Source organism: Mycolicibacter hiberniae, assembly GCF_010729485.1.
Lineage (GTDB): Bacteria > Actinomycetota > Actinomycetes > Mycobacteriales > Mycobacteriaceae > Mycobacterium > Mycobacterium hiberniae.
The window spans coordinates 2,003,859-2,058,019 of record NZ_AP022609.1; the positions used below are offsets into that span (position 1 = coordinate 2,003,859).

At 68.9% G+C, this 54,161-nt stretch carries 62 protein-coding genes (2 of these 62 cut by a window edge); 31 read left to right on the forward strand and 31 right to left on the reverse strand.

The window, feature by feature from the left end:
• Positions 1–916, reverse strand: partial view of a uroporphyrinogen decarboxylase gene (hemE, locus tag G6N14_RS09340; RefSeq protein WP_085134512.1) — the 5' portion only. Its footprint begins 146 nt before the window's first position; 916 of the gene's 1,062 nt are visible here — the first part of the coding sequence; it begins with the start codon at positions 914–916; its stop codon lies off the left edge, out of view.
• 288 nt (positions 917–1,204) lie between these two features.
• On the opposite strand from hemE, the gene G6N14_RS09345 reads away from it, so the two are divergent.
• The 3 genes from G6N14_RS09345 to G6N14_RS09355 all read left to right on the forward strand — a co-directional run bounded on the left by G6N14_RS09345 (position 1,205) and on the right by G6N14_RS09355 (position 3,582).
• Positions 1,205–1,741: a DUF3000 domain-containing protein gene (locus G6N14_RS09345; protein ID WP_234808817.1), complete on the forward strand. Its 537-nt coding sequence runs from the start codon at positions 1,205–1,207 to the stop codon at positions 1,739–1,741.
• Between the two features lies 1 nt (position 1,742).
• Positions 1,743–3,014, forward strand: a complete 1,272-nt coding sequence (locus G6N14_RS09350; protein ID WP_085134425.1) for a ribonuclease D — start codon at positions 1,743–1,745, stop codon at positions 3,012–3,014.
• Positions 3,015–3,174: 160 nt separating this feature from the next.
• The gene (locus G6N14_RS09355; RefSeq protein WP_085134426.1) at positions 3,175–3,582 is read left to right on the forward strand and encodes a PACE efflux transporter; all 408 of its coding nucleotides are present in this window, start codon (positions 3,175–3,177) and stop codon (positions 3,580–3,582) included.
• Between the two features lie 5 nt (positions 3,583–3,587).
• Here G6N14_RS09355 and dxs read toward each other — a convergent pair whose 3' ends face one another.
• Positions 3,588–5,501 (reverse strand): 1-deoxy-D-xylulose-5-phosphate synthase, encoded by a 1,914-nt coding sequence (gene dxs / locus G6N14_RS09360; protein ID WP_085134427.1) that lies wholly within the window; start codon positions 5,499–5,501, stop codon positions 3,588–3,590.
• Between the two features lie 47 nt (positions 5,502–5,548).
• On the opposite strand from dxs, the gene G6N14_RS09365 reads away from it, so the two are divergent.
• Together G6N14_RS09365 and G6N14_RS09370 are read left to right on the forward strand one after the other, a co-directional pair.
• Positions 5,549–5,992, forward strand: coding sequence for a CBS domain-containing protein (locus G6N14_RS09365; protein WP_085134428.1), 444 nt, complete (start codon positions 5,549–5,551; stop codon positions 5,990–5,992).
• Between the two features lie 8 nt (positions 5,993–6,000).
• A complete protein-coding gene (locus G6N14_RS09370) occupies positions 6,001–7,290 on the forward strand; it encodes an ArsB/NhaD family transporter (protein WP_085134429.1) in 1,290 nt (429 codons plus the stop codon).
• A gap of 10 nt (positions 7,291–7,300) precedes the next feature.
• Here the strand turns inward: G6N14_RS09370 and G6N14_RS09375 are convergent, their stop codons facing one another.
• Complete coding sequence (locus tag G6N14_RS09375; RefSeq protein WP_085134430.1) at positions 7,301–8,476, reverse strand: class I SAM-dependent RNA methyltransferase; 1,176 nt, start codon at positions 8,474–8,476, stop codon at positions 7,301–7,303.
• A 4-nt stretch (positions 8,477–8,480) separates the two neighbouring features.
• Positions 8,481–10,472 carry an APC family permease gene (locus G6N14_RS09380; protein ID WP_085134431.1) on the reverse strand — a complete coding sequence of 664 codons (1,992 nt, stop codon included), beginning with the start codon at positions 10,470–10,472 and terminating at the stop codon, positions 8,481–8,483.
• Between the two features lie 103 nt (positions 10,473–10,575).
• Between G6N14_RS09380 and G6N14_RS09385 the strand changes: the two genes are divergently transcribed.
• Together G6N14_RS09385 and G6N14_RS09390 are read left to right on the forward strand one after the other, a co-directional pair.
• Positions 10,576–11,247, forward strand: a complete 672-nt coding sequence (locus tag G6N14_RS09385; protein WP_085134432.1) for a potassium channel family protein — start codon at positions 10,576–10,578, stop codon at positions 11,245–11,247.
• Between the two features lie 37 nt (positions 11,248–11,284).
• Positions 11,285–11,944: a potassium channel family protein gene (locus tag G6N14_RS09390; RefSeq protein WP_085134433.1), complete on the forward strand. Its 660-nt coding sequence runs from the start codon at positions 11,285–11,287 to the stop codon at positions 11,942–11,944.
• On the opposite strand, the gene G6N14_RS09395 is transcribed toward G6N14_RS09390, so the two are convergent.
• Both G6N14_RS09395 and G6N14_RS09400 read right to left on the reverse strand, forming a co-directional pair.
• Positions 11,933–12,604, reverse strand: a complete 672-nt coding sequence (locus G6N14_RS09395) for a DUF3159 domain-containing protein (protein WP_085134434.1) — start codon at positions 12,602–12,604, stop codon at positions 11,933–11,935. The two genes, G6N14_RS09390 and G6N14_RS09395, sit on opposite strands and share 12 nt — an antisense overlap.
• 29 nt (positions 12,605–12,633) lie before the next feature.
• A complete protein-coding gene (locus G6N14_RS09400) occupies positions 12,634–13,005 on the reverse strand; it encodes an OB-fold nucleic acid binding domain-containing protein (protein WP_085134435.1) in 372 nt (123 codons plus the stop codon).
• Positions 13,006–13,110: 105 nt separating this feature from the next.
• Between G6N14_RS09400 and G6N14_RS09405 the strand changes: the two genes are divergently transcribed.
• On the forward strand, positions 13,111–13,818 hold the full coding sequence (locus G6N14_RS09405) for a hypothetical protein (protein WP_085134514.1): 708 nt from the start codon (positions 13,111–13,113) through the stop codon (positions 13,816–13,818).
• 18 nt (positions 13,819–13,836) lie between these two features.
• Here the strand turns inward: G6N14_RS09405 and G6N14_RS09410 are convergent, their stop codons facing one another.
• Together G6N14_RS09410 and dut are read right to left on the reverse strand one after the other, a co-directional pair.
• Positions 13,837–14,664, reverse strand: a complete 828-nt coding sequence (locus tag G6N14_RS09410; RefSeq protein ID WP_085134436.1) for a DUF3710 domain-containing protein — start codon at positions 14,662–14,664, stop codon at positions 13,837–13,839.
• Between the two features lie 37 nt (positions 14,665–14,701).
• Complete coding sequence (dut, locus tag G6N14_RS09415) at positions 14,702–15,166, reverse strand: dUTP diphosphatase (protein WP_085134437.1); 465 nt, start codon at positions 15,164–15,166, stop codon at positions 14,702–14,704.
• 25 nt (positions 15,167–15,191) lie between these two features.
• Between dut and G6N14_RS09420 the strand changes: the two genes are divergently transcribed.
• The gene (locus G6N14_RS09420) at positions 15,192–15,677 is read left to right on the forward strand and encodes a DUF3093 domain-containing protein (protein WP_085134438.1); all 486 of its coding nucleotides are present in this window, start codon (positions 15,192–15,194) and stop codon (positions 15,675–15,677) included.
• Positions 15,678–15,701: 24 nt separating this feature from the next.
• Here the strand turns inward: G6N14_RS09420 and G6N14_RS09425 are convergent, their stop codons facing one another.
• On the reverse strand, positions 15,702–16,004 hold the full coding sequence (locus tag G6N14_RS09425) for a DUF4193 domain-containing protein (protein WP_085134439.1): 303 nt from the start codon (positions 16,002–16,004) through the stop codon (positions 15,702–15,704).
• A 170-nt stretch (positions 16,005–16,174) separates the two neighbouring features.
• Between G6N14_RS09425 and cei the strand changes: the two genes are divergently transcribed.
• The 5 genes from cei (at position 16,175) to G6N14_RS09450 (ending at position 20,753) form a co-directional block, all read left to right on the forward strand.
• Positions 16,175–16,825 (forward strand): envelope integrity protein Cei, encoded by a 651-nt coding sequence (gene cei, locus G6N14_RS09430; protein WP_085134440.1) that lies wholly within the window; start codon positions 16,175–16,177, stop codon positions 16,823–16,825.
• Positions 16,826–16,850: 25 nt separating this feature from the next.
• The gene (gene ppgK / locus G6N14_RS09435; RefSeq protein ID WP_085134441.1) at positions 16,851–17,648 is read left to right on the forward strand and encodes a polyphosphate--glucose phosphotransferase; all 798 of its coding nucleotides are present in this window, start codon (positions 16,851–16,853) and stop codon (positions 17,646–17,648) included.
• A 185-nt stretch (positions 17,649–17,833) separates the two neighbouring features.
• Positions 17,834–19,333, forward strand: coding sequence for an RNA polymerase sigma factor (locus tag G6N14_RS09440; RefSeq protein ID WP_234808814.1), 1,500 nt, complete (start codon positions 17,834–17,836; stop codon positions 19,331–19,333).
• Between the two features lie 7 nt (positions 19,334–19,340).
• Positions 19,341–20,423, forward strand: coding sequence for a methyltransferase (locus tag G6N14_RS09445; protein WP_085134443.1), 1,083 nt, complete (start codon positions 19,341–19,343; stop codon positions 20,421–20,423).
• Positions 20,424–20,462: 39 nt separating this feature from the next.
• Complete coding sequence (locus G6N14_RS09450; protein ID WP_046315428.1) at positions 20,463–20,753, forward strand: hypothetical protein; 291 nt, start codon at positions 20,463–20,465, stop codon at positions 20,751–20,753.
• Here G6N14_RS09450 and G6N14_RS09455 read toward each other — a convergent pair.
• Positions 20,704–21,069 (reverse strand): DUF952 domain-containing protein, encoded by a 366-nt coding sequence (locus G6N14_RS09455; RefSeq protein WP_085134444.1) that lies wholly within the window; start codon positions 21,067–21,069, stop codon positions 20,704–20,706. The genes G6N14_RS09450 and G6N14_RS09455 overlap by 50 nt on opposite strands.
• Positions 21,070–21,188: 119 nt before the next feature.
• Here G6N14_RS09455 and G6N14_RS09460 point away from each other — a divergent pair, with 119 nt between their 5' ends.
• Together G6N14_RS09460 and G6N14_RS09465 are read left to right on the forward strand one after the other, a co-directional pair.
• On the forward strand, positions 21,189–21,383 hold the full coding sequence (locus G6N14_RS09460) for a DUF7455 domain-containing protein (RefSeq protein ID WP_085134445.1): 195 nt from the start codon (positions 21,189–21,191) through the stop codon (positions 21,381–21,383).
• A gap of 73 nt (positions 21,384–21,456) precedes the next feature.
• Positions 21,457–22,404, forward strand: coding sequence for a YihY/virulence factor BrkB family protein (locus G6N14_RS09465; protein ID WP_085134446.1), 948 nt, complete (start codon positions 21,457–21,459; stop codon positions 22,402–22,404).
• Here the strand turns inward: G6N14_RS09465 and G6N14_RS09470 are convergent.
• Positions 22,391–22,630 (reverse strand): DUF3039 domain-containing protein, encoded by a 240-nt coding sequence (locus G6N14_RS09470; RefSeq protein ID WP_085134515.1) that lies wholly within the window; start codon positions 22,628–22,630, stop codon positions 22,391–22,393. The genes G6N14_RS09465 and G6N14_RS09470 overlap by 14 nt on opposite strands.
• 65 nt (positions 22,631–22,695) lie before the next feature.
• On the opposite strand from G6N14_RS09470, the gene G6N14_RS09475 reads away from it, so the two are divergent.
• The 3 genes from G6N14_RS09475 (at position 22,696) to G6N14_RS09485 (ending at position 25,083) form a co-directional block, all read left to right on the forward strand.
• Positions 22,696–23,121 carry a DUF3099 domain-containing protein gene (locus tag G6N14_RS09475; protein ID WP_085134447.1) on the forward strand — a complete coding sequence of 142 codons (426 nt, stop codon included), beginning with the start codon at positions 22,696–22,698 and terminating at the stop codon, positions 23,119–23,121.
• A 127-nt stretch (positions 23,122–23,248) separates the two neighbouring features.
• Entirely contained in the window at positions 23,249–24,214 is a 966-nt protein-coding gene (locus G6N14_RS09480; protein WP_085134448.1) for a sigma-70 family RNA polymerase sigma factor, read from the forward strand.
• Positions 24,215–24,390: 176 nt separating this feature from the next.
• Entirely contained in the window at positions 24,391–25,083 is a 693-nt protein-coding gene (locus G6N14_RS09485) for an iron-dependent transcriptional repressor DtxR (RefSeq protein WP_085134449.1), read from the forward strand.
• A 10-nt stretch (positions 25,084–25,093) separates the two neighbouring features.
• Here the strand turns inward: G6N14_RS09485 and G6N14_RS09490 are convergent, their stop codons facing one another.
• A complete protein-coding gene (locus G6N14_RS09490) occupies positions 25,094–26,149 on the reverse strand; it encodes a DUF4192 domain-containing protein (protein WP_085134516.1) in 1,056 nt (351 codons plus the stop codon).
• A gap of 299 nt (positions 26,150–26,448) precedes the next feature.
• On the opposite strand from G6N14_RS09490, the gene G6N14_RS09495 reads away from it, so the two are divergent.
• Positions 26,449–27,426, forward strand: a complete 978-nt coding sequence (locus tag G6N14_RS09495; RefSeq protein ID WP_085134517.1) for a proteasome assembly chaperone family protein — start codon at positions 26,449–26,451, stop codon at positions 27,424–27,426.
• A gap of 13 nt (positions 27,427–27,439) precedes the next feature.
• On the opposite strand, the gene G6N14_RS09500 is transcribed toward G6N14_RS09495, so the two are convergent.
• The 3 genes from G6N14_RS09500 to G6N14_RS09510 form a co-directional block, all read right to left on the reverse strand.
• The gene (locus G6N14_RS09500; protein ID WP_085134450.1) at positions 27,440–27,925 is read right to left on the reverse strand and encodes a peroxynitrite isomerase; all 486 of its coding nucleotides are present in this window, start codon (positions 27,923–27,925) and stop codon (positions 27,440–27,442) included.
• A gap of 35 nt (positions 27,926–27,960) precedes the next feature.
• Positions 27,961–28,425: a transcriptional regulator NrdR gene (gene nrdR / locus G6N14_RS09505; RefSeq protein WP_046315443.1), complete on the reverse strand. Its 465-nt coding sequence runs from the start codon at positions 28,423–28,425 to the stop codon at positions 27,961–27,963.
• A 145-nt stretch (positions 28,426–28,570) separates the two neighbouring features.
• Positions 28,571–29,071 carry a LysM peptidoglycan-binding domain-containing protein gene (locus G6N14_RS09510; RefSeq protein ID WP_085134451.1) on the reverse strand — a complete coding sequence of 167 codons (501 nt, stop codon included), beginning with the start codon at positions 29,069–29,071 and terminating at the stop codon, positions 28,571–28,573.
• A 214-nt stretch (positions 29,072–29,285) separates the two neighbouring features.
• Here G6N14_RS09510 and lexA point away from each other — a divergent pair, with 214 nt between their 5' ends.
• Both lexA and G6N14_RS09520 read left to right on the forward strand, forming a co-directional pair.
• Positions 29,286–29,972, forward strand: coding sequence for a transcriptional repressor LexA (lexA, locus tag G6N14_RS09515; protein WP_085134452.1), 687 nt, complete (start codon positions 29,286–29,288; stop codon positions 29,970–29,972).
• 2 nt (positions 29,973–29,974) lie between these two features.
• Positions 29,975–30,427 (forward strand): nuclear transport factor 2 family protein, encoded by a 453-nt coding sequence (locus G6N14_RS09520; RefSeq protein WP_197747345.1) that lies wholly within the window; start codon positions 29,975–29,977, stop codon positions 30,425–30,427.
• Here the strand turns inward: G6N14_RS09520 and G6N14_RS09525 are convergent, their stop codons facing one another.
• The 9 genes from G6N14_RS09525 to G6N14_RS09565 form a co-directional block, all read right to left on the reverse strand.
• Entirely contained in the window at positions 30,428–32,404 is a 1,977-nt protein-coding gene (locus tag G6N14_RS09525; RefSeq protein WP_234808815.1) for an LGFP repeat-containing protein, read from the reverse strand.
• A gap of 230 nt (positions 32,405–32,634) precedes the next feature.
• Positions 32,635–33,795 (reverse strand): acyl-CoA dehydrogenase family protein, encoded by a 1,161-nt coding sequence (locus G6N14_RS09530; protein WP_085134455.1) that lies wholly within the window; start codon positions 33,793–33,795, stop codon positions 32,635–32,637.
• A gap of 90 nt (positions 33,796–33,885) precedes the next feature.
• Positions 33,886–35,217, reverse strand: coding sequence for a DEAD/DEAH box helicase (locus G6N14_RS09535; RefSeq protein WP_085134456.1), 1,332 nt, complete (start codon positions 35,215–35,217; stop codon positions 33,886–33,888).
• A 213-nt stretch (positions 35,218–35,430) separates the two neighbouring features.
• The gene (hflX, locus tag G6N14_RS09540; RefSeq protein ID WP_085134519.1) at positions 35,431–36,852 is read right to left on the reverse strand and encodes a GTPase HflX; all 1,422 of its coding nucleotides are present in this window, start codon (positions 36,850–36,852) and stop codon (positions 35,431–35,433) included.
• Positions 36,849–37,727: a diaminopimelate epimerase gene (gene dapF, locus G6N14_RS09545; RefSeq protein ID WP_085134457.1), complete on the reverse strand. Its 879-nt coding sequence runs from the start codon at positions 37,725–37,727 to the stop codon at positions 36,849–36,851. The genes hflX and dapF overlap by 4 nt, the downstream gene beginning before the upstream one ends.
• Before the next feature lie 4 nt (positions 37,728–37,731).
• Positions 37,732–38,637, reverse strand: a complete 906-nt coding sequence (miaA, locus tag G6N14_RS09550; protein ID WP_085134458.1) for a tRNA (adenosine(37)-N6)-dimethylallyltransferase MiaA — start codon at positions 38,635–38,637, stop codon at positions 37,732–37,734.
• Positions 38,634–39,302: a class III extradiol ring-cleavage dioxygenase family protein gene (locus tag G6N14_RS09555; protein ID WP_085134518.1), complete on the reverse strand. Its 669-nt coding sequence runs from the start codon at positions 39,300–39,302 to the stop codon at positions 38,634–38,636. Before G6N14_RS09555 ends, miaA begins: the two co-directional genes overlap by 4 nt.
• A gap of 10 nt (positions 39,303–39,312) precedes the next feature.
• Entirely contained in the window at positions 39,313–40,230 is a 918-nt protein-coding gene (locus G6N14_RS09560; RefSeq protein ID WP_085134459.1) for a DMT family transporter, read from the reverse strand.
• 96 nt (positions 40,231–40,326) lie between these two features.
• Positions 40,327–41,205, reverse strand: coding sequence for a DMT family transporter (locus G6N14_RS09565; RefSeq protein ID WP_085134460.1), 879 nt, complete (start codon positions 41,203–41,205; stop codon positions 40,327–40,329).
• A gap of 238 nt (positions 41,206–41,443) precedes the next feature.
• On the opposite strand from G6N14_RS09565, the gene G6N14_RS09570 reads away from it, so the two are divergent.
• The 3 genes from G6N14_RS09570 to G6N14_RS09580 all read left to right on the forward strand — a co-directional run bounded on the left by G6N14_RS09570 (position 41,444) and on the right by G6N14_RS09580 (position 44,021).
• Positions 41,444–42,769 carry a DUF349 domain-containing protein gene (locus G6N14_RS09570; protein WP_085134461.1) on the forward strand — a complete coding sequence of 442 codons (1,326 nt, stop codon included), beginning with the start codon at positions 41,444–41,446 and terminating at the stop codon, positions 42,767–42,769.
• An 80-nt stretch (positions 42,770–42,849) separates the two neighbouring features.
• Positions 42,850–43,308, forward strand: a complete 459-nt coding sequence (locus tag G6N14_RS09575; RefSeq protein WP_085134462.1) for an SRPBCC family protein — start codon at positions 42,850–42,852, stop codon at positions 43,306–43,308.
• On the forward strand, positions 43,305–44,021 hold the full coding sequence (locus G6N14_RS09580; protein WP_085134463.1) for a phosphodiesterase: 717 nt from the start codon (positions 43,305–43,307) through the stop codon (positions 44,019–44,021). Before G6N14_RS09575 ends, G6N14_RS09580 begins: the two co-directional genes overlap by 4 nt.
• Here G6N14_RS09580 and G6N14_RS09585 read toward each other — a convergent pair.
• Together G6N14_RS09585 and miaB are read right to left on the reverse strand one after the other, a co-directional pair.
• The gene (locus tag G6N14_RS09585; RefSeq protein ID WP_085134464.1) at positions 43,978–44,583 is read right to left on the reverse strand and encodes an Rv2732c family membrane protein; all 606 of its coding nucleotides are present in this window, start codon (positions 44,581–44,583) and stop codon (positions 43,978–43,980) included. The genes G6N14_RS09580 and G6N14_RS09585 overlap by 44 nt on opposite strands.
• Complete coding sequence (gene miaB, locus G6N14_RS09590) at positions 44,580–46,019, reverse strand: tRNA (N6-isopentenyl adenosine(37)-C2)-methylthiotransferase MiaB (protein WP_109559711.1); 1,440 nt, start codon at positions 46,017–46,019, stop codon at positions 44,580–44,582. Before miaB ends, G6N14_RS09585 begins: the two co-directional genes overlap by 4 nt.
• A gap of 156 nt (positions 46,020–46,175) precedes the next feature.
• Between miaB and G6N14_RS09595 the strand changes: the two genes are divergently transcribed.
• The 5 genes from G6N14_RS09595 (at position 46,176) to G6N14_RS09615 (ending at position 49,565) form a co-directional block, all read left to right on the forward strand.
• Positions 46,176–46,904 (forward strand): amino acid ABC transporter ATP-binding protein, encoded by a 729-nt coding sequence (locus tag G6N14_RS09595; protein ID WP_085134520.1) that lies wholly within the window; start codon positions 46,176–46,178, stop codon positions 46,902–46,904.
• A 14-nt stretch (positions 46,905–46,918) separates the two neighbouring features.
• A complete protein-coding gene (locus tag G6N14_RS09600; RefSeq protein WP_085134466.1) occupies positions 46,919–47,722 on the forward strand; it encodes a glutamate ABC transporter substrate-binding protein in 804 nt (267 codons plus the stop codon).
• Positions 47,719–48,396: an amino acid ABC transporter permease gene (locus tag G6N14_RS09605; protein ID WP_085134467.1), complete on the forward strand. Its 678-nt coding sequence runs from the start codon at positions 47,719–47,721 to the stop codon at positions 48,394–48,396. Before G6N14_RS09600 ends, G6N14_RS09605 begins: the two co-directional genes overlap by 4 nt.
• On the forward strand, positions 48,393–49,277 hold the full coding sequence (locus tag G6N14_RS09610; protein WP_085134468.1) for an amino acid ABC transporter permease: 885 nt from the start codon (positions 48,393–48,395) through the stop codon (positions 49,275–49,277). Before G6N14_RS09605 ends, G6N14_RS09610 begins: the two co-directional genes overlap by 4 nt.
• Positions 49,278–49,340: 63 nt before the next feature.
• The gene (locus tag G6N14_RS09615; RefSeq protein WP_085134469.1) at positions 49,341–49,565 is read left to right on the forward strand and encodes an Rv1893 family protein; all 225 of its coding nucleotides are present in this window, start codon (positions 49,341–49,343) and stop codon (positions 49,563–49,565) included.
• Between the two features lie 9 nt (positions 49,566–49,574).
• On the opposite strand, the gene recX is transcribed toward G6N14_RS09615, so the two are convergent.
• From recX to G6N14_RS09630, 3 genes are all read right to left on the reverse strand, one after another.
• The gene (gene recX, locus G6N14_RS09620) at positions 49,575–50,123 is read right to left on the reverse strand and encodes a recombination regulator RecX (RefSeq protein WP_085134470.1); all 549 of its coding nucleotides are present in this window, start codon (positions 50,121–50,123) and stop codon (positions 49,575–49,577) included.
• Positions 50,080–51,132, reverse strand: a complete 1,053-nt coding sequence (recA, locus tag G6N14_RS09625; protein ID WP_179960877.1) for a recombinase RecA — start codon at positions 51,130–51,132, stop codon at positions 50,080–50,082. Before recA ends, recX begins: the two co-directional genes overlap by 44 nt.
• 241 nt (positions 51,133–51,373) lie before the next feature.
• Positions 51,374–52,600, reverse strand: a complete 1,227-nt coding sequence (locus G6N14_RS09630; RefSeq protein WP_085134472.1) for an oxygenase MpaB family protein — start codon at positions 52,598–52,600, stop codon at positions 51,374–51,376.
• Positions 52,601–52,669: 69 nt separating this feature from the next.
• Between G6N14_RS09630 and G6N14_RS09635 the strand changes: the two genes are divergently transcribed.
• Complete coding sequence (locus tag G6N14_RS09635) at positions 52,670–53,320, forward strand: TetR/AcrR family transcriptional regulator (protein WP_085134473.1); 651 nt, start codon at positions 52,670–52,672, stop codon at positions 53,318–53,320.
• Here the strand turns inward: G6N14_RS09635 and G6N14_RS09640 are convergent.
• Both G6N14_RS09640 and G6N14_RS09645 read right to left on the reverse strand, forming a co-directional pair.
• Positions 53,311–53,505 carry a DUF3046 domain-containing protein gene (locus G6N14_RS09640; RefSeq protein WP_085134521.1) on the reverse strand — a complete coding sequence of 65 codons (195 nt, stop codon included), beginning with the start codon at positions 53,503–53,505 and terminating at the stop codon, positions 53,311–53,313. The genes G6N14_RS09635 and G6N14_RS09640 overlap by 10 nt on opposite strands.
• A 10-nt stretch (positions 53,506–53,515) precedes the next feature.
• Positions 53,516–54,161, reverse strand: partial view of a glycosyltransferase gene (locus G6N14_RS09645; RefSeq protein ID WP_085134474.1) — the 3' portion only. The gene runs 527 nt beyond the window's last position; 646 of the gene's 1,173 nt are visible here — the last part of the coding sequence; its start codon lies beyond the right edge, outside the window; it ends in the stop codon at positions 53,516–53,518.

Here is a 54,161-nt window from a genome sequence, read left to right on the forward strand (position 1 = left end):
GCTCCACCACCGGCCAGCCCGCCAGCAGCACCGCCGGGTCCAGGTTGCCCTGCAGTGCGGTGCCGGCGCCGACGCGGGTGGCGGCATCGGCCAGCGAGGTGCGCCAGTCCACCCCGACCATCCTGGCCGGCGCCGGCTGCATGACCTCGGCCATCACGCCCAGCAGCTCGCCGGTCTGCACCCCGAAGTGCGTCATGGGGACCCCCCGGTCGGCGAGCGTGGCGAAAACGCGGGCGCTGTGCGGGGCTACGTAGCTCCGGTAGTCGGCCCGGCACAGGGCCCCGGCCCAGGAGTCGAACAGCTGAATGGCGTCGACGCCGTGGTCGAGCTGCACCGAAAGGAACGCGATGGTCAGGTCGGTGAGCCGGGTCATCAATTCGTGCCAGCTGTCCGGATCGGCCAGCATCATCGCCTTGGTCCGGGCGTGGGTCCGGCTCGGACCGCCCTCGACCAGGTAGGAGGCCAGCGTGAACGGCGCGCCGGCGAAGCCGATCAGCGGCACCTGCCCCAACGCATCCACCAGCAGCGATACCGCCGTCGCGACCGCACTCACCTGCTGCGGGTCCAGGGGCTTGAGCGCGGCGACGTCGGCGGCGGTCCGCACCGGGCTCGCGATCACCGGCCCGACGTCGGGCACGATGTCCAGATCCACCCCGGCCCCGCGCAACGGCACCACGATGTCGGAGAACAGGATCGCCGCATCGACGTTGTGGCGGCGCACCGGCTGCAGGGTGATCTCGCAGACCAGCTCCGGGTCGAAGCAAGCCGCCAGCATGGTGTGCTGTGCGCGCAGCTCCCGGTATTCGGGCAGGGAACGACCGGCCTGGCGCATGAACCAGACCGGCACCCTGCTGGGTGTCCGGCCGGCGACGGCGGTCAGGTACGGGGAATCAGGCAGTTCACGACGGGGGCTCATCGGGCTCAATGCTGCCACGCCCGCGGGCCACAGGCCGAACCGTGCCGATTCCATGCGCCGTGCCTGCGGCCCGACTCCGACGAACCGCGCCGAACCGGGGTGATTCGGCGCGCCTGTCTGCGCCGACCGGCGCCGGGGGTTAGCGTGAGATCCGGTGACCCGCGTCGCGGCGGTGCGCAATCCAACTCTGGGCGCCGGCCGCTGGCGATGCGGCGCACAGCGATCAGTTAAGGAGCGGCACCCGTGACATCAGCCGAGCCTGCCCCGTTCCGGGAAGCGGTGGCGACGATGCACGCCGCGACGGTGCGGTCGGAGATCGAGTTGGGCCCGATCCGGCCGCCGCAGCGCCTGGCGCCCTACAGCTATGCCCTGGGCGCCGAGGTCAAGCATCCCGAGACCGACTTCGTCCCGGAAGACTCCGACGGCGATGCCTTCGGCCGGCTGATCCTGCTCTACGACCCCGACGGCACCGACGCCTGGGACGGCACCATGCGACTGGTGGCCTTCATCCAGGCCGACCTGGATCCGCAGGAGGCAATCGACCCGCTGCTGCCCGAGGTCGCCTGGAGCTGGCTGGTGGAGGCCCTGGCGGCCCGTACGGAACACGTCACCGCCCTGGGCGGCACCGTCACCGCCACCACCTCGGTCCGCTACGGCGACATCGCCGGGCCGCCGCGGGGACACCAGCTGGAACTGCGCGCGTCATGGACGGCGACCACACCCGAGCTGGGCAGCCATGTCCAGGCGTTCTGTGAGGTCCTGGAGCACGCCGCGGGCCTGCCCCCGGTCGGGATCACCGATCTGAGTTCGCGAACCCGCGTCTGAGATGTCCGAGCAGACTCAAGAACCGGCCACCGACGAGCCCGAGCCGACCCCGCTGTCGCATCCCGCCGAGGGGGTGCCCGAGGTGTCAACCACGCGCCGACAGGTGCATGCGGCCGCCGATCTGCTGGCGGGCGGCCACGGCCCGTTCGCGGTGGACGCCGAGCGGGCCTCGGGTTTCCGTTACTCCAATCGGGCCTACCTGATTCAGATTCGCCGGGCCGGCGCGGGGACGGTGCTGATCGATCCGGTCGGCGCGGGCGAGGATCCGGCCGCCCTGCTGCGCCCGGTCGCCGAGGTGCTCGACGACGACGAATGGATTCTGCACGCCGCCGATCAGGATCTGGCCTGCCTGGCCGAGGTCGGGATGTGGCCCAGGGCGCTCTACGACACCGAGTTGGCCGGCCGGCTCGCCGGCTTCGAGCGGGTGAACCTGGCCGCGATGGTGCAGCGACTGTTGGGCCTGGGCCTGGCCAAGGGGCACGGTGCCGCCGACTGGTCCAAACGGCCGCTGCCGGCGGAGTGGCTCAACTACGCCGCCCTGGACGTCGAGGTGCTCATCGAACTGCGCCAGGCGGTCGCCGAGGTATTGTCCGAGCAGGGAAAAACCGACTGGGCTGCACAGGAATTCAACCACCTCCGGGTAACCGACTTCACCACGACCACACGCCGCGACCGGTGGCGGCGCACGTCGGGGATTCACAAGGTGCGGGATCGGGGCGGCCTGGCCGCCGTTCGGGAGTTGTGGACTGTACGCGACCAGATCGCGGCGCGCCGCGATGTCGCCCCCGGTCGCATCCTGCCCGACGCCGCGATCATCGCCGCGGCAATAGCCAACCCCACGACCGTCGAGGAACTGCTCGCCCTGCCGGTGTTCGGCGGGCCCAGACAACGCCGCAGCGCGTCGACCTGGCTGGCTGCGCTGGCTGCGGCTCGCGACAACCCGGAGCCGCTGGAAACCGGCGAAGCCGCCAACGGCCCACCACCACCGTCCCGCTGGGCTCGGCGCAAGCCTGAGGCCGCCGCCCGCCTCGATGCGGCGCGCGCCGCGCTGACCGCGGTGTCCGAACAGGTGAACGTGCCGACGGAGAATCTGCTCACCCCCGAGCTGGTGCGCCGTTTGTGCTGGGACTGGAAACCGGCCCGGTCGGACGCCGCAACGGCGATCGAGGCGTTTCTGGCCGCCGGCGGCGCGCGGCCGTGGCAACGCGCCCTGACGGTGCCGGTACTGGCCGAGACGCTCAGCGGAACGACGGGCGCCAACCGCCCGCACTGAGCGCCGGGCCGGTTCGGATCACCGGGGCGCTCGCGGTGAGCTGTTGCTACACTGCCCACCGAGCAGCCGAATCGGGTTTTCGGCCAGTGCTTTCACCCACTCACACCGTGGACGCGAACCGTCAAGGACTTCCCATGGCTGAATTTCCTTGGAGGGCCTTGTGTCTCGAACTTTTCGCCGGATCGTCTACGTCATCAGCTACGAGCTGGTCGCCGTTGCGCTGACCACCCTCGGCCTGACCGTCCTGGGGTTCGGCGGCGGGAGCTCAGGAGTTGTGGCGGTGGCCGCGTCCACTGTCGCGGTGATCTGGAATTACCTGTGGACCACTGCGTTTGAGAGCTGGGAGCGGCGCCAGTCCTGCCGCACCCGCACCCTTCGGCGCCGGATCGCCCACGCCGTCGGTTTCGAAGGCGGCCTGGTGGTGCTGTTGTTGCCGGTCGTGGCCCACACCTTGAAAGTTTCGCTGCTGGAGGCCTTCGGTCTCGAAATCGGCCTGCTGGCTTTCTTCCTCGTCTACACCTTCGTGTTCGCGTGGGTGTTCGACACGATCTGGCCACCGGCGAGCTGAACCCGCTAGTCGAGACGCTCGCTGACCTCTTCGACGCAGGTGCTGGAGCCCAGAGCAGCCACCCACCCGGTGATCTGGCGAGCCACGTCCTGCGCGGACAGGCCGACCTTGGCCAGCACCTCGCCGCGCGAGGCGTGGTCGTAGAAACGCTGCGGCAGGCCGACGTCGCGGCAGGGCAGATCGATCTCGGCGCGGCGCAGCGCCGCCGACACCGCCGAGCCGATACCGCCGGCCACCCCGTTGTCCTCGCAGGTGACCACCAGTTTGTGCGCAGCGGCCATCTCGACGAGCACGTCGGGCACCGGGAGCACCCAGCGCGGATCGACCACGGTCACTCCGATGCCCTGCTTGCGCAGACGCTCGGCCACCGCCAGCGCCATCGGCGCGAACGCACCGACCGCGACGAGTAGGACATCGGCGGGCAGCCCGTCAGCCGGCACCGCCAGCACGTCCACGCCGGACCGCCGCTCGATCGCGGGAATGTCTTCGCCCACTTCCCCTTTCGGGAAGCGCAACGCGGTGGGGCCGTCGTCGACATCAAGCGCTTCACCGAGTTCCTCACGCAGCCGGACGCCGTCGCGCGGTGCGGCCACCCGGATGCCGGGCACCACGCCCAGAATGGACAGGTCCCACATGCCGTTGTGGCTGGCGCCGTCGGGCCCGGTGATCCCGGATCGGTCCAGCACCAGGGTGACCGGCAGCTGATGCAGCGCCACGTCCATCATGAGCTGGTCGAAGGCGCGGTTGAGGAACGTCGAGTAGACCGCCACCACCGGGTGCAGACCGCCCATCGCCAGCCCCGCCGCGGAGGTCAACGCGTGCTGCTCGGCGATCCCGACGTCGAACATCCGATCCGGAAAACGCTGCCCGAACGGCGCCAGCCCGGTCGGGCCGGGCATGGCGGCGGTGATCGCCACCACATCGCGGCGCTTGGCGCCGTACTCGATGAGCGCGTCAGAGAACACCGCCGTCCAGCCTCGCCCGGACGTCTCGGCGGCGTAGCCGGTCAACGGGTCGATCACCCCGCAGGCGTGCATCTGCTCGGCTTCGTCGTTCTCGGCCGGACCGTAGCCCTTGCCCTTGCGGGTCACCACGTGCACGATCACCGGCCCGCCGAACCCCCGCGCGCGGCGCAACGCCGACTCCACCGCCGCCTCGTCATGGCCGTCGATCGGGCCCAGGTACTTCAGTCCGAGGTCGGTGAAGAGCGCCTGCGGCGCCAGCGCATCCTTGAGGCCCGCTTTGACACTGTGGATGACTTGGTAGCCGAGTTCGCCGACCAGCGGCACGCCGCGGACCGCGGTACGGCCCCGTTCCAGCAACCGCTCGTAGGCCGGCTGCAGCCGCAAGGCGGCCAGATGGTCGGCGAAGCCGCCGATGGTGGGCGCGTAGCTGCGGCCGTTGTCGTTGACCACGATCACCACCGGACGGTTGCCCGCAGCGATGTTGTTGAGCGCCTCCCAGCACATCCCGCCGGTCAGGGCGCCGTCGCCGACGACGGCCACCACGTGCCGGTTGCGGTGCCCGGTCAGCTCAAAGGCTTTCGCCAGCCCGTCGGCGTAGGACAGCGCCGAGCTGGCATGGCTGGATTCCACCCAGTCGTGCTCGCTCTCCGCGCGCGACGGGTAACCGGACAGCCCGCCCTTCTTGCGCAGCGTGTCGAAGTCGAGGCTGCGCCCGGTCAGCATCTTGTGCACGTAGGCCTGGTGGCCGGTGTCGAAGATGATCGGGTCGTGTGGGGAGTCGAACACCCGGTGCAACGCCAAAGTGAGTTCCACCACACCCAGGTTCGGCCCCAGATGTCCACCCGTTGCGGCGACCTTGTGGATCAGGAACTCGCGGATCTCGGCCGCCAAATCGGTCAGCTGGGCCTGCGAAAGGTGCTGCAGATCGGCGGGGCCGCGGATCCCTTCAAGCATTTGGCCAGTCTACGCACGGCGGCAGGCAGCCCAGCTATCGTCGTCCTATGCGTGCCGCGGAGATCGCCGAGGAATTCCCGGTGGTGGTCGCTGACTCCAACGCCCTGGAGGCGGCCAGGCTGCTCGCCGACCACCGGTTGCCCGGGATCGTGGTGGTGGACGGATCGGGTCGTCCGCTCGCGGTGCTGCCGGCCTCTCAGGTGGTGCGGTTCATCGTGCCGGGCTACGTCCAGGACGACCCGTCGCTGGCGGGGGTGCTCAACGAGACCATGGCCGACCGCGCTGCCGAGAAGCTGGGCGCCAAAGCGGTACGCGACATGCTGCCCGAACATCTGCCCGAAGTGCCGGCCGCCGGCGCCGACGAGACGGTGATCGAAGTCGCTTCCACCATGGCCCGCTTGCGCAGCCCGCTGGTCGCGGTGGTCAAAGACGGTAAACTGCTCGGCGTGATCACCGCGTCGCGTCTGCTTGCCATGTCGCTGAAAGCCTGACCCCGCGGATGGCCTTTTTCGCGACGGCGGTGTTTTTGACCGCGTACGCGTTCATCGCCGCTGATCGGATCAATAAAACGCTGGTGGCGCTGACGGGCGCGGCGGCCGTCGTCGTCCTGCCGGTGATCAGCTCCGACGACATCTTCTACTCCCACACCACCGGGATCGACTGGGACGTCATCTTCCTGCTGCTGGGCATGATGATCATCGTCAGCGTGTTGCGCCAGACCGGCGTGTTCGAGTACATCGCGATCTGGGCAGCCAAGCGCGCCAACGGTTCTCCCCTGCGGATCATGGTCCTGCTGGTGCTGGTCACGGCGGTGGCCTCGGCGCTGCTCGACAACGTCACCACTGTGATATTGATCGCTCCCGTCACTTTGCTGGTCTGCGACCGCCTCGAGATCAACCCCGCGCCGTTCCTGATGGCCGAGGTGTTCGCCTCCAACATCGGCGGCGCCGCCACCCTGGTCGGCGACCCGCCCAACATCATCATCGCCAGCCGGGCCGGGTTGACCTTCAACGCCTTCCTGATCCACCTGGCGCCGATCGTGGTCGTGGTGATCGCCGTGTTCGTCGTCATGCTGCCCCGGCTTTTTCCCGGATCGTTCGCCGTGGAGCCCGACCGGGTCGCCGATGTGATGGCACTCGAGGAACGCGAGGCGATCCGCGACCGGGGCCTGCTGATCAAATGCGGCGTGGTGCTGGCCGCGGTGTTCGCCGGGTTCATGGGCCATGGCGCACTGCATCTGGAGCCGTCGGTGGTGGCGTTGTTGGGCGCCGGCGTGTTGATCGTGACGTCCCGGCTGGAACGCTCCGACTACCTGGCGGGGGTCGAATGGGAAACCCTGCTGTTCTTCGCCGGACTGTTCGTGATGGTCGGCGCGCTGGTGGACACCGGCGCGATCGGCGCGCTGGCCAAGGCCGCCACCGAGCTCACCGGCGGCAACGCCCTGCTGACCACGATGGGCATCCTGGGGGTGTCGGCTCCGGTGTCGGGAATCATCGACAACATCCCCTACGTGGCCACCATGACCCCGATCGTCTCCGAGCTCAGCACCACCCTGCCCAACGACCTGCATCCCGACGCCTTGTGGTGGGCCCTGGCGCTGGGCGCGGATTTCGGCGGCAACCTGACCGCGGTGGGAGCCAGCGCGAACGTGGTGATGCTCGGCATCGCCCGGCGCGCCGGTACCCCCATCTCCTTCTGGGAGTTCACCCGCAAGGGCATCGTGGTGACCGCGGTGTCGGTGGCGCTGTCGGCGGTGTACCTGTGGTTGCGCTACTTCGTGTTCGGCTGACGCCGGGCGCTCACCGGGTGAGCAGCGCCACGCACTCCATGTGGTGGGTCAGCGGGAAGGCGTCGAACACCCGGATCTGCTCGACGGTGTACCCGTGGCCCCGGTACAGGCCGATGTCGCGGGCGAACGCGGCCGCCTCACAACCGACGTGCACCACGCGCGGCACATCCGCGGCCGCCAGCAGGTCGATCACCTCACGGCCCGCGCCGGCGCGTGGTGGATCCAGCACTGCCACCGCAGCCGGCTCGCGCTGCGCCTCCAGTGCCCGGCGCACCGAGTCAGTGCACACCGATACCTGCGGGAGGTCGGCCAGCGCCGCCCGGGCGGCGCCCGTCGCGGCCCGCGAGGTGTCGACGCTGATCACCTTTCCGGTCGGCCCCACCGACTCGGCCAGCGCCGCGGCGAAGATTCCGGCCCCACCGTAGAGATCCCAGGCGGTGCTTCCCGAATCGGCCTGCGCCCACTGCCCTATCAGCGCACTGTAGATCGAGGCCGCCCGCCGATGCGCCTGCCAGAACGCGGTCACCGGAATCTGCCAGCGGCGGCGGCCGACCCACTGGGCGGCGTGGTAGTCGCCCTCGACGACCTCCGGGCGATGCCCCCGGCCGGTGCTCACCACATGCCGGACCCCGTCGTCATCGGCCACCACATGCACGTGATCGCCAGGCCGCCAACGGTGTTCGGCCAGCCCCTTGATCATCCCCGCCGGCAGCTGACCGCACCGCAGATCGGTGACCAGCTCATCGCTGTGGTACCGGTGGAATCCGGCCTGCCCATCGGCGCCCACTTCCAGGCGGACCCGGCTGCGCCAGCCCGTCGGTCCGTCATCGCCGAGCGGTTCGGCTTCGCCGTGCCACGCATACCCACCGATCCGGGCCAGCTGGTTGGCCACCACCTCGCCTTTGAGCGCCCGCGCTGCCGCGGGGTCGGCGAACGCCAGGTCACAGCAGCCGGCACCGTCCGCGCCGGCGATCGGGCACAGTGACTCGATCCGGGCCGCAGCCGGTTCGAGCACCTCGACGCACTCACCGTGCCAGTAGGAGCCGCGTTCGGCGGTGATCCGCACCCGCACCCGTTCGCCGGGCAACGCGTAACGAACGAAGACCACTCGGCCGTCGTGCCGGGCCACGCAACTGCCGCCGTTGGCGGGCGACCCCGTGACCAGGGTCAGTTCTTGATCGATCACTGCCTTAAAAGCCTCTCCGGGTGTCGCCGGGCGCGTGGTGCTGCGCCAGGACCTTGCGCCGCTCCGAAGAGTTCAGCTGCCAGGGCACCGAGGTGACCATGACCTGTGGCATGAACAACAGCCGGGTCTTGAGCCGCAGGGCACTCTGATTGTGCAGCAGCTGTTCCCACCAGCGGCCCACCACGTATTCGGGGATGTAAACGGTCACCACAGTGCGCGGGGACTCCTTGCTGATGCGTTTGACGTAGTCGAGCACCGGCCGGGTGATCTCGCGGTATGGCGATGCGATCACTTTAAGCGGGACGGTGATATCGCTTTCCTCCCACTCTCGGACCAGTTGGCGGGTCTCGGTGTCGTCCACGTTGACGGTGATCGCTTCCAGGGAGTCCGGTCGCGTCGCCCGCGCGTAGGCCAGCGCGCGGCGAGTCGGCAGGTGCAGCTTCGACACCAGCACCAGGGCATGGTTGCGACTGGGCAGCATCGCCTGGTCCTCCTGGGCGGCCGACTGGGCGGCCAGTTCCAGACTCACCGCGTCGTAGTGCCGGCGGATCAGCTTCATCATTACGAACAGCGCCGACATCGCCACGATCGCGATCCACGCGCCGGCGATGAACTTGGTGGCGATCACCACGATCAGCACCGCGCCGGTGGCGATGAAGCCGATCGTGTTGACCACCCGGGAGCGCAACATCTTCGACCGGGCGGCCTGGTCGGTTTCGTTGCGCAGCAGCCTGTTCCAATGCCGCACCATACCGATCTGACTCAGCGTGAACGAAACGAACACCCCGACGATGTAGAGCTGAATCAGCGCGGTGACCTCCGCCCCGAACGCCACGATGAAGGCGATGGCCACCACCGCCAGGAATCCGATGCCGTTGGAGAACGCCAGCCGGTCGCCACGGGTGTGCAACTGCCGGGGCAGGTAGGAGTCCTGGGCCAGGATGGATCCCAGCACCGGGAAGCCGTTGAAGGCGGTGTTGGCGGCCAGCGCCAGGATCAGCGCGGTCACCCCGGCGATGATCCACAAGCCGGGCGGAAAGCCCCGGAACACCGTCTCGGCCAGCTGGGCCAACAGCGTTTTCTGTTCGTAGTCCGCCGGCGCCCCGATCAGCTGCTCATGCGGGCGGGCGGCGATCTTCACCCCGGTCTCCCGGGCCAGCACGATAATGCCCATCATCAGCGTGACAGCAATCACACCCAGCATCAGCAGGGTGGTGGCGGCGTTCCGCGACTTCGGTTTGCGAAACGCCGGCACACCGTTGCTGATCGCCTCCACACCGGTCAGCGCGGCACAGCCCGACGAGAACGATTTCGCCACCAGGAACACCAGGGCTACGCCCACCACCTCGCCGTGGGTGGAGTGAATCTTGAACTCGGCCGAATCGGCCTGCAACCGATCGCCGAGCACGAAGATCTGGAACAGACCCCAGCCCAGCATGACGAAGATCCCGATCATGAACGCGTACGTCGGGAAGGCGAACGCGGTACCGGACTCGCGGATGCCCCGCAGATTCGCCGCGGCCACCACGATCACCGTCCCCACCGCGAACGCCACTTTGTGCTCGGCGATGAACGGTATCGCCGAGCCGATGTTGGCGATTCCCGCTGAGATCGAGACGGCAACCGTCAGAACGTAGTCCACCATCAGCGCACTGGCCACGGTCAAGCCCGCGGCGGGACCGAGGTTGACGGTGACGACTTCGTAGTCGCCGCCGCCGGACGGGTAGGCGTGCACATTCTGGCGGTAGGAGGCCACCACGGTGATAAACACGAACGCGACCGCCAGACCCACCCAGGGCGTCATCCGATAGGCCGCCAGGCCCGCCACCGACAACACCAGAAAGATCTCTTCGGGTCCGTAGGCCACCGAGGACAGCGCGTCGGAGGCGAACACCGGAAGGGCGATCCGTTTCGGAAGCAGCGTGTGGCTGAGCCGATCACTGCGGAAGGGCCGGCCCAGAACCAGGCGCCGAGCAGCGGTGGAAATCTTCGACACGAGAGCCAAGGGTAAGCCAGCGCGGCATTGGCGGTAGCGTTCACCGAATACGGGCACCACTGCTGCTGCCAACCAGGCGAAACCGGCCGAAAGGACGTTGCACGTGCGGGTAGTTGTGATGGGTTGCGGCCGAGTTGGCGCCTCGGTGGCCGATGGGCTGTCCCGGATCGGACACGAGGTCGCCATCATCGACCGAGACAGCACCGCGTTCAACCGGCTCAGTCCGGAGTTCAACGGCGAGCGCGTGCTCGGTATGGGCTTCGACCGCGATGTGCTGCTGCGAGCGGGCATCGAGGATGCCGCTGCCTTCGCCGCGGTGTCCTCCGGTGACAACTCCAACATCATCGCGGCGCGGCTGGCCCGGGAGACCTTCGGCGTGTCGCGGGTGGTGGCCCGCATCTACGACGCCAAGCGGGCGGCGGTCTACGAGCGTCTGGGCATCCCCACCATCGCCACGGTGCCGTGGACCACCGACCGGATGCTCGATGCGCTGACCCGGGAAAGCGAGACCACCAAGTGGCGCGACCCCACCGGCACGGTCGCGGTCGCCGAAGTCGTCCTGCATGAGGACTGGATCGGCCGTCCCGTCACCGATCTGGAGGCGGCCATCAATGCCCGGGTGGCGTTTTTGATCCGGTTCGGTACCGGGGTACTGCCCGAGCCCAGAACGGTGATTCAGGCCAGCGACCAGGTCTACGTGGTCGCGGTGTCGGGCCGGGTGGCCGAAGCGATCGCGATCGCCGCGCTGCCGCCGAGCGAGGACCTGGACAAATGAAACCCCCCACCGGCCGCCGGCCCAAGGAGCGGCGCAGATGAAGGTAGCGATAGCCGGGGCGGGCGCGGTCGGCCGGTCGATCGCTCGCGAACTGCTCGACAGCGATCACCAGGTGACCTTGATCGAGCGCAACCCTGAGCACGTCGACCCCGAGGACATCGCCGACGCGCAATGGCATCTGGGCGATGCCTGCGAGCTGAGCCTGCTGGAGTCGGTGCACCTGGAGTCCTTCGACGTGGTGATCGCCGCGACGGGCGACGACAAGGCCAACGTGGTGCTGTCCCTGTTGGCCAAGACCGAGTTCGCGGTGCCCCGGGTGGTGGCGCGCGTCAATGATCCCCGCAATGAGTGGCTGTTCACCGACGCGTGGGGGGTGGACGTCGCAGTGTCCACGCCCCGCATGCTGGCCTCGCTGGTCGAGGAGGCCGTCGCGGTCGGCGACCTGGTTCGGCTCATGGAGTTCCGCAAAGGTCAGGCCAACCTGTTGGAGATCACCCTGCCCGATGACACGCCATGGGGCGGCAAGCCCGTGCGCAAGCTGACGCTGCCCCGCGACGCCGCGCTGGTGACGATCCTGCGCGGGGCCCGGGTGATCGTGCCGCAGGACGACGAACCACTCGAGGGCGGTGACGAACTGCTGTTCGTGGCGTCCAGCGGCATCGAGGACGAACTGCGCGCCCTGCTGCTACCCCGCTGACCGGGGAGCATGCTCGGCTGCCGGGGCGGCAGGGCGCGCGTCGAGTGCCCGCTGAACGTATTTGACCGCCAGGTAGGTGGCCACCGCCGCGACCGCCGTCAGGGGCCAGCCCATGGCGATGCGCGCCACCCCCAGCCAGCCCGTCTCATCGGCGTTGTAGAGCAGCCGCTGGACCACGAAACGGGACCCGAAGACCAGCACCCAGGTCAGGGTCGCCAGATCGTAGGCGTAGACGGCCGCACGCAGCTCGCGCCAGACCGTGGGCTGACCTGTTGCCCACGACCAGACGTAGCCGACCACCGGACGGCGAATCACGATCGACGCGGCGAACACCGCTGCCCACACCAGCGACATCCAGATTCCCAGCAGGAAATAGGCCTTGGAGTCGCCCATGCGATAGGCGATCAGGGCGCAGACAGCAACCCCGATGAAGCCGGAGACGGCCGGCTGGCTGGATTGCCGGCGCAGCAGGCGCCAGGCCAGTACCGCCGCGGCCACGCCCACCGCCGCCAGGACCGCCGCCCGCAGGCCGAAGATGTTGGAGGTCGGCACGAACACCACGATCGGCAACGAGGAGTAGATCAGCCCGGACAGCCCGCCGACCTGCTCCAGAAGGCGCTGCGGCCCCTGGGCGCCCTCGGAGCGGTAGTCCTCGCTCATCGCTGTGCCGGTCTGACGGGAGGGTGGGGTCACTGCTGGATTTCGTAGTGCGGGTTGTAGATGGCCTTGCTGCCGCTCTCCAGTTTGCCCAGCCGGCCGTGCACCCGCAGCGTGCGGCCAGAGTCGATTCCGGGAATGCGGCGCTGCCCCAGCCAGACCAGCGTCACCGTGTCGGTGCCGTCGAAAAGTTCGGCCCGGACCCCGCCGACGCAGCCCTTGGCGTTGGCTTCGACGCTGCGCAGTACCCCGACCATGGTGACCTCTTGGCCGCGCTGGCAGTCGATCGCGCGCTGCGCACCGGTGTTGAGCGCCTCGTCGGACAGCTCTTCGACGTCACGCAGCTCGGGATCTTCCGTCAATCGCCGAGTCAGCCGGCGCAGGTACTCTTTCGGAGCAGCCATTGCCCTCTCCCTCAATCGTGTGCGCACGCTACGGTAGACCTGTTGTTTACCTAATGCCACATGACCGGCCTGCCGGGTGGCGGACAACACCGACACGATCAAGAGGTGGCGTTGGTTCTGCGCGGCGTGACGGCCGTTTTGCTGCCGGGGACCGGATCCGACGACGACTATGTACGCCGGGCGTTCTGCCAACCGTTGCAGCAGGTGGGTGCCGCCTTGGTGACGCACCGGCCGCAGCCGGGCCGCCTCGTCGAGGGGTATCTGGAGGCGCTGGACGCCGCGGCCGCCCGGTCCGGCCCGATCCTGGCCGGCGGGGTATCGATCGGTGCGGCCGTGGCCGCCGCGTGGGCACTGAGCCATCCCCACCGGGCGGTCGGGGTGCTGGCCGCGCTGCCGGCCTGGACCGGCGCACCCGATGGCGCCCCGGCTGCCCAGGCCGCCCGCTACAGCGCCCAGCAGCTGCGCGATGAGGGGCTGGCCGCTGTGGTGGCCCAGATGCGGGCCTCCAGCCCGGGGTGGCTCGGGGACGAGTTGGCCCGTTCGTGGACCGCCCAGTGGCCACAACTGCCCGATGCGCTGGAAGAAGCCGCGGCCTACGTTGCACCGACATCAGCCGAGCTGGCGGCGCTGACCGTGCCGATGGGTCTGACCGCAGCCGTCGACGACGCGGTGCACCCGTTGCAGACGGCCTCCGACTGGGCGGCCACCGTCCCGCGAGCGGCGCTGCGCACCGTCACCCTGGATCAGATCGGCGCCGACCCGGCCGCCTTGGGCAGCGCTTGCGTCACCGCGCTGATCGCCGCCATGAGCTGACCAGCCGCCCCACGGTCGCTAGCCGCCGGTGATGGTGCGCAACTGCTGCATCGCCGATCCCTCCACGCTGCGGCGGGCGGCGGGCGCCGGCGGTGGCGGTGTGGCACCGCCTCCCCCGAACTGCTGCATCGCCGCGGCCTGCTGGGCTGCCGCCTGCTGGGCCGCGGCCTGTTGGGCTGCCGCCTGCTGGGCTGCGGCCTGTTGGGCTGCCGCCGCACGCAACTGCTCGGCCATGGGTTCGGGCAGGCGCACCGGCAACGGGGTGCGCACCGGCAGCGGCGTGTCGCCGCGCCGGACCACGGTGTCGGCCAGTGCCTGGCGTGCCAGCTGGGCCAGTGGCTCGATGGTCTCGGGCCTGCCGTTGATCACGCAGCGCACCATCCAGCGGTAACCGTCGACACCGATGAACCGAACGGCGCCGGTCGCTGTTCCGACCACCTCCCGGCCCCATGGACCGTCGACGATGCTGACGTTCGCCGAGTCCCTGCGCAGCGCTTCTGCCAGCTCGGCAGCCACCTCACGCCACAGACCCGGTGACTTGGGCGCGGCATAGGCGGCGATGTTGAACCGGCCGTACTGGGTCACCAGCCACACCGCACTGGGGACACCGGCATCGCTGAGTTCGACCTGGACCTGAGCCCCCGCCGGCATCGGCACCAACACCGAGCCGAGGTCGAGCCGAGCCGTGGTAGCCGCCGCCGGGTCGTCGAAATCCTCGATGTCGAAGGGACCCTCCAGCTCCTCCGGCTCGGTTTCGAAGTCGTCGTCCGATTCTGCGGAGGCCTCCGGCCCGGCGCTCGTCGGCTTGGCCGCCTCGCCTTTGCCTTTACCTCTACCGAATGCCATCACAGCCGCCCATCTTCATCGCTTCGTGTTTTCCGTGTCACAAACTCGCATGTCCCCCCGAGGAGCCGTGTCCATCGGCGCCGCGGCTCGTCTGGGCCAGTCCAGCATCGTCGAACGATGCCACCTCGACCAGTTCCGGCAGTTCCACCCGCTGCACCAGCAGTTGGGCGATCCGGTCGCCGCGGTGGATCTCGATCGGCGTCGCCGGATCGAGGTTGATCAACGACACCTTGACCTCACCACGATAGCCCGCATCGATGGTGCCCGGGCTGTTGACGATTGAAAGACCCACCCGCGCAGCCAAACCCGACCGGGGATGAACCAGGCCCACCATGCCGAACGGAACGGCCACCGCGATCCCGGTGGGCACCAGTGCGCGCTCGCCGGGACCCAGTTCGACGTCGATCGCGCTGTAGAGGTCCACGCCGGCATCGCCGGGGTGCGCACGGCTGGGCAGGGGCAGATCGGGATCCAAGCGAACAACCGCGAGACTGGGTGACACGAGGCGCAAGACTACTCTTAGCCGGATGTCGGGATCGCGTCTGAACCACCGGACATCGCAAACTGTGCGCTACAGCGAGCAGCTGTGGGTCCCGTGGTGGTGGTGGCCACTGGGATTTCTGGGCACTGGCCTGTTGGCCTACGAAGTCCGGTTGGGGCTGCGCACCCTGCCCGACTGGCTGCCGTTCGCGGTGTTCTTCGCGATCACCGCCGGCGCCCTGCTGTGGTGGGGGCGCGTCGCGGTGCGGGTAGTCGACAGCGGCGGGGAAAGGCAGCTGTGGGTCGGTGACGCGCACCTGCCCACGTCGGCGATCGCACGCTGCGCCGAGGTTCCCCGATCGGCGAAATCCGCGGCGCTGGGCCGCCAGCTCGATCCGGCCGCCTACGTCGTCCACCGCGGCTGGGTCGGACCCATGGTGCTGGTGGTCCTCGACGATCCCGACGACCCGACCCCGTACTGGCTGGTCAGCTGTCGCCATCCGCAGCGACTGCTGGCAGCACTGCAGGCCTGAGCGGGACCCGCCTGCGCGACAGCCTCAGGCCGCGCAGTCGGTGCAGATCATCACGCCGTTCTTCTCACTGGCGAGCCGGCTGCGGTGCTGAACCAAAAAGCAGCTCGAGCAAGTGAATTCGTCGGCCTGCTTCGGAATGACCCGTACCGACAGCTCTTCGCCGGACAGGTCGGCGCCGGGCAGCTCGAACGACTCGGCCGATTCGGTCTCGTCCACATCGACCACAGCGGACTGCGCCTCGTTGCGACGGGCTTTGAGCTCCTCCAACGAATCCTCGGAAACGTCATCGGTCTCTGTGCGCCGCGGGGCGTCGTAATCGGTAGCCATGGTCTTGTCCCCTCCAGTCCCCTCGTAAGCCTGCGCGAGCTTTGTACCAGCGTCGAACGCATCCACCAAATGATTCGTGCCCGTATTGCCCCCCAAACAAGTGTGAGTTATATCACATTCGGGTGCTGACCACGGTTATTGCACGCCTGCGCGCCCTCTAGAGTGCGTACGTGGTCGCGCAAATCACCTCCGGTACCGAGTTCGACAAGCACGGTCGGCCGTTCCGGCGACGTAACTACCGACCGGCTGCCTACACCGCGGCCGCCCTGGCACTGCTGACCGCCGTGGTGTGGGCGGTGGCGCTGACCCGAACGGTCGATATTCACGAGGTCGCGGTGTGCAACGCCCCGCCGGCGCCCACCGAACCGGACCAGCCGCGACTGGGCACCCAGGTGTCGCGCGCCGCGATGATCACCACCACCCCGGCCCGGCTTGCCGACGTCAAAGCGCGCGTGCTCAACGCCAGCGGCCGAGCGGGGCAGGCCGCCGACGTCGCCGACGCCCTGCGCGACGACGGCTTCCCCCAGCCGACGGCGGCCAACGATCCCATCTACAGCGAAGTCCGTCTGGACTGCCAGGGCCAGATTCGCTTCGGCCCGGCCGGCCAGGCAGCCGCGGCGGCACTGTGGCTGGTGGCGCCCTGCACCGAACTGTTTCGCGACGACCGCGCCGACGACTCGGTGGACCTGGCCGTCGGCAGCGACTTCGTCAGCCTGTCCCACAGCGACGACATCGAAGCCGCCCTGGCCGGCCTGCGTCCGGACTCCACCGGCATGCCCGATCCTGCCCTGCTGACCAAGATCCATTCCGGCACCTGCTGACGATCGACCGCCGAAGAGGAGATCCATGACCGGACCCGCCCCCGCTTCCCCCCCGGCCGCCGCCGCGCGACAGCAGCGACACGGCTTCGGAGTCGACGTCGGCGGCAGCGGCATCAAGGGCGGCATCGTCGACCTTGACACCGGCGCGCTGGTCGGTGAGCGAGTCAAACTGCCCACGCCCAATCCCGCCACGCCGGCCCTGGTGGCACAGACCGTCGCCGCGGTGGTCCGGGAGTTCGGTTGGACCGGCCCGCTGGGCGTCACCTATCCCGGGGTGGTCGTCGACGGCATCGTGCGGACCGCCGCCAACGTCGACAAGTCCTGGATCGGGCTCAACGTGCAGGAGACGATCGCCGCCGAACTGGACGGCCAGCGGGTGGTGGTCCTCAACGACGCCGACGCCGCCGGGCTCGCTGAGGAGCGCTACGGGGCGGGCAACAACAACCCCGGCGTGGTCGTGTTGCTCACCTTCGGCACCGGGATCGGCTCGGCGGTGCTCCACAACGGAAAGCTGCTGCCCAACACCGAACTCGGGCATATCGAGGTGGGCGGCAAGGAGGCCGAGCAGCGCGCCGCCGCGTCGGTCAAGGAGCGCAAGAACTGGTCCATGGCGAGATGGGCCGAACAGGTCACGATGGTGCTGACGGCGATCGAGGACGCGCTCTGCCCGGACCTGATCATCGTGGGCGGCGGCATCAGCCGCAAAGCCGATCGATGGGTGCCGCTGCTGGGCAATCGGACTCCGGTGGTGGCCGCGACGCTGCAGAACACCGCGGGCATCGTCGGGGCCGCGATGGCGTCTTCGGCCGACGAGACTCACTGAATGCGCCCGCTCGGCGAGTCCCGCGCCGTCCTGTCGTTACAATGGTCCGCGGCGGCCGCCTAACCGATAGCGGCGACTATCCCAGTTGATCTCCAACTGAAATAGAGCCGACATTCGACATACCCGATACTTTCGGTTGCGCACGACGCTGCGACCAGAAAGTCAGTCCGACCGAAGGGGTGGACGTGGCAGTGAGCAAGGCAGAGCCGGCGGCTGAGGAGCCCAAGAAGGCCAACGCCACCAAGGCGCCCGCCAAGGCCGCCGCGAAGTCGCCTGCCAAGGCTGCCGCCAAGTCCGCCGCGGCTCCCGCCAAGCGCACCGCGGCCAAGGCCACCAAGGCGGCAGCGCCGGCCAAGAAGGCCGCCAAGTCGACGGCGCGAGGCGCCGACGCAGCGGCCAAGCCCGCGACGCGCGCCACGCGGGGTCCGGCGAAGAAATCGGCTAAGGCCACCAAGGCTGCGGCGAAGAACGCCGATGCCCTGGCGCCCGAGGAGCTCGATGCCGATGTGGAGCTCGACGGCGAACCCGGTGTGGACGACATCGACGTCGCCGACCTGAGCCTGGACGATCTCGATGACGACGACACGGCTGCCGACGGCGACGACACCGCGTCGAGCCCGGCGGCCGAGGCGGCCGGCGACGGCGACGAGGACGAGGACGAGGTCGCCGAGCCCAGCGAGAAGGACAAGGCGTCGGGCGACTTCGTCTGGGACGAAGAGGAGTCCGAAGCGCTGCGCCAGGCCCGAAAGGACGCCGAGCTCACCGCGTCGGCCGACTCGGTGCGCGCCTACCTCAAGCAGATCGGCAAGGTGGCGCTGCTCAACGCCGAAGAGGAAGTCGAGCTGGCCAAGCGCATCGAGGCCGGCCTGTTCGCGACCCAGAAGATGGCCGAGCACGCCGAGAAGGGCGACAAGCTGGCGGTTGCCTACCGGCGTGACATGGCATGGATCTGCCGCGACGGCGACCGCGCCAAGAATCACCTGCTCGAAGCCAACCTGCGCCTGGTGGTGTCGCTGGCCAAGCGCTACACCGGCCGCGGCATGGCGTTCCTGGACCTGATCCAGGAGGGCAACCTCGGTCTGATCCGCGCGGTGGAGAAGTTCGACTACACCAAGGGCTACAAGTTCTCCACCTACGCCACCTGGTGGATCCGCCAGGCCATCACCCGCGCCATGGCCGACCAGGCCCGCACCATCCGCATCCCGGTCCACATGGTCGAGGTCATCAACAAGCTCGGCCGGATCCAGCGTGAGCTGTTGCAGGACCTGGGCCGCGAACCCACCCCGGAGGAACTCGCCCGGGAGATGGACATCACCCCGGAGAAGGTGCTGGAGATCCAGCAGTACGCCCGGGAGCCCATCTCGCTGGACCAGACCATCGGTGACGAGGGCGACTCGCAGCTCGGCGACTTCATCGAAGACAGCGAGGCCGTGGTCGCCGTCGACGCGGTCTCCTTCACGCTGCTTCAGGACCAGCTGCAGTCCGTGCTCGAAACGCTCTCCGAGCGGGAGGCGGGCGTGGTGCGGCTGCGCTTCGGCCTCACCGACGGCCAGCCGCGCACCTTGGACGAGATCGGGCAGGTCTACGGCGTGACCCGGGAACGCATCCGCCAGATCGAGTCCAAGACCATGTCGAAACTGCGCCATCCCAGCCGGTCTCAGGTCCTGCGCGACTACCTCGACTGACACCCAGATGGCCGCCAGTCCCCCCTCGGCTGCACTGCGCGCGCTCAATGCGTGCCGTGGCGGCCTCCAACGCCTGCGCCAGGCGACCGTCCCCGCCTCCGTCGCCGTCATGGAATTGGGGCTGGGCGGCTGGCTGTCGCAGGCCCTGTGCGCCGCCGTGCGGCTGGGAATCCCCGACGCGCTCAGCGCGGGTCCGCTGACCGCTGAGCAGGTCGCTGCCCGAGCCGGGACCAACCCCGCCGCCACCTACCGGCTGATGCGCGCGCTGGCCAGCCACTCGGTACTCAAACTGCGCCGTGACGGCCGGTTCGCGCTGACCCGCGTCGGCCGGGCCCTGGTGTCGGACAATCCGGCCGGCGTGGCCCCGATGATGGTGTTCGTCGGCAACCCGCGCCACCGGGAGCACTGGTCGCACCTCGAGCACTCGGTGCGCACCGGCCAGACCGCCGTCGACGAGCTTCGCGGAATGCCTTTCTTCCAGTATCTGGACACCGACCCCGAACTGGCGCAGGTCTTCAACGATGCGATGACAGGCGCCTCTGCCATGGCCATCGAAAGTGCCGTGCCCGCGTTTGACTTCAGCTCCAGCAAGCTGATCGTCGATGTCGGTGGCGGCCACGGCGCGCTGCTGGCCGCGGTGCTGCGCCAGGCCCCCGGCGCGCGCGGTGTGCTGTTCGACCTGCCGCAGGTGATCGCCGGCGCCGGAGCGGCGATGAGCGCCGCCGGGGTGGCGTCGCGCTGCGATGTCCAGGGCGGGTCGTTCTTCGAGTCCGTGCCGGCCGGCGGCGACACGTATCTGCTCAAGACCGTCATCCACGACTGGGACGACGATCGATCACGCGCGATTCTGCGCAACATCCGCAGCGCCATCGCGCCCGGCGGAAAGCTGCTGCTGTTCGAGATGGTGCTCCCCGAGGGGGCTCCCGCCCACCTGGGCCTGGTGCTCGACCTCGAGATGCTGGTGACCGCGGGCGGACAGGAGCGCACCCAGCGGGAGTACGGCGAGCTGCTGGCCGCCACAGGCTTCGAGCTGCGGCGCGTGGTGCCCACCACCAGCCCGCTGGCGATCATCGAGGCTCGGCCGGTCTAGGACGCCGGCGCCGGGCGGGCGGGCGTAGGATCGCCGAGCATGTCCCCGGATGATCCCGTGTCGTCCCAGACCTTCGCCGCGTTGCTCAAGCGCGCGACCACCCACGGTCATCCTGCGCCGCCCGAGGCCGGTTTGAATCCCGCTGTGCTCGACGCCATCAACGCCGTCGCCGCAGCATGGCCACGAGTGCCCGCGGCGTTGATCAACAAGGCGCAGACCACGTTCGCCCGTAGCGAACTCACCCGGGCGTCGGCAGCCAAGCCGACCACCCCGATCAACCTCAACCAGCCGGGGCGAACACGTCATCCGGGCCCGGCCGGTACGGGCTGACACCGCACACCGCCGCAACGGGCAACGGCCCGTACAGATGCGGGAACAACATCGACTCCGGATCGCCCGGCACGCCGGGCTCCCAGCGCACCGGCGCGCCGAGTTCGTCCGGATTCACCTGCAGCAACACCAGATCCGAGCAGCCGCGGTAGAGCCGATTCGCCGGCAGGTGCACCTGCTGCGGCGTCGACAGGTGCACGAATCCGACACTGCGCAATGACTCGGGGCGCAGCTCCCCGGCCTGCTGCGCCCGCTCCCAGTCGCCGGCGCTGCACATGTGTACCAGGACCCCGGCCGGCATCGGTTGCTGCTCCATATCACCGATCCTGCCGCACCGCGCTTCGGGGTGAGACACGACACAGCCGGAGCCGGGAACAACGCCGAACGCTCAAGCGTCTGACACACTTGAGAGCAACCGCGAGAACGGAGGAGCCCATGAACGCGACTCTGACCAGTCCCGAACTCACCCGGGCTGATCGATGCGACCGGTGCGGCGCGGCCGCCCGGGTGCGAGCCACGCTGCCCTCCGGTGCCGAACTTCTCTTCTGCCAGCACCATGCCAACGAACACGAGGCCAAGCTGATTGAGCTGGCCGCGGTGATTCAGGTCAGCGCGTCGGCCGAGGCATGACGCGAGGCGCAGCCAACACGCCATCTGAGCAGATTGTGCAATAGCGGCACTCGTCAGGAATGCTGGGCTGGTCATGACTGACCGGATTCCCAAACCCTCCCGTCATCACCTGCTCCGGATCGCCCGGCGCACCCTGGTGAAGAGCTGGGACGATTCGATCTTCGCCGAATCGGCGCAGGCGGGCTTCTGGTCGGTGTTGTCGCTGCCGCCGCTGTTGCTGGGAATGTTGGGCAGTCTGTCCTACGTGGCGCCGCTGTTCGGCCCGAACACGCTGGCCACCATCCAGGACCGGCTGATCAGCATGGCCAGCAGCTTCTTCTCCAGGAACGTGGTGGTGGAGATCATTGAGCCGACGGTGCGAGACATCGTGGCCAATGCGCGCGGTGAGGTGGTCTCGCTCGGCTTCGTGATATCGCTGTGGGCCGGATCATCGGCGATCTCGGCGTTCGTGGACTCGGTGGTCGAGGCACACGACCAGACCACGCTGCGTCATCCGGTGCGGCAACGCTTCTTCGCGCTCGGGCTCTACGTCGCGATGCTGGTGATCGCGGTGGCCACCGCGCCGCTGGCCGCGCTGGGACCGCACGCGATCGCCGAGCGGCTGCCGGCCCGATGGACCGACATTCTGCGGTTCGGCTACTACCCCGCGCTGGTGCTCGGTCTGCTGCTCGCGGTGACGGTGCTCTACCGGGTGTCGCTGCCCAAGCCCCTGCCCTCGCACCGGCTGATTTTCGGCGCGCTGCTGGCCACGACCGTGTTCGTGGTGGCGACGATGGGTCTGCGCATCTACCTGCGCTACATCACCAGCACCGGCTACACCTACGGGGCGCTGGCGACGCCGATCGCCTTCCTGCTGTTCGCGTTTTTGCTCGGCTTCGCGATCATGCTGGGCGCCGAACTGAATGCGGCCGTCCAGGAAGAGTGGCCCGCCCACGCCACCCACCTGCACCAACTGCGTAGGTGGGTGGTGTCACGGGCCGGCCAGGCCAGCGACGAGACCGATCCGGTCAAGCCTGCTTGAGCGTCGCGTAGATCCGCTTGCAGTCCGGGCAGACCGGGGAACCGGGCTTGGCCGACTTGGTCACCGGGAACACCTCACCGCATAGCGCCACCACGTGGGTGCCCATGACCGCGCTCTCGGCGATCTTGTCCTTCTTCACGTAGTGGAAGTACTTCGGGGTGTCGCCGTCGGTCCCGTCATCGACGCGTTCCTCGGAATCGGTGCGCTCGAGGGTGTCGGTGTCTATGCCCATGTTCCCATTGTGCCCAGAACCGCAGTGTTCCCAAAACCCCTCGTGCCGGGGAGCCGGACATGTGGGACAGTGGAGGGATGAAGCACGGCCCCGAGCTGGGTTTCGACGACGACGGCCGACCCGTCCTGATCACGGCGGCGGCCCCGTCCTACGAGCAGCAGCACCGCGAGCGGGTACGCAAGTACCTGACCTTGATGGCGTTACGGGTGCCTGCGCTGATCTTCGCCGCGATCGCCTACGGAATCTGGCACAACGGGCTGATCTCCCTGCTGATCCTGGTGGCGTCGATCCCGCTGCCGTGGATGGCGGTGCTGATCGCCAATGACCGGCCGCCCCGCAGCAAAGAGGAGCCCCGCCGCTATGAGGCGGCGCCTACGCGCACCCCCCTGTTCCCCACCGGAACCCGGCCGGCCCTGGAGCGGCCACCGCGCCCGGATTCCGGCGACAGCGCTGACGGCGAAGCGCCGCACGCGAACGGTTCTTAGCACATTCTCAAAGTCATTCCCGTATTTCCGCACGTCAAGTGGTGTGGAAATGCGATCGGCCGGGAACTCTGCGTGCGTGTCGGGCGTTGACACCTGTGACAGTGAAGCCGATCAACGGGAGGCCGCAATGGCAAAGGCAGATGCCAGCACGAGTCGGATCGACGGCGATCTGGACGCGCAGAGCCCAGCCGCAGATCTGGTACGGGTGTACCTCAACGGCATCGGCAAAACCGCGTTGCTCAATGCCGCCGACGAGGTGGAACTCGCCAAGCGGATCGAGGCCGGGCTCTACGCCCAGCACCTGCTCGACACCCGCAAGCGCTTCGGCGAGAAGCGCAGGCGCGAACTGGCAGCGGTGGTACGAGACGGCGAGTCCGCACGTCGGCACCTGCTGGAAGCCAACCTGCGTCTGGTGGTCTCACTGGCCAAGCGCTACACCGGCCGGGGCATGCCGCTGCTGGACCTGATCCAGGAGGGCAACCTCGGGCTGATCCGCGCGATGGAGAAGTTCGACTACACCAAGGGCTTCAAGTTCTCCACCTACGCCACCTGGTGGATTCGCCAGGCCATCACCCGAGGCATGGCGGATCAGAGCCGCACCATCCGGCTTCCGGTCCACCTGGTCGAACAGGTCAACAAGCTGGCGCGGATCAAGCGTGAGATGCACCAGCAGCTGGGCCGCGAGGCCACCGACGAAGAGCTGGCCGCCGAGTCCGGCATTCCGGCGGAGCGGATCAACGACCTGCTCGAGCACAGCCGCGACCCGGTCAGCCTCGACATGCCGGTCGGCTCTGACGAGGAGGCCCCGCTGGGCGACTTCATCGAGGACTCCGAGGCGATGTCGGCGGAGAACGCGGTGATCGCCGAGTTGCTGCACACCGATATCCGCAGTGTTCTGGCCACCCTCGACGAGCGGGAGCACCAGGTGATCCGGCTGCGGTTCGGCCTCGACGACGGTCAGCCCCGCACGCTGGACCAGATCGGCAAGCTGTTCGGTCTGTCGCGCGAGCGGGTCCGCCAGATCGAGCGCGAGGTGATGGCGAAGCTGCGCCAGGGCGAGCGCGCCGACCGGCTGCGTTCCTACGCCAGCTGACACCGGCGGGCTCGGTCGGGCCCGGTGCATCGTCCCCGTTCCGGCGGGCCGCCGCAGATCGCGGAGGCCCGCCGGAGCTGCATCTGCGGACCTGCATTGCCGCCGCAACGCCGAGCATCGCGGCTCACCACGGCCTTGGCTGCCCAAGTAGACTCAGCTGCGACGGAAGGTGCCGAATGAATGACTTGGTTGATACCACCGAGATGTACCTCAGGACGATCTACGACCTTGAGGAAGAGGGTGTCACCCCATTGCGTGCACGCATAGCCGAGCGCCTGGAACAAAGTGGCCCGACCGTCAGTCAGACGGTGTCCCGGATGGAACGCGACGGCCTGCTGAAGGTGGCCGGCGACCGTCATCTCGAACTCACCGAGAAGGGCCGCGCCCTGGCCGTCTCGGTGATGCGCAAGCACCGGCTGGCCGAACGCCTGCTCGTCGACGTCATCGGCCTGCCGCTGGAAGAGGTGCATGCCGAGGCCTGCCGCTGGGAGCATGTGATGAGCGAGGACGTCGAGCGGCGCCTGGTTCAGGTGCTCGACAACCCGACCACGTCGCCGTTCGGCAATCCCATCCCCGGTCTTCTGGATCTCGGTTTCGGCGCCGGGTCCGGCGGCGGCGATTCCGACCTCGTCCGGCTGACCGAACTGCCGGCCGGCGCCCCGGTGGCGGTGGTGGTGCGCCAGCTCACCGAGCACGTCCAGGGCGATATCGACCTGATCGCCCGGCTCAAGGAAGCCGGTGTGGTGCCCAACGCCAGGGTGACCGTCCAGACTGACGGCGACGACGGGGTGACCGTCGTGATCCCCGGCCACACCGACGTGAGCCTCCCCTACGAGATGGCGCACGCCGTGAAGGTCCAGAAGGTCTGACGCCCGGTCCTCAACCGGCCCGCCGATCCGGGTCCTGCCGCCGCGGCAGGCGCACCCCGATCTGCTGTCCCAGCCGGTAGCCGGTGTCGGCCAGACCACGGATACGCTCCGGCCGCAGCCCGGATTGCAGGGCGGTGTCGAGTAGGCCTGCCATCCGATGCCCCGGCACACTGCGCAGGGCGGCTTCCAGCGACACGCCGGCCAGCGGCCCGTCCCCACGCGCGTAGGCGCTGAACGCCAGCAGCACCAGCGCCTCGGCGCGCCAGGGCTCGGGCAGAGCCCGGGCCAGGGTCGACCACAGCAGCTCGGCTTCGGCGGCGCGCTCCCCGATCGCCAAGGCGCACAGGGTGTCCCGGACCAGCACATCGGACAGCGAACATCCGAGCCGGGCCAACTCCGCCTCGCCCGGCTCCTGTCCCCCCGCCAGCGCAGCGATGGCAGCCAGCACCTGCGCGACGTCGCGGCGGGCCCGGACGAGAGCCGCACCGCGCCCGGCGGCCCGCTCTGCCGCACAGTCGGCGATCGCCGCGGCCACCGCGGCACGGCGCACCGCGTCATCGGGGGTGACCACCGCTTGAAGGTCCGCACGGCGGGCATACAGTCGCCTGCCCTCCAGCACTGCGGCGACGGCCAGCGGCGACGCCTCCGGGTCGTCGACCGGACCGCCGGCACCGCAGCCGTCGGCGCAATGCCACCGGCCGCCCCGGGCCACCCGATCCACCACATGCGCTCCGAGCAGCGCGATGTCGCGGCGCGACAGCTCTTCGGTCAGCCGGGCGATCAGCTCCCGGTGCTGATCGCCGCAGGCCGGGCAGCCGGCTCCCTGCTCGTCGACGAGCACCGCGACGGCCTCCGCCGGCGCGGCGGCGGCGGCCACCTCCGCGAGCCGCCCCAGAGTGCCGATGAGCGCGTCGGTCAGATCGACCCGCAGCACCGAGCCCAGTTCACCACCTTCGAGCATGACCAGGACCAGGGAGTTCTCCGGCACGAAGCCGAGGATGGCCGGCAACGCCGCGATCAGCGCTTCGGGCCGGTTCAGCGTGAAGTCCGGTTGCTTTGTTGTCATGACTGCAACGGTGACGACAAGCTCCGTCACGCCGGGCGCGTCCATGCCACGCCGCACCCCGCGTTGGGGATGAACCGGCGGCTGTGGACAGCTGTTCGGGCGACGCCGCGCAACCGTGCGGCGTCGCGCCGCCGTGGGGCCGACTGCCAGCGCATTCTCCGGTGAGCGAACGCCGGACCCCCGCGGAATTCCGCCGCTGCACAGCGACGTTGATCACCACAGAGTGCACCGTTTTCCGGTGCGCCCCCCCGGTGGGGGAAAATGGCGAGTGCGATCCGCACAACGAGGAGGCAAAGACGATGGCCGACTACCCGGACAACGGTCCCAGCCGGGACCGGCACTACCAGGCCGAGCAGAGCGGTATGTACGAGCTGGAAGTTCCGGCACCGCAGCTGGTGTCGGCCAACGGCGAGGGACCGGTGCTGATTCACGCCCTGGAGGGCTTCTCCGACGCCGGCCACGCGATCCGATTGGCGGCCCGCCACCTCAAGGCCACGCTGGACAGCGAACTGGTGGCGTCGTTCGCCATCGATGACCTGCTCGACTACCGGTCGCGCCGGCCGCTGATGACGTTCAAATCCGACCACTTCACCCACTACAGCGAGCCCGAGCTGAACCTGCACGCGTTGCGTGACAGCGCGGGCACCCCGTTCCTGTTGCTGGCGGGCATGGAGCCCGACCTGAAATGGGAGCGTTTCATCACAGCCGTGCGACTGCTTGCCGAACAGCTCGGAGTGCGACGGACCATCGGCTTGGGCACCATCCCCATGGCCGTGCCGCACACCCGTCCGGTGACCCTGACCGCGCACTCCAACAACCGGGAGCTCATCAGCGAATTCACGCCGTGGATCACCGAGGTCCAGGTACCGGGCAGCGCATCCAACCTGCTGGAGTACCGGATGGCGCAGCACGGCCACGAGGTCGTGGGTTTCACCGTTCACGTGCCCCATTACGTCGCGCAGACCGACTACCCCGACGCAGCTGAGGCGCTGCTCAAGCAGGCGGCCCAGAGCGGCGCGCTGGAGTTGCCGCTGACCGAACTCCGCGAGGCCGGTGCCGAGATCCGGGCCAAGATCGACCAACAGGTGGAGGCGAGCGCCGAGGTCGCCCAGGTGGTGACGGCTCTGGAACGCCAGTACGACGCGTTTGTCACCGCCCAGCAGAACCGTTCGCTACTGTCGCGCGACGAGGACCTGCCGAGCGCCGACGAGCTGGGAGCCGAATTCGAGCGCTTCCTGGCCCAAGAGGCCAAGAAGAATCGCGACGGCGACGAGTGAGCCGAGCCGCGGGTTACGCGGCGCGGCGAAGGGTGGCGGTCAGATGGTTCTGCGCGGGCTGGCCGACGGCGCCCATCTCCAGCGTGTAGGACAACTCATCGCCGTCGAGCCGGTAAACGCGGCTCAGCGCGGTCACTTCCTTGGCGGTCGGCGCCAGCCCGATCGCGGTGGCCGACAGCCGTAGCTCCACGCCGGTGCCGGTGACCGCGTAGCTGCCGACCTCGATCTCGGTGATGCCACTCGGGTGCGCCAGCACCCATTCGATCCGGCCGGGCTGCGGCACGCGCAGATAGCCGGTCTCGGCATGCAGAGGCGCGCCGTCGACTGGCGAGCGGGTTTTCTGGCCGTAGACCAGGAATGGCTTACCACCGTGGGAGAACACCACCTCTTCGAGATAGTCGAACGAGGCGATCGTCGGATAGACCCCGAAGCCCTCGCCCGACCAGGTGCCCAACAGCGGTGCCAGCTCCACAAGGTTCGGATGCAACTGCGGTGCCATCCCGCCAGCGTAATGCTCCCAGGAGCCGGTACTGCTCAATCGGGACTGGGCATCTCGCGGTGCTCACGCAGGGACTGAATCTCCCGCTCGAAGTCGGCGGCGGAGGAAAACGACCGGTACACCGAGGCGAACCGCAGGTAGGCCACCTCGTCGAGCTCGCGCAGCGGGCCCAAGATCGCCAACCCCACCTCATGGCTGGGGATCTCCGGTGAGCCCGCAGCCCGAACAGCGTCCTCGACCTGCTGAGCCAGCAGGTTCAGCGCGTCGTCATCGACCTGGCGGCCCTGGCAGGCCCGCCGTACCCCGCTGATGACCTTCTCCCGGCTGAACGGCTCGGTGACGCCACTGCGCTTGACCACCGCGAGCACCGCGGTCTCCACCGTGGAGAACCGGCGACCGCATTCCGGACACGAACGACGGCGCCGGATCGCCTGGCCCTCATCGGTTTCGCGGGAGTCCACCACCCGGGAGTCTGGATGGCGACAAAACGGACAGTGCATCGCCGCTCCTTCGCCGTGCCGAGAACCAGGGCCCTCTGACAGGTGAGGCGCCCCGGGCTGTTGAGACCCTTGCGAGCGTACCTGCGCGGCCGGCCGTCGGGGTCCGGCAGTGGCTGCAAGCGGCCGCCGGATGAGCACGCGGGCCTCAGCCCAACGGCGCGATCAGCGTCTGGCCGGCGTCCAGGGCCACCGTCTCCAGGCCGTTGAGTTCGCGGATGCGCTCGATGACCTGCCCGGCCGGCGCGTCGGGTGCCACGCGCGCCGCCAGGTGCTGCAAACTCTCCCCGCTCTGGACTCGTACCACACCGAGCCGGTCCGGCACCGCGGAGGCACCGCCGGCGGCGGCCGCGCCGAACTGCGCGATCAGCCCGAGCCACACCGTGATGGCGGCGGCGATCAGCGCGAGCACCACCGTGGTAGCCGGGGTGATGGCCTTGGCCGCCTGCGGCCGATGCGGCGCGCGCGACATCAGCACCCCGGTGCCGTGCTGCCGCATCGGCGCGCCACCCGGGCGGGACCGGACCAGACGCGCCGGGCCGGTGTAGACCGGGTGGGCACGACCTGATGTCAGCGGAGCCCGATGCGTCCGCGCAGACTGGCGCCGGGTGGGCTCGGCGGTCGCGGAGATCGTGTCGATGAGCATCATGTGCGGTTCTCCCTCGCTCGGCGTCGGCGACCCTGTTCGCTCGACTGTTCGAATAGTAATCGCTTGTATGTTCGATTTCCGAACATGTGATCGAATCGTTGTCGAAAACATTAGCGAATACCTCCGACAACCTCGCCCAGAAGTTCGAACGCGCGCGCGACACACCTCGAACACATGTTTGATTAATCGCAGCTCGGCGACTAGATTCGCCCCCATGAGCGACAGCAGCAGAAGCGCCACGGGGCCGGACTCGGCGCTGACCCCCCGTCAGCGCACCATCCTGAGCGTCATCCGCGCCTCGGTGAACGAGCGGGGCTACCCGCCGAGCATCCGCGAGATCGGCGATGCCGTCGGGCTGACCTCCACCTCCTCGGTCGCTCACCAGCTGCGCACGCTCGAGCGCAAGGGCTATCTGCGCCGTGATCCCAACCGTCCCCGGGCAGTCGACGTCCGCGGCCTGGACGATGTGGCCGGTGCCGGCGAGGCCGCCCAGACCACCGAATTCGCCGGGTCGGACGCGCTGCCCGCACCCAGGTTCGTCCCGGTCCTGGGCCGGATCGCAGCCGGCGGGCCGATCCTGGCCGAGGAGGCCGTCGAGGACGTGTTCCCCCTCCCTCGCGAACTGGTGGGCGAAGGAGAGCTGTTCTTGCTCAAGGTCGTCGGCGAGTCGATGGTCGATGCCGCGATCTGCGACGGCGACTGGGTTGTGGTGCGCCAACAGAACGTCGCCGACAACGGTGACATCGTCGCGGCCATGATCGACGGGGAGGCCACCGTCAAGACCTTCAAGCGCACCGGCGGCCAGGTCTGGCTGATGCCGCACAACCCGATCTTCGACCCGATCCCGGGTAACGACGCGGTGGTGCTGGGCAAGGTCGTGACCGTCATCCGCAAGATCTGACCGTGTTCGCGCCCGTCCCGCCGTTCGACGCCGCGTCCGCACAACGCAAGGTGCAGGCCGCCGAAGACGCTTGGAACAGCAGGGATCCCGCACGCGTGGCGCTGGCGTACACCGAGGACTCGGTGTGGCGTAACCGCGACGAGTTCCTCACCGGCCGCGCGGAGATCGAGGCCTTCCTGCAACGCAAGTGGGCGGCCGAGCGCGACTACGCCCTGCGGAAAGACCTGTGGTGCTGGGAGGGCAACCGGATCGCGGTCCGCTACCAGTACGAATGCCGGGACGCCGACGACCAGTGGTGGCGCAGCTACGGCAACGAGCTGTGGGAGTTCGCCCCCGACGGCCGAATGAGCCGACGCGAGTCGAGCATCAACGACATTCGCATCGCCCACGATCAGCGCCGGATCTTCGGGCCCCGCCCGCCGGCAGAGGCGAATCTGCCGCTGCCGATGCGGTGATCAGCCGGCCCGCGTGAAGCCGTTGAGCCGCGCCGCCTCCTCGGTGGCGAACCAGATCTCGGCGAGGGTGTCGTCATACAGAGCGTTCTGCGGGGTGTAGTAAAGCCCCGAGCCGATGTTCGCCTTGATCGGGTAGCCGTTCGGCTGCTGATACGGGTCGTCGAGCGGCAGATGCATCACCGGATGCACCGTCTCCTCAATGCCGAACCCGCGCCCGGACGTGCCGCGGCCGAAGCTGCGCGGCTCCGCGCCGCCGCCGAACCTGTGCGAATCCGCCGGTGTGCCACCGTTGCCCACCGCGTGCCGACCGGAACCGAGGTCCTCGTCGGTCACCGTTCGGGTGGGCGCGGTGTCGGTGTCGTCATCGTCGTCGAGGTGGGCCTCGCTGTCGTTCTCGCCGTAGTGCAGCCACGGCGCATCGGCACTGGTGGACACGGGCAGTTCGGGCTCGGAGGGATACGGCGCCGACCCGTACCGGCTGGGCAGCCGGACGGTGCCCTCGAACTCCCGGTGCTCCTCACGGCGGTCTTCGCGGTGGTTTTGGTGCGCCCACTGCTCGTCATCGTCGTCGTGCTCATCGGCAGCCGGGGCGGGCACCGCGACCGGCGTGCCCGTACGCCCGTTGGCCGGCCGCCGCCGCTGCCACCACATCGCCGCCCCGGCGAGCGCGCCCAGAACCGCCAGCACCGCAACGGGGATCAGCACCCACAGCCAATTCCACCGTGTCTCCTTGGCGGTGACGCCCGTGGTGGCCTTACTGCCCTCCGGCAGGTTCATCCCGGGAATCTGCACGCCGGACAGCGATTGCGCCAGTTCGGCCGGATCGGCGCTGAAGGTACTCGTGGCCTGGTTCCAGGTGATCGTCCCGCCGCTGAACTTCTGCGACACCACATCGCCCTCGAGAGTCTGATCGCCCACCGGGACACCGAGCCGGCCGGTAGCTCCGTCGAGCTTGTCCCACGCCGCCTTCATCGCGCTGCGCACCACGAAGGCGCCCTTTTCGGGGCTGAAGAAGATCACCGGCTCGTCGTCGGCGGCGAACGCGTTGAACTTGCTGCCGGCGGCCGCGCCGTCGGCCGTGCTGGTGATCGGGAAACCGAGATCGCTGCCGGCCGGCCCGCCCAGTGACTCGTACTTGGCCAGCACGTCGCCTGCGACCGCGTTAGCGCCGGTGACGGGGCTGAAGTAGACCTTGCCGTGCACGAAGTCCTGGCCGGCGCCGCCGTTGTCGCCGATCGGGTACTGGCCGCCCTGCTTGGCGCCCAACGCGCCGGCCGGTCCGCCGGCGGTGCGCCACGCCTGGTCGATGGCCGCCGCCGGATCCGCCTGGGCCTGCACGTCGGCCAGCTGCGCCGCCAATTCCGGCGGCACCGTGGTGAAGGTCCGGGTCGCGCTGTCGAAGGAGAGCGCACCGGCGCTGAACTTCTGGGTGACCACGGCGCCGTCGTAGCGCTCGTCCTCGACCGGGACACCCAGAGCGCCGGTAGAGCTGCCCAGCTTGTCCCAACCGGCGTTGATAGGTCCGCGCACCACGTGCGCGCCATGCTCGGGCGTCCAGAAGATCACCGGGTTGTCGGCACCGGACAGGATGGCCACCCGACTGCCCGGGACGAGCCCGGGCACTTCGTCACTGCTGGGGAAACCCAGGCCGTTGTCCGCCGCCCCGCCCAGCGCCTCGTACTTGTCCAGAATCGCACCGTAGAGCGCCTTGGCGCCACTCTCCGGGGTGAAGAAGACCGTCCCACCGGCGAAGTCCTGGGCGAACCCGATTCCGGCGGGGTGCACCTCCCCCTTGGGCGGCCCCAGCGGCGAGCCGTCCCCGCCGGCCGCCTGCCATGCCGCCGTGATGGCGTCGTGGGCATCGCTATCGGGTGTTGCGGCAGCGGTGTGCACCGACAACAGCACGGTGACCGTCGCCACGAGGCCGAGCGCCGCGCGCACCGCCGTCTTGCCGAACCGATCTCTCGGACTAGTCACCAGCGCCCTCCCAGGCATCGTTATTGACGCAAATATTCCCGGCATAGACTTTCCCGCAATCCGTCCGAATTTCGAAGCCCAGTATCCGATATTGCGGAAACAGATACGGACCCGTTGCGGAAATGATGCCAAACTATCAGCCCTGACGCGAACAAGGGGCGCTACCAAAGCTGCTGGTAGCGCCCCCGAGAGCGTCCGCGCGACGCCTCAAATGTTCGGATTTGCCGCGGCTAGACGCCCAGGCTGCGACCGATGATCTCTTTCATGATCTCGGTGGTGCCGCCGTAAATGGTCTGAACGCGGGCATCCAGATAAGCCCGGGCGACCGGGTATTCGCGCATGTAGCCGTATCCGCCGTGCAGCTGCAGGCAGCGGTCGATCAGGTGTACCTGCTTCTCGGTGGAATACCACTTGGCCATGGCGGCCTGCTCGACGGTCAGCTTCTTGTCCAGGTGCAGCTTGACGAACTCGTCGACCATCATCCGTACCACGGTGGCCTCGGTGGCCAACTCGGCCAGCAGGAACCGGCTGTTCTGGAAACTGCCGATCGGCTTGCCGAACGCCTTGCGCTCCTTGGTGTATTGGATCGTCTGCTCCAGCACCGCCTGCATCGCCCCGGCGGCCATGATCGCGATCGAGATCCGCTCCTGCGGCAGGTTCTGCATCAGGTAGATGAAGCCCTTGCCCTCCTCGCCGAGCAGGTTCTCCACCGGAACGTGCACGTCGGTGAACGACAGCTCGGCGGTGTCCTGGGCGTCCAAACCGATCTTGTCCAGGTGCCGGCCCCGCTCGAAACCTTCCATCCCCCGCTCCACGACCAGCAGGGAGAAGCCCTGTGCGCCCTTGTCGGGGTCAGTCTGGGCCACGACGATCACCAGATCGGAGTGGATGCCGTTGGTGATGAACGTCTTGGAGCCGTTGAGCACGTAGTGGTCACCCTGGCGGACCGCACGGGCCTTGATCCCCTGCAGGTCACTGCCGGTGCCCGGTTCGGTCATCGCGATCGCGGTGATCAGCTCACCGGTGCAGAACTTGGGCAGCCAGCGCTGCTTCTGCTCCTCGTTGCACAGTTCCAGCAGGTACGGCGCGCAGACGTCGTTGTGCAGGCTGAAACCCAACCCGTTGTAGCGCCCGGCAGTGACTTCCTCGGTGACGATCGTGTTGTAACGGAAGTCCGGGTTGCCGCCGCCGCCGTACTCCTCGGGCACCGCCATGCCCAGAAAGCCCTGCTTGCCGGCCTCCAGCCACACCGCGCGGTCGACGATCTTGGCCTTTTCCCACTCTTCCTGGTAGGGCGCGACGTGGCGATCCAGGAAGGCCCGGAACGACTCCCGGAACAGCTCGTGCTCGGGCTCGAACAGGGTTCGCTGGTACTTGATTGCGGCACTCATTGCCTGACCTCCGGTCGACTGATCTTTCCGACGAGGATAGACCAACCGGATGGTTGGTCGCCCGTGGTGGTGGATGCGGGGAGCTGCTGCCTACCCGGCCTGGCGCCGGGGGCCGGTGCCGCCGCGCTGCCGGCGCCCGGAGTCGGCAGCAGGAGTCGGCTGCGGGGTGCCGCTACGGCGGCGCCGCGGGCGGCCCGAGCGGGCCGGCGCGGTCGCGACGCGGGCCGGCGCAGCGACCACCGGCGCGGGCGCGCGCAACGGCGCGACCTCCCCCACCAAGTCGAGCACCGAAACCGAATCGGCGGCCACCTGCTGCGGTGCGACGGTGATGCCGGCGCGGCGCAGCAGCACCTTGGTCTCACTGCGCTGCTCGGGCAGGACCAGGGTGACGACGTCGCCGGCGCTGCCCGCCCGGGCGGTGCGCCCGGAGCGATGCAGGTAAGCCTTGTGCTCGGCGGGCGGATCCACGTGCACCACCAGCTCGACTTCGTCGACGTGGACGCCGCGGGCGGCGATGTCGGTGGCCACCAGCACCCGGACCTCGCCGTCCGCGAACGCCGCGAGATTGCGCTGACGGGCCGGCTGGGACAGGTTGCCGTGCAGATCGACCGACGGAACACCGGACTCGGTCAGTTGCCGCGCCAGTTTCCTGGCCTGGTGCTTGGTCCGCAGGAACAGGATTCGCCGCCCGGTTCCCGACGCGAGCAGCTGCACCAGTTCCTTCTTGTCCTGCAGGCCGGACACATGGAACACATGGTGGGTCATCGCCAGAGGAGGCGCGTCGAGCTCATCGACGGAGTGCAACACCGGATTCCGCAGGAAGCGCCGAACCAGCTTGTCCACGCCGTTGTCCAGGGTCGCCGAAAACAGCAGTCGCTGACCGGTTTCGGCGGTGGCCGCCAGAATCCGGGTGACTCCCGGCAAGAAACCGAGATCGGCCATGTGATCTGCCTCGTCCAGCACGCTGATGCGTACCGCGTCCAGCGTGATCAGCCGCTGCTTCATCAGGTCTTCCAGGCGGCCGGGGCAGGCCACCACGATGTCGGCTCCGGCGTTGAGCGCAGCCACCTGACGGTTCTGCGACACCCCGCCGAAGACGGTGGTCACCTTCAGACCGCTGGCCCGGGCCAGCGGTTCCAGGGTTTCGGCGATCTGGGTGGCCAGCTCGCGCGTGGGCGCCAGCACCAGTCCAGTGGGCGCCGCGGGACGGCGCTTGTCCCCGGCCAGCCGAACCACCAGCGGCAGAGAGAAGGCCAGCGTCTTGCCGCTACCGGTCTTGCCGCGGCCCAGCACGTCGCGGCCGGCCAGGCTGTCCGGCAGTGTCGCCACCTGAATCGGGAACGGAGCAGCGATTTCGCGCTCGGCGAGCACGCGCACAAGTGTGGCGGGCACACCGAGTTCGGCGAATGAAGGGGTTGTCATGTCATGCCTTTCCGGCATCGGCTGCGCCGCAGCGGTCAACACGAAATGACCGATACATCTGCAACACAGGGTTGGCGAGATTGCCTGTTGGCAATAGCGATCGCCGCGAGAAGAGCTTCGGAACCGGCTGAATCACGGCCCGATGGCCGCAATGGCGGTGAGTAAGCGTTCCACGACGCGTGGTCGCAGCCTATCGTACGGTGCGCCGAATGCCTAAAGGGCGGCGAATTCCCGCAGACTGGCCGCCAGCGCCAAGGGGACCCGCGCACGGATCCGGGTGCCGCCCTCGCCGTGTTCGGCGTGCTGAACCCGGCCCTGTTCATGCACCCTGGCTACCAAATCACCACGGCCATAAGGGATCACGACATCTACAGCGGTGTCGACGGGCGCCACCAGCTGCCCCATTCGCTGCCGCAACGCGTCGATGCCGTCTCCGGTGTGTGCCGAAACGAACACCGCGTCGGGCAGGGCACGGCGCAGCTGGGCCAACGCCAAATCGCCCGCGGCGTCAATCTTGTTGACCACCAGCAGCTCCGGGGCGCGCTGGTCGCTGCGGCCCGAATGACGTTCGGCGATGACTTCGGAGATCACCTGGCGCACCGCGCTGATCTGCGCCAATGGGGCTGCATCCGATCCGTCGACCACGTGGACGAGCAGGTCGGCGTCGGCGACTTCCTCGAGCGTGGAGCGGAACGCCTCCACCAGCTGGGTGGGCAGGTGGCGCACAAAGCCGACTGTGTCGGTGAGCACAAAGGGGCGGTCATCGTCGAATTGGCCACGACGGCTGGTCGGTTCCAGTGTGGCGAACAACGCATCCTGAACCAGCACCCCGGCACCGGTCAATGCGTTGAGAAGGCTCGACTTACCGGCGTTGGTATAGCCGACGATCGCCACCGAGGGGACGTCACTGTGCCGGCGCCGGCTGCGCTGCGTGTCGCGTACCTGCTTCATGGCCCGGATCTCGCGGCGCAACTTCGACATCCGTTCCCGGATCCGCCGCCGGTCGGTCTCGATCTTGGTCTCACCGGGGCCACGCAGGCCCACTCCGCCGCCGCTGCCGCCGGCCCGTCCGCCGGCCTGCCGTGACATCGACTCGCCCCAGCCGCGCAGCCGCGGCAGCATGTATTGCATCTGCGCCAGCGCCACCTGCGCCTTGCCCTCGGCACTGGTGGCGTGCTGAGCGAAGATGTCGAGGATCAACGCGGTGCGGTCGATCACCTTGACCTTGACCGCTTTTTCCAGCGCGGTCAGTTGCGCCGGCGACAGTTCACCGTCGCAGATCACCGTGTCGGCCCCGGTGGCCAGCACCAGCTCCCGCAGTTCATGGGCCTTGCCCGAGCCGATGTAGGTGGCCGGATCAGGCCGTTCCCGGCGCTGGATCAGGCCCTCGAGCACCTCAGAACCGGCGGTCTCGGCCAGGGCGGCCAGTTCCACCATGCTGGCGTCGGCCTCGGCTGCGGTGCCCTCGGTCCACACTCCCACGAGCACCACCCGCTCCAGGCGCAGCTGGCGGTATTCGACCTCGGAGATGTCGGCGAGTTCGGTGGACAGCCCGGCGACCCGGCGCAATGCAGCGCGGTCGTCGAGGTTGAGCTCACCGGTGCTGGGCTGCGTCCTCGCGTCGGGATAGGTCACTGGGCCGCCCACCACCGGGGCGCGATCTCGCCCCGGGCCACCAGTTCCGACGGCCCACGCAGGTAGCTGCCGGCCTCGGTGACGGTGACGCTGACCCGCCCGCCCGGGATCTCAACGCACAGCGTGCCCGTCGACGAGCCGGTATAGGCCAGGGCCGCCACCGCGGCAGCCACCGTGCCGGTGCCGCACGAGCGGGTCTCACCGACGCCGCGCTCATGCACCCGCATCCGTACCGCTCCGTCGCGCGGCGCGGTCACGATCTCCACATTCACCCCGTTCGGGAACGCCGTGGTGTCGAACGACACCGGGGCTGCCACGTCGAGGGCAGCCAGCGTTGCCGCGGACAGCTCCGGATCCACGCAGGCCAGATGCGGGTTTCCCATATCGACGCCCAGGCCGGCGAACAGCTTGCCGCCGACCACCGCCTCGAATGCCGGGCCGGTGCTTCCGAGCAGGTTCGGCTTGCCCATGTCCACGGTGACGTCGGCGTGCACGTCGTCGGCGTGGTGGACGACCACCGGCCGCGGCCCCGCCAGGGAGGCGACCACGAACTCATCGCGGGTTTCCAGGCCGGCAGCCCGCAGATAGTGCGCGAAGACCCGGACTCCGTTGCCGCACATCTCGGCAACCGAACCGTCGGCGTTGCGGTAGTCCATGAACCAGTCCGCGGGCGCCACCGCTTCGGGAAGGCGGTCGAGCACACCTGCCTGCAGCGCTGCACCTGCGGTGGTGACCCGCAGCAGGCCGTCGGCCCCCAGGCCGCGACGGCGGTCGCACAGGGCGGCCACCGCGGCGGGGGTCAACTGCACCGCCGCCTCCAGGTCCGGCAGCAACACGAAGTCGTTCTGGGTGCCGTGCCCCTTGGCGAAAAGCATGTGCTCAGGATACGTGCCGCACCGCGCGCAACGCCGCGTCGAGCAGGCCGCCGGCGGCGGCGTCGAGCCACTGGATGCGGTGATCGCGCCGAAACCAGGATCGCTGCCGGCGCACATAGCGGCGGGTGCCGATGAACGTCGGTTCGGCGGCGCCGGTGCCGTCGCCGCCGGCCTGAAGGTCGGCGATCACCTGGGCGTATCCCAGGGCCCTGGCGGCTGTGACTCCCTCGCGCAGCCCCGCCTCCAGTAGGCCCTGGACTTCGGCCACCAGGCCGTGGGCGAACATCGAGTCGGTCCGGGTGGCCAACCGTTCATCGAGAACAGTTGTGTCGCAATCCAAGCCGAGTATCACGGCATTCCAGCGCGGAGTCCCGATGGCGGGCGCCGAAGCGGCGAAGGGCTGGCCGGTCAGCTCCACGACTTCCAGTGCCCGCACGATCCTCCTGCCGTCGGTCGCCAGGATCGATGCGGCGGCGACCGGATCGACGCCGGCCAGTTCGGCGTGCAGGGCGGCGACCCCGACTTCTGCCAACCGCGCCTCGTAGCGGGCACGTACCACCGGATCGGTGGCCGGGAAACACCAGTCGTCGAGCAGGGCCTGCAGATAGAGCATCGACCCACCGACGATGATCGGGACCGCGCCGCGGGCCATGATTGCCGCCACGTCGGCCGTGGCGGCCTGCTGGTAGCGGGCCACCGTCGCGGTCTGGGTGACGTCGAGCACGTCGAGTTGGTGGTGCGCGATGCCGCCGCGCTCGTGCGGCAACAGCTTGGCGGTGCCGATGTCCATGCCCCGGTAGAGCTGCATGGCGTCGGCGTTGACGATCTCACCGCCCAGCCGCGCCGCCAGCTCCAATGCCAGTTGTGATTTTCCGGTGCCGGTGGGTCCGACGATGACGATCGGCCTCACGGCTGCCAGACCCCCACGAAGTAGCCGACCCCGTACGGGGCGTCGCAGTAGAGCTGCTTGACAGCGCGCGGCGCCGCCCCGGCCAGCCCGGCCAGTGCGGCGAACCCCGCCCGGCCGACGATCTGCGCGGGAAGCCCGGCCAGTGCGGCGACGTCGCCGCCGATCAGCGCCTCTTCCAGAGCGCGCTGATCTTCCCGGTGTTCGGGGTGGTAGCCGCCGGGTGCGGCCGGCGTCAGCGTGGCGGCGCCGTCGGCGAGCACCAGCACGCCCGTCGGCTCGGCCAGCTGGTCCAGCTCGGCGCGCAGTCGCGCCCCGGCGGTCCACGCCGCACCGGGATCGGCGCTGGAATACACCACCACCTCCGCGTCCGGGCAGACCTGTCCGCGCACCCAGCCGGCCAGCAACGCGCACAACGGGAGATCGGCCGCCTGCCGGGCGTTCGGCGACAACCGGACCGTTACATCGGCGCCGAATCCCCCGAAACTGCCTGCGCTGTCTGGACCGAAGACCCCGTCCGGTCCGGCGCCCAGAGCAACCCAACGGTGCGGCAGCAGCGCCGCGGCGCCCAGCACCGCATTCCGCAACTCGGCGGCTTCGGCGGCGGCGCCGGCCAGTTCGGGCACCAGCACCGGCGCCGACGGCATGATCGCTATCGGTCCCAGCACGGCACCCAAGTTAGCTGTTCGACGGCGCGGCCATCGGCACGGCCAGGTCTGCTCCCGCGTCGGCGACGATGGTGGCCGCCTCACCGCGGGCCAGAGCCGCGGTGGCGACCACCACCAGGATCACGCCGATGACCACCGCGACGTCCTCTGCGCCACCGGCCTGGATGGTCTCGTTGAGCAGCAGCACGCCCAGGGCGGTGGCCACCAGCGGTTTGGCCACGATCATCGTCGGCATGGATGCCGTCAGCGCGCCGGCCCGAAACGCCGACTGCTGGAAGATCATCCCGGCCAGCGTCGCCGCGAACCAGGGCACCAGCGCCGGGGCGCGCAGCACCGCGGCGAAACCGTCGGCCTTGAGCACTTCCACCAGCACCTTGGTCAGCAGGGCGAACACCGCCAGCGACGTCCCGGCCACCACCGCAAGCAACACCGCGGCGGCGGGCCGGCCCCGGAACATCCGGGCGGCCAGCACGCAGCCGACCAACACCGTCGGCAGGACCACCGCCACGATGATCCAGGTGGCCGCCGGAGCGTGACGTTTGCCTTCGGTGGGATCGCCCACGATCACCACCACTGCCAGCGACGCGGCCAGCACAACGGCCCACATCCACTCGCGGTTGGTCACCCGACGGTGAGTGAGCCAGGCGTAGATCGGCAGCGCGAACAGCAGCGCTGTCACCTGCAGGCCGGTCACCAGCATCACCGAACCGACGGCCAATGCCACCGCTTGCAGTGCGTAGTTGGCCACCGCCGCGGCGCCCCCACCCCACCACCGCGGGTCACGCAGCGAGAGCCAGAACAGCTCCAGGTGGCCCACCTGCTGGTCGGTGACCTCCTGGGCGGAGCGCTGACGAATCACGTCGCCGATCGCGGACGCCATCGCAGCGCACAGCGCGATCAGCGCCGCTAGGACATTTCCTGTCGACATGGCCCCCTCCTCAAACGGGAAACGATACCCGCTGTCGGCGGTGCCGGCCCGGGAGCAAGGCCCGTGGCGGGCACCCCGCCCGCGCGCAATCCCCCGCTACGCGGCGACCGCCGGGGCCTCAGCAGTGGCCGCCTGATCCCGCGAAAGCGCCGCCACCGCGGCGACCAGGGTGCCCACCGCCAGCACCAGGACGAAGACGGCGTCACGGCCCGGATTGAGCACCTCGCCGAGCAGGACCACACCCAGCGTCGCGGCCACCAGGGGCTCGAGCACCGTGATCGTCGGCAGCGAGGCCGTCAGTGCCCCGGCACGAAACGCCGACTGCTGGTAAACCATGCCCACCAGGGCCAGTGCTGCCCAGGCATAGAGCTCCGGAGCGGTCAGCAGCGCGCGTGGACCATGGCCGATCAGATCGACCACCCCCTTGGTCAGCACCGCGAAAATTCCCCAGGCGATGGCTGACACCGCAGCCAGCAGCACAGCCGCCGCAGTCTGCCCGGCATAAATTCGCGCACCGATCACGCACAGCAGCATCGCCGGCGCCAGCACGCCGATCACCCACACCCAGCCGTCCAGCGAGGCCCGCGGCGCTCCGGCGGTGGGATTGCCGACGGTGATGACTACCGCCAAGGCCGCGACCAGCAGCCCCGCCCACAGCCAGACCGACGGGGCCAACCGCCGGCCGGCCTGGCGCGCCCCCAGCGGCAGCGCGAACAACAGGGACGTGACCAGCAGTGACTCCACCAGCAGCACCGATCCGAGGCCGAGCGCGACCGCCTGCAGAGCCAGCCCCACCAGCCCCGACACGCTGCCGACCCACCAGCGCCGGTCGGTCAGCAAGCGGGCGAACAGTGCGGCGGATCCCACAGCCTGGTCGCCGACACGACGGGCGCTGCGCTGCTGGATCACGTCGCTGATCGCGCCGAACAACGCCGCGCCGAGAGCGAAGAGCACGGCTACCGTTTCTTTCGCCATCGTCGCCTCCTACCGGTCCGCAGGGAATATCGGTGACGATCGGACAGGCTACAGCCCGGCCCACGCGGCGGCCCCAGCCTGACCTCTCCTGCGTCGAGCCTCGCTGAACCGCCGAGTTGTCGGCACAGTGTGGCGGGTAACTGCTTGAATACTCTTGAATACTTCCAGGCATATCGAAGGCGCCGCGGCGCGCGGCAGATGCGCGGGCTATCCCGCGAAGGGTTAGGTGACGACAGCGATGACCACTGACAGCGGTTCGCCCGCCCCCCGCCCGGGTCCGCGTCCGGGGCCGCGCCCCGGCCCGAAGCCGGGCGCCCGGCCGGCCCCGGCCGTCGTGGGGCCGCCTACCTGCGATCCACACCGATTCGGCCGGGTCGATGACGACGGCACGGTATGGCTGATCACGGCGGCCGGCGAGCGCCAGATCGGCTCATGGCAGGCCGGTGACCGCGAGGCGGCCTTCGCCCATTTCGGCCGCCGCTACGACGATCTGAGCACCGAGGTGACCCTGCTCGAGGAGCGGTTGTCCTCCGGCAGTGGCGACGCCCGCAAGATCAAGGCGTCCGCGGCAGCGTTGGCCGAGCAGTTGCCCACCGCCAGCATCCTCGGCGACGTGGAGGCCCTGGAGAAGCGGATCGCGGTGGTGCGCGAGCACGCCGACTCCCACGCCGCCGCAGCCCGTGCGCAGCGCGACGAGCAGCGCGCAGCGGCAACGGCACGCAAAGAAGCCCTGGCCGTCGAGGCCGAGGAGCTGGCGGCGACGTCGACACAGTGGAAGGCGGCCGGCGACCGGATGCGCGCCATTCTCGACGAATGGCGCACCATCACCGGATTGGACCGCAAGGTCGACGACGCGCTGTGGAAGCGCTACGCCGCCGCACGCGACAGCTTCAACCGGCGGCGCGGGTCGCATTTCGCCGAGCTGGACCGCGGCCGGGTCGGCGCTCGGGAGGAGAAGGAACAGCTGTGTAAGCGGGCCGAGGAACTGGCCGCTTCCACCGACTGGGCGGCCACCAGCGCCACCTTCCGCCAGCTGCTGGCCACCTGGAAATCAGCGGGGCGGGCGTCGAAGGACGTCGATGAGGCGCTGTGGCAGCGCTTCAAGGCCGCCCAGGACACCTTCTTCGCCGCCCGCAACGCCGCGAACGCCGAACGTGATGCCGAGCTGGAGGCGAATGCCGCGGCGAAAGAGGCCCTGCTGGCCGAGGCGGAGCGCATCGACCCGGCCAACCAGAACGCCGCGCGCGCCGCGCTGCGCTCGATCGTCAACAAGTGGGATGCCCTCGGCAAGGTGCCCCGGGAGCGCTCCGCGGAGCTCGAGCGACGGCTGCGAGCGGTGGAGAAGAAGGTGCGGGATGCCGGCGCGGCCGCCGAGGCCGCCGTGGTGGACCCCGAGGCCGAAGCCCGGGCGGCTCAATTCCGCACCCGCGCCGAACAGTTCGAGCGGCAAGCACTCAAGGCCCAGGCCGCGGGCCGGGTCAAGGAGGCCGCCGAGGCCAGCGCCAACGCCGAGCAGTGGCGGCAATGGGCCCAGGCCGCCGAGCAGGCGCTCAACCGGCGCTGATCTACCAGCCGATGTTTGAGCATCGGCGAGCATGGGCTACCTCCAGACGAGACGGCAACAACCACTCACTGGAGGTGAGCATGGCCAGCAACATCATCGCGGCCCTGGACGTCAAGCGGCCGATTCAGACGGTGTACAACCAATGGACCCAGTTCGAGTCGTTCCCGCAGTTCATGGAGGGCGTCGAGCAGGTGCAACAACGCGACCCCACGCACCTGCACTGGAAGATCAAGGTGGGCCCAGTCTCGCGTGAGTTCGACGCGACCATCACCGAGCAACACCCCGAAGAGCGCATCGCCTGGCGATCCGACTCCGGCCCGGCCCACGGCGGTGTGGTCACCTTCCACAAGATCGATGACAACACCACGCGGGTGACCACCCAGATGGACATCGACCCCGACGGTGTCCTGGAGAACGTCGCCGACAAGCTGCACATCCTGGACCATCGGGTGCACGGCGATCTCAAGCGCTTCAAGGAATTCATCGAAAGCCAGGGCAGCGAGACCGGCGCGTGGCGCGGAGACGTACCGCGGCGATGATCGCCGGGGAGCTGTTTCGCCGGGGGGCAGCGCTGCGGCAAAGGCGGTTTTTTCACCCCGACGGTGTGCTGGCGACCGGCGTTCTCGAACGGCATGCACCCACCGGTGTGGGCCTGCCGGTGCCATCGGCCACGGTGGTGGCACGCATCTCCAAGGCCGCCGGCACACCGGGCGCGCTACCCGACGCCGTCGGACTGGCCCTGCGGATTCCCGCCTCAGCGCCCGACCACCGCTGCTGGGACATCCTGCTGGCCTCGGCGAGTTCGGGGATCGTGGGCCGCGCGCTGGGGATACGGCCCGCACTGCGGTGGTCGGGTCTGACGATGACCTCGCTGCAGCCGCTGAGCTACCGCGAGCAGACGTGGTGGTTGCGGGCTCGGCTGAACACACCGATCGACGGCCGGGGATTGTCGCTTCGCAATGTCCGCCAGCAACTCGACGGCGGCCAGATCCGCTTCGAACTCGAGCAGGCCCGCGGGACGGCCGGATTCCATCCACTCGCCCACCTGGTGCTCACCGGCCTCGAGGGGACCGGCGATGCGGGGCATGACGTGTCGTTCGACCCGACCGTCAACACTGCTCCGGGGGTGGAACTGCGTCCCCGCTGGCTCACCCGGTTGCGCGCCGACGCCTATCGCGCCAGCCGGGAAGGCCGGGCCGCAACGTCCCCTACTCCCCCGCCGCCGGCGGTGGCTGGTCCTCGGGACCGTTGAGGCCGTCCAGCAGGTTCTTGGAGTGCAGTTCGGCGGTGCTGCGCCGGCGCTCGGCCTCTGCGGCGAGCTGCAGCGCGGTGCGGGTCCACACCACGCGCGCCCAGTGAAACGTCAGCACGAACAGCGTGATCCAGGCCAGGATCAGCCCGACGCCCGGCCCGGGGTCGCCCGGCACCGCGGTCTGGCGGGACCACACGGCCAGCAGTCCCGCCACGCTGGCCACCGCCGACCCGGACAGGGCCACCCAGGCCACCGTCCAGCGCCGCGTCAGCAAAGCCAGCAGGGAGAATCCCACGCCGAACACCAGGGCCAGCCACATGAACAACTTCGACGGCAGCGTCACGAAGGCTTCGTCGGTGCCGTTGCCGGGGAACAGCACGTCCCAGCCGCGCACCGAACCGGTGTGCGGCAACAGGAAGGACCCCAGCAGCACGAAGACGCAGATCGCGACGACCAGGCCTCTGCCGCCGGGATCGATCTCACCGGCCACGCGGCGCTCGGCGGCCTCGATGTCGGCGCGGTAGGCCTCGAAGTCTCGGTGGTTGTCGCCGCTGCCGCTCATCGCGCCGCCCCCGGCATCGTGGGCATACCGAGTCCGACACCGGGTGCCGGTTCGGCGTGCAGGTCTCCAGCCCGGGTACGCCGATGACTCAGCAGAGCGCCGTCGGCCAGCAGGTGGTGCGGCGCCGCGCCGGTCACGGTCGTGGTCACCACGTCACCGGGGCGCACCTGGGCGTTCCCAGGCGCGAAGTGCACCAGCCGGCCGTCGCGGGCCCGGCCGCTCATGCGTGCGGTAGCGGCATCCTTGCGTCCCTCACCGGCCGCCACCAGCAATTCGACGGTGCGACCGATCTGGGCCTGGTTCTCTTCCAACGAGATCTGCTCCTGTAGTTCGATCAGCCGGTCATAGCGCTGCTGGACCACCTCTTTGGGCAACTGATCGGGAAGTTCGGCAGCAGGTGTCCCGGGGCGCTTGGAGTACTGGAAGGTGAATGCGGCCGAGAATCGGGCCGCCGCCACCACCTCAAGCGTCTCGGCGAAATCCTGCTCCGTCTCACCGGGGAATCCGACGATCAGGTCCGTGGTGATGGCTGCATCGGGAATGGCGGCCCGGACCCGCTCCAGGATGCCCAGGTAGCGCTCGGCCCGGTAGGAGCGGCGCATGGCCCGCAGCACGCGGTCGGAACCGGACTGCAGCGGCATGTGCAGCGTGGGACAGACGTTCGGGGTCTGCGCCATCGCTTCGATGACATCGTCGGTGAACTCGGCCGGATGAGGTGAGGTGAAGCGGACCCGTTCCAGCCCGTCGACGTCCCCGCAGGACCGCAGCAACGATGCGAATGCGCCGCGGTCGCGCGGCAGATCGGGGTCGGCGAACGAGACACCGTAGGCGTTGACGTTCTGGCCCAGCAAGGTCACTTCGAGGACGCCCTCGGCGGCCAGCGCCCGCACTTCGGCAAGGATGTCGTCCGGGCTGCGGTCCACTTCGCGGCCACGCAACGAGGGAACGATGCAGAAGGTGCAGCTGTTGTTACAGCCGACGGAGATCGACACCCAGGCCGAGTAGGCCGAGTCCCGCGCGGTGGGCAGCGACGACGGGAACTCGCGGAGCGATTCCACGATTTCGACCTGGGCGCTGCGGTTGTGCCGGGCGCGTTCCAGCAGCGCCGGTAGCGACCCCAGATTGTGGGTGCCGAAGACGACGTCCACCCACGGCGCGCGGTTGAGCACGCTGTCCTTGTCTTTCTGGGCCAGGCAGCCACCCACTGCGATCTGCATGTCGGGGTTGCCGCGCTTGTTGGGCGCCAGGTGACTCAGGTTTCCGTAGAGCTTGTTGTCGGCGTTCTCCCGCACCGCGCAGGTGTTGAACACCACAAGGTCGGCGTCCGCGCCGTCGGAGGCGCGGCGATATCCGGCCTGCTCCAGCATTCCGGCGATCCGTTCGGAGTCGTGAACGTTCATCTGACAGCCGTAGGTGCGCACCTCGTAGGTGCGCATCTGTTCGGAAATCACCGGCGAACTCACCCGGTCTATGGTACGGCGGGGCGCGGCACCCGAGTCGGTGGGAGTGACCCGACCGATAGCGGCGTCCCGGCCGGGACTTCCTGGGTAGGGTCAGATGCGATGATCAGCAGCGGAGGGGATCCGGTGCCGATGATCGCCATCCGCGAGGTCAACAAGTACTTCGGCGATCTGCATGTGCTCAAAGACATCAGTCTCGAGGTCGCCCGGGGCGAGGTGGTGGCGATCCTCGGTCCCTCAGGCTCGGGCAAGTCCACGCTGTGCCGCACCATCAACCGGCTCGAAGTCGTCGACTCCGGCACCATAGCTCTCGACGGCGAGCCGCTGCCGACCGAAGGCGCGGCCCTGGCCCGGTTGCGGGCGCAGGTCGGCATGGTGTTCCAGTCGTTCAACCTGTTTCCACACAAGACGATTCTCGCCAACGTCACACTGGCTCCGATGAAGGTGCACAAGCTCCCCCGGGCGCAGGCGCACAGCCAGGCCATGGCACTGCTGGAGCGGGTCGGGGTGGCCGATCAGGCCGACAAGCACCCCGCCCAGCTGTCCGGCGGGCAGCAGCAGCGGGTGGCGATCGCGCGCGCCCTGGCGATGAATCCGAAGGTGATGCTGTTCGATGAGCCGACCAGCGCCCTGGACCCGGAGATGATCAGCGAAGTGCTCGACGTGATGACCAGCCTGGCCGACGACGGGATGACCATGGTGGTGGTCACCCACGAGATGGGTTTCGCTCGCCGTGCCGCGGACCGGGTGGTGTTCATGGCCGACGGCGCCATCGTCGAGGTCGCCGCTCCCGCAGAGTTCTTCGGCTCGCCGCAGACCGACCGGGCCCGGGACTTTCTGGCCAAGGTCCTCGAACATTGATTCTCACCGGGCGTTTGCGCACGTTGGCGCGGGTCGCTGCGGTACTGGCGTGGGCGGCCGTTTTGGCCGCGCTCACCGGGGCATGCACCGCCCACGACAGCGGCAAGATCACCATCGGGGTCAAGTTCGACCAACCCGGGTTGAGCGTCAAGAGACCCGACGGAACGCTGGACGGATTCGATGTCGCCGTGGCCCGCTACGTCGCGGCCCGGCTGGGCTACCCGCCCGACCGCATCGCCTGGATCGAGGCTCCGTCCAGCCAGCGCGAGATGCTGCTGCGCAACGGCCAGGTCGACTTCCTGGTGGCCACGTATTCGATCACCGACTCGCGCCTGCAGAAGGTCGACTTCGCCGGCCCCTACCTGCTGGCCGGGCAGTCGCTGCTGGTTCGCGCCGATAACACCGACATCACCGGCACGGCCTCGCTGCAGCGGCACAAGAAGCTGTGTTCGGTGTCCGGATCCACACCGGCGCAGCGGATCAAGGACCGCTACCCCGGTGTGCAGTTGCAGCGTTACGACACGTACTCGGCATGTGTGGAGGCCCTGCGCAACGGCGCGATCGACGCGGTGACCACCGACGACGTGATCCTGGCCGGTTTTGCCGCCCAGAGTCCCGGCGACTTCAAGCTGGTCGGCGAACGCTTCTCCCAGGAGCTTTACGGAATCGGTGTGCGCAAGGGCAACGACACGCTGCGGCAGCGGATCAACGACGCCCTCGAAGAAATGGAACGTGACGGTTCGTGGCGGGCGGCGTTCGAGGACAACTTCGGCCCGGCCGGGTTTGCCGTACCCGATCCGCCGCCGATCAGACGATGATGTTCGGCGAATATCGGGGCCAGATCCTCCAATCCTTCACCGTCACGGTCGAGTTGGCGGTGCTGTCCGGTGCACTCGCACTGGCCTTGGGCACCGGGTTGGCGGCGATGCGCCTGGCTCCGGTGCCGGTGCTGCGCCTGCTCGGCGGCGGCTATGTCCATCTGGTGCGCAATATCCCGCTGACCCTGCTGTTGCTGTTGTGTTCATTCGGGCTGTCCCAGACGCTGGGCGTGACGCTGACCGACCCGCAGTCGCCGACCTCGGTCGACGACAGCAACTTTCGCCTGGCGGTCCTCGGGCTCGGTGTCTACACCGCGTCTTTCGTCTGCGAAGCGGTGCGCGCGGGTGTCAACACGGTGGGGATCGGGCAGGCCGAGGCGGCTCGCTCGCTGGGGCTGAGTTTCACCCAGAATCTCCGGATTATCTTGCTGCCCCAAGCCTTTCGCGCCGCGATGGTCCCGTTGGGCTCGGTTTTCATCGCGCTGACGAAGAACACCACGCTGGCCTCGGCGATCGGCGTCGCCGAGGCGGCGCTGCTGATGAAGACGATGACCGAGAACACCGCGGCACTGCTGGGCGTGGGCGCGGTGTTCGCCACAGGCTTTCTGGTGCTGACACTGCCGCTTGGACTGTTGTTCGGTTACCTCGACCGGCGCTTGGCGGTGTCGCGATGAGGTCCGTGCCACGGGCGACCGTGCTGTTCGACACCCCCGGCCCGCGGGCCCGGGCCCGCCACCACGCCCTGTCGGTGGCCACGGTGCTGGTCGCCGGCCTGCTGAGCTGGATGGTGTACTCGCGGCTGTGCGCCAAAGGCCAGCTGACGGCGGAGAAATGGGCGCCGTTCCTGACCGCGGACCTGTGGCGGACCTACGTGTTACCGGGCGTGGCGGGCACTCTTACCGCGGCAGCCTGGTCCATCGGGCTCGCACTGATTCTGGGCGTCGCGCTGGGTATCGGCCGGTTGTCCCAGATCACGCCGGTGCGCTGGTGTTGCGCGGTGGTCGTGGAGGTCTTCCGGGCCATTCCGGTGCTGATCATGATGATCTTCGCCTATTTCGTCTACGGCCTGCTCAACGTGTTTCCGCCACAACAGATCGCGTTGGCCGGGGTCGTCACCGGCCTGACCCTCTACAACGGCGCAGTCATCGCCGAGATCGTGCGGGCCGGGGTCAACGCCCTGCCCGGCGGCCAAGGCGAGGCCGCCGCCGCGTTGGGGCTGGGCTGGGTCGCCTCGATGCGGCTGGTCCTGCTGCCCCAAGCCGTCACGGCCATGCTTCCGGTACTGGTGTCGCAACTGGTGGTGGTGCTCAAAGACACCGCTATCGGCTACCAGATCACGTTTGTGGAGATGGTGCGCCAGAGCACCGTCGTCGGCTCCCAGTACAGCAACTACCTGCCCGCGCTCCTGGTGATCGCCGCGCTGATGATCACCGGAAACATGGCACTGTCAGCCGGCGCCATCGGCTTGGAACGCCGCATGCGCCAGGCTCGCCAGTCCCCCTTGGAGGCCACCACCATCGAGCCGGAAGGCACCCCGGGCACCCGCGTCGTTTAGGCACTGCGCACCCGGCACCCGGCGTCTAGAGTCGGAATCGACAGCTAGCGACAGGAGACTCCGATGGCCATCACCCCCAAGGATGCAATCAGCGCCGCACGCGACATCGCCGCTCACACCATGGAGAAGGCCTCAGACATCGTCGAGGACGCCGGCGACATCATTCGGGGGGACATCTCCGGGGGCGTCAGCGCGATCGTCCAGGACTCGATGGCGATCGCCACGCATGCTGTGGAGCGAACCAAGGAAGTCTTCACCGGCACACACGACGCCGAGGAAGGCGTCTAACGCAGGCCCTCAGACTCGGCGGCGCTCTCGTTCGCCGGCCAATGCGGCGCTGACCACGTCGTAGGCCATCGAGGGGCTGTAGCCGCGCCGGGCCAGCATCGCCACCAGCCGGCGGGTGATCTTGACATCGTCGTCGCCGAGGGCTTCTCGGCGAAGCTTGGCCGCTACCAGTTGCTCAGCACGCTCGCGCTCGGCCCCGGCGTCGATGCCCGACAACGCTGTGGCGATCACGTCCTCATCGATGCCCTTGGTGCGCAGCTCGGTTTCCAGCGCCTTGCGGCCCTTGCCCGCCCGCTCGCGCCGCGATCGCACCCACTGTTCGGCAAAATCGGCGTCATCGATCAACCCGGCGATGGTCAACCGGTGGAGCACTCGGCTGCTCACCGCCTCGGAGTAGCCGCGTTTTGCCAGCTGCCCGGCCAGTTCGGCACGAGTGCGCGCCCGGGCGGTGAGCAGGCGAAGGCACAGCGCCTTCGCCTGCTCTTCGCGTTTGGGCTCTGCCGCCTCGACCAGCTCAGAAGTCGACAGGGGCAGGCAGGACTTCATCGGCCAGCTCATCGGTCAGCACGGCACCGATGCCGAGCTTCTCCTTGATCTTCTTTTCGATCTCATTGGCCACGTCGACGTTGGTCAGCAGGTAGTTGCGGGCGTTCTCCTTGCCCTGCCCCAGCTGCTCGCCGTCATAGGTGAACCACGAGCCGGATTTGCGGATGAAGCCCTGATCCACGCCCATGTCGATCAGTGAACCCTCACGGCTGATGCCCCGACCGTACAAGATGTCGAACTCGGCCTGCTTGAACGGCGGCGACACCTTGTTCTTGACCACTTTGACGCGGGTGCGGTTGCCGACCGCTTCAGTGCCGTCCTTGAGGGTCTCGATCCGCCGAACGTCCAGCCGCACCGATGCATAGAACTTCAAAGCCTTTCCACCCGTGGTGGTTTCAGGACTGCCGAACATCACCCCGATCTTCTCCCGCAGCTGGTTGATGAAGATGGCCGTGGTGCCCGAGTTGTTCAGTGCGCCGGTCATCTTCCGCAGCGCCTGGCTCATCAGCCGGGCCTGCAGACCGACGTGGCTGTCCCCCATCTCGCCTTCGATCTCCGCGCGCGGCACCAGGGCGGCCACCGAGTCGATGACCAGAATGTCCAGTGCCCCGGAGCGGATCAGCGTGTCGGCGATCTCCAGCGCCTGTTCCCCGGTGTCGGGCTGGGACACCAGCAACGAGTCGGTGTCCACGCCGAGCTTCTTGGCGTAGTCGGGGTCCAGTGCGTGCTCGGCGTCGATGAACGCCGCGATCCCTCCGGCGGCCTGGGCGTTGGCCACCGCGTGCAGCGCCACGGTCGTCTTACCGGAGGATTCCGGGCCGTAGATCTCGACGACCCGGCCCCGGGGCAGGCCGCCGATGCCTAGCGCCACGTCCAAGGCGATGGAACCGGTCGGGATGACCGAGATCGGCTGACGCACCTCGTCCCCGAGGCGCATCACCGAGCCTTTGCCGAAATTCTTGTCGATCTGGGCCATCGCCAGTTCGAGTGCTTTTTCGCGATCGGGCGCTTGCGCCATGATGCCTCTCCTGTGGTTCGGTAGTTCGGTTGACCGTTCTCGGTCGGTTGGCCGTGACGCTAGCGACGGGGTCTGACAGACCCGTCAGGCCGAACGAACTGCCTCCACAGTAGGCGAACGAATGTTCGAATCAAGTAGGCGCGCGGCGTGTCGCCGCAGCGCCCGGCTCCGCCGCGCTCGCGATCGCCGCTAACCCGACGCCGACGACCCGCAGCGCCCGGCTCCGCCGCGCTCGCGATCGCCGCTAACCCACCTGCATGACGTGCGCAGAGGCTCCGATGGTGGTGTCGCCGGTGCCCATCAGGGTGCGCATGAACGCCTCCTGCTCGCGCCGCCCGCGGCGCGCCGCGCGATCCAGTCCACCGGGCAGCGTCAGCGCCGCAACGCTGCGGGCCAGGTTCACCGGCAGCCGCACCAGCGGGTACCACGGCAGCACCGAAGTCGGCAGACCGAGCTTTCGCATCGTGCCCGATCCCAGGAAGCTACTGGTCAACGAGAGATGCTGGGCGCGTGCGATGCGGCGCCGCAGGCCGGCCATGGCGCCGAAATGCCATCCCAGCGGATCGTCGGCCATCGGCGCCGCCAGCTGCTTGGTCGTCTCGTCGGGCGCGGAGAGCGCGCCGAGGGTCTGGTAGAGAACGCGGATGCCGTCCCGGAAGCTGCGGGGCAACCAGTCGTCGCGGACTCCCATCAGCCAGCCGACATAGCGGGTCAGGTGCGCGATGTCGTCCAGTTCGGCCGGCGGCATCACGAGTCCCAGCGCCAGTCCGCCCGCCGGCGGCGCGATCAGCGCGCCCACCAACGTGGCGGCCATGTCGGTTTGGTTGACCGGCAGGCCCCATTCGTCGGCGCGCCAGTCCGGCAGTGCCGCCACATGCCGGCGCACGTACTCGTGGATCAGCCGGACCCGGATGGTGGCCCGGTAACCGACGCCGAGCGGCTCCAGTCCGCCCTCCGCACTGACGTCCAGCGCCCACTGCAGAGTCTCGGCGAAGCGCTTGTTCGAGCCCTTCTCCAGTACACCGGTGCGCAGCAGCGTCTTGTTGAACGAGGAGAACTGGTAGCCGCCCAGAAACGACACGTCCCGGGCGATGTAGGTGCCGTCGGCGCCGCCCCGGCGCAGGGCTCGCTGGCCGCGCCGCACCCGGGCCATGTCGACCCAGTCCGGTATCGGCTCGAATTCACCGAAGAACTCCCGCAGCGGCTCAGGTGCATCCGGCACGCTGGCGAGGCCACGGGTGAGGATCTGTTCGAAGATCGGCCGCGTCTCGGCGGCCCCGGCGCTCGACATCCACTCGACCAGCCGCTGCATCGGCTCGTCTCCGGCGGTCAGGTCCTCACCGATCTTCTGCCACCGCTCGGCACTGGGCCGCCCTACCGCCAATACCCGGGCCAGCGCCGCAATGCCCGCCGGTACGCGGCCGGGCCCGGACGGGTGGCGGGCGGGGATGGTCTGTGCGGGCGCGTTCATCGGGCGGCCTCCAAGCTATTTGGATAACATCCGTATTCCGAATTTACGGGCGCTAGTAGGGTGATGTCAATGAAACGCCCTGAGGTGGTGCGTGACTACGGCGGGATCAGCGCGGTGGACCGCCGCGCCGAGCGCCGCGGAAAGCTGCTGGCGGCCGGCCGCCAGATCTGGGGCGAGTCGGGCATCGGCGAGGTCACCGTCCGCGGAGTCTGCACCGCGGCCGGACTCACCCCACGTTACTTCTACGAGCAGTTTCCCAATCGCGAAGCGCTGTTCTTCGCGGTCTCCGACGATGTCCGCGACCAGTTGCTCGAAGCGATGGTGACCGCAGGCGTCGGCCACCCCGGAACGCTGTCGGACAAACTCCGCTCGGCGCTGACCGCCTTCCTCGACCTCATCGCCGCCGACCCCCACATCCACCGCATCGCCACCAGCGACCTGTCGGCGATTCCGGGCCTCAACGAGCACCGCGCGGGCATCCTCGACATGATCACCGACACCATCGTCGAATACGCCCCAGCCGTTCTCGACGGCCAGAACCTGGCCCCCGGAGAGTTACGGCGCGGTGCACTGTTCATCGTCGGCGGCGTCAATCAGATCATCGAAACCTGGCTCGACGACCCGGTCGAGACTCCGACCGAACTGGCCGCGATCTGCTCAGACCTGTCGGTCGCCTTGGTGCGCAGCATCGTGGCGCACAGCGACTCGCCTCACCACTGATCGCGCGGCACGTCGAAGTCCGCGCACAGCGCCCACCACACCTCGCGCGGGTCCACACCGTCCTCGATGGCCCGCGCCGCGGTGCGTCCGCCCACCGCGGCCAGCACGTGATCTTCCAGCACCGTGTTGCCGTAGGCGGCGCCGAAACGCATCGCGACCCGCTCGCGAAATTCGGTCAGACGCACGGCTCCCAACCTACCCAGTGCTCGCCAGCGCTTCGTGGCACACCCGTACCGGGTCGGCGACTTCGCCTGCGGTGCGCGCCGCCCGCCGCGCTGCCTCACGATGGTCCGGCGAGGCCAGCACGGCGCCCACCGCCTCAGCCAACGCCGGTCCGGTCAGCGGCCGGATCAGGCGTCCGCTGCCCTGGCGCACCACACGGTTGGCGATCTCCCACTGATCGCCGCCACCGGGCACCACCACCAGGGGCACACCGTGCAACAGCGTCTTGGCCACCATCCCGTGCCCGCCACCGCACACCACCACGTCGGCGTGCTGCAACAGCTGATCCTGGCGCCCCAGACCGGCGACCGCCCACGGCGGCAGCGTCAGGGGCGGACCGCCCAGGCGCGATACCGCCAGCCGGGCACCCTCAGGCAGGGTGCCACCCGGCACCAGATGCTCCACCGCCAGCTCGGCCAGCCCCGCGGTGCCGGTCGCTGCCGTCGATGGCGCCACGACCACCAGCGGTCCGGTGCCCGCTGGCACGTCCAGCACCTGCTCGGTCGGTTCGAAGTGCAGGGGCCCGACCACAGCGGCCTCGGCGGGCCAGTCGGGCCGGTCGACCTCGAGCGCGGGCAGCGTGGCGATCAGGCGCCGCAGCGGCCCCGGGTCGCGGCCC

Bases quoted from the DNA above. Each gene is read 5' to 3' on its own strand.
- G6N14_RS09345 (WP_234808817.1), top strand. From the start codon at position 1,205: ATGCACGCCGCGACGGTGCGGTCGGAGATCGAGTTGGGCCCGATCCGG.
- G6N14_RS09350 (WP_085134425.1), top strand. From the start codon at position 1,743: ATGTCCGAGCAGACTCAAGAACCGGCCACCGACGAGCCCGAGCCGACC.
- dxs (WP_085134427.1), bottom strand. From the start codon at position 5,501: ATGCTTGAAGGGATCCGCGGCCCCGCCGATCTGCAGCACCTTTCGCAG.
- G6N14_RS09365 (WP_085134428.1), top strand. From the start codon at position 5,549: ATGCGTGCCGCGGAGATCGCCGAGGAATTCCCGGTGGTGGTCGCTGAC.
- G6N14_RS09370 (WP_085134429.1), top strand. From the start codon at position 6,001: ATGGCCTTTTTCGCGACGGCGGTGTTTTTGACCGCGTACGCGTTCATC.
- G6N14_RS09390 (WP_085134433.1), top strand. From the start codon at position 11,285: ATGAAGGTAGCGATAGCCGGGGCGGGCGCGGTCGGCCGGTCGATCGCT.
- G6N14_RS09395 (WP_085134434.1), bottom strand. From the start codon at position 12,604: ATGAGCGAGGACTACCGCTCCGAGGGCGCCCAGGGGCCGCAGCGCCTT.
- G6N14_RS09400 (WP_085134435.1), bottom strand. From the start codon at position 13,005: ATGGCTGCTCCGAAAGAGTACCTGCGCCGGCTGACTCGGCGATTGACG.
- G6N14_RS09410 (WP_085134436.1), bottom strand. From the start codon at position 14,664: ATGGCATTCGGTAGAGGTAAAGGCAAAGGCGAGGCGGCCAAGCCGACG.
- G6N14_RS09420 (WP_085134438.1), top strand. From the start codon at position 15,192: ATGTCGGGATCGCGTCTGAACCACCGGACATCGCAAACTGTGCGCTAC.
- G6N14_RS09425 (WP_085134439.1), bottom strand. From the start codon at position 16,004: ATGGCTACCGATTACGACGCCCCGCGGCGCACAGAGACCGATGACGTT.
- ppgK (WP_085134441.1), top strand. From the start codon at position 16,851: ATGACCGGACCCGCCCCCGCTTCCCCCCCGGCCGCCGCCGCGCGACAG.
- G6N14_RS09445 (WP_085134443.1), top strand. From the start codon at position 19,341: ATGGCCGCCAGTCCCCCCTCGGCTGCACTGCGCGCGCTCAATGCGTGC.
- G6N14_RS09450 (WP_046315428.1), top strand. From the start codon at position 20,463: ATGTCCCCGGATGATCCCGTGTCGTCCCAGACCTTCGCCGCGTTGCTC.
- G6N14_RS09455 (WP_085134444.1), bottom strand. From the start codon at position 21,069: ATGGAGCAGCAACCGATGCCGGCCGGGGTCCTGGTACACATGTGCAGC.
- G6N14_RS09460 (WP_085134445.1), top strand. From the start codon at position 21,189: ATGAACGCGACTCTGACCAGTCCCGAACTCACCCGGGCTGATCGATGC.
- G6N14_RS09465 (WP_085134446.1), top strand. From the start codon at position 21,457: ATGACTGACCGGATTCCCAAACCCTCCCGTCATCACCTGCTCCGGATC.
- G6N14_RS09475 (WP_085134447.1), top strand. From the start codon at position 22,696: ATGTGGGACAGTGGAGGGATGAAGCACGGCCCCGAGCTGGGTTTCGAC.
- G6N14_RS09480 (WP_085134448.1), top strand. From the start codon at position 23,249: ATGGCAAAGGCAGATGCCAGCACGAGTCGGATCGACGGCGATCTGGAC.
- G6N14_RS09485 (WP_085134449.1), top strand. From the start codon at position 24,391: ATGAATGACTTGGTTGATACCACCGAGATGTACCTCAGGACGATCTAC.
- G6N14_RS09490 (WP_085134516.1), bottom strand. From the start codon at position 26,149: ATGACAACAAAGCAACCGGACTTCACGCTGAACCGGCCCGAAGCGCTG.
- G6N14_RS09495 (WP_085134517.1), top strand. From the start codon at position 26,449: ATGGCCGACTACCCGGACAACGGTCCCAGCCGGGACCGGCACTACCAG.
- G6N14_RS09500 (WP_085134450.1), bottom strand. From the start codon at position 27,925: ATGGCACCGCAGTTGCATCCGAACCTTGTGGAGCTGGCACCGCTGTTG.
- nrdR (WP_046315443.1), bottom strand. From the start codon at position 28,425: ATGCACTGTCCGTTTTGTCGCCATCCAGACTCCCGGGTGGTGGACTCC.
- G6N14_RS09510 (WP_085134451.1), bottom strand. From the start codon at position 29,071: ATGATGCTCATCGACACGATCTCCGCGACCGCCGAGCCCACCCGGCGC.
- lexA (WP_085134452.1), top strand. From the start codon at position 29,286: ATGAGCGACAGCAGCAGAAGCGCCACGGGGCCGGACTCGGCGCTGACC.
- G6N14_RS09530 (WP_085134455.1), bottom strand. From the start codon at position 33,795: ATGAGTGCCGCAATCAAGTACCAGCGAACCCTGTTCGAGCCCGAGCAC.
- G6N14_RS09535 (WP_085134456.1), bottom strand. From the start codon at position 35,217: ATGACAACCCCTTCATTCGCCGAACTCGGTGTGCCCGCCACACTTGTG.
- dapF (WP_085134457.1), bottom strand. From the start codon at position 37,727: ATGCTTTTCGCCAAGGGGCACGGCACCCAGAACGACTTCGTGTTGCTG.
- G6N14_RS09560 (WP_085134459.1), bottom strand. From the start codon at position 40,230: ATGTCGACAGGAAATGTCCTAGCGGCGCTGATCGCGCTGTGCGCTGCG.
- G6N14_RS09565 (WP_085134460.1), bottom strand. From the start codon at position 41,205: ATGGCGAAAGAAACGGTAGCCGTGCTCTTCGCTCTCGGCGCGGCGTTG.
- G6N14_RS09570 (WP_085134461.1), top strand. From the start codon at position 41,444: ATGACCACTGACAGCGGTTCGCCCGCCCCCCGCCCGGGTCCGCGTCCG.
- G6N14_RS09575 (WP_085134462.1), top strand. From the start codon at position 42,850: ATGGCCAGCAACATCATCGCGGCCCTGGACGTCAAGCGGCCGATTCAG.
- G6N14_RS09580 (WP_085134463.1), top strand. From the start codon at position 43,305: ATGATCGCCGGGGAGCTGTTTCGCCGGGGGGCAGCGCTGCGGCAAAGG.
- G6N14_RS09585 (WP_085134464.1), bottom strand. From the start codon at position 44,583: ATGAGCGGCAGCGGCGACAACCACCGAGACTTCGAGGCCTACCGCGCC.
- miaB (WP_109559711.1), bottom strand. From the start codon at position 46,019: ATGCGCACCTACGAGGTGCGCACCTACGGCTGTCAGATGAACGTTCAC.
- G6N14_RS09595 (WP_085134520.1), top strand. From the start codon at position 46,176: ATGATCGCCATCCGCGAGGTCAACAAGTACTTCGGCGATCTGCATGTG.
- G6N14_RS09605 (WP_085134467.1), top strand. From the start codon at position 47,719: ATGATGTTCGGCGAATATCGGGGCCAGATCCTCCAATCCTTCACCGTC.
- G6N14_RS09610 (WP_085134468.1), top strand. From the start codon at position 48,393: ATGAGGTCCGTGCCACGGGCGACCGTGCTGTTCGACACCCCCGGCCCG.
- G6N14_RS09615 (WP_085134469.1), top strand. From the start codon at position 49,341: ATGGCCATCACCCCCAAGGATGCAATCAGCGCCGCACGCGACATCGCC.
- recX (WP_085134470.1), bottom strand. From the start codon at position 50,123: ATGAGCTGGCCGATGAAGTCCTGCCTGCCCCTGTCGACTTCTGAGCTG.
- G6N14_RS09630 (WP_085134472.1), bottom strand. From the start codon at position 52,600: ATGAACGCGCCCGCACAGACCATCCCCGCCCGCCACCCGTCCGGGCCC.
- G6N14_RS09635 (WP_085134473.1), top strand. From the start codon at position 52,670: ATGAAACGCCCTGAGGTGGTGCGTGACTACGGCGGGATCAGCGCGGTG.